This window comes from Priestia sp. P1_B12_1, assembly GCF_056406695.1.
On the sequence record NZ_JBFTZR010000003.1, the window covers coordinates 1 to 57671 of the forward strand.

General features: G+C 36.6%; 65 protein-coding genes and 1 pseudogene (1 of these 66 running past the window's edge). 41 read left to right on the top strand and 25 right to left on the bottom strand.

Annotation, left to right across the window (positions count from 1 at the left end; translation table 11 throughout):
* Window positions 1-120 precede the first annotated feature (120 nt).
* The 4 genes from AC1D0Y_RS10985 to AC1D0Y_RS11000 all read left to right on the top strand — a co-directional run bounded on the left by AC1D0Y_RS10985 (window position 121) and on the right by AC1D0Y_RS11000 (window position 3976).
* The gene (locus AC1D0Y_RS10985; protein ID WP_477707573.1) at window positions 121-1356 is read left to right on the top strand and encodes a tyrosine-type recombinase/integrase; all 1236 of its coding nucleotides are present in this window, start codon (window positions 121-123) and stop codon (window positions 1354-1356) included.
* The gene (locus AC1D0Y_RS10990; RefSeq protein WP_182031260.1) at window positions 1343-2314 is read left to right on the top strand and encodes a tyrosine-type recombinase/integrase; all 972 of its coding nucleotides are present in this window, start codon (window positions 1343-1345) and stop codon (window positions 2312-2314) included. Before AC1D0Y_RS10985 ends, AC1D0Y_RS10990 begins: the two co-directional genes overlap by 14 nt.
* A complete protein-coding gene (locus AC1D0Y_RS10995; RefSeq protein ID WP_477707574.1) occupies window positions 2301-3350 on the top strand; it encodes a tyrosine-type recombinase/integrase in 1050 nt (349 codons plus the stop codon). The genes AC1D0Y_RS10990 and AC1D0Y_RS10995 overlap by 14 nt, the downstream gene beginning before the upstream one ends.
* A 92-nt stretch (window positions 3351-3442) precedes the next feature.
* Complete coding sequence (locus AC1D0Y_RS11000) at window positions 3443-3976, top strand: hypothetical protein (protein WP_477707575.1); 534 nt, start codon at window positions 3443-3445, stop codon at window positions 3974-3976.
* Between the two features lie 92 nt (window positions 3977-4068).
* Here AC1D0Y_RS11000 and AC1D0Y_RS11005 read toward each other — a convergent pair whose 3' ends face one another.
* Window positions 4069-4224 carry a hypothetical protein gene (locus tag AC1D0Y_RS11005; protein WP_477707576.1) on the bottom strand — a complete coding sequence of 52 codons (156 nt, stop codon included), beginning with the start codon at window positions 4222-4224 and terminating at the stop codon, window positions 4069-4071.
* Window positions 4225-4422: 198 nt separating this feature from the next.
* Here AC1D0Y_RS11005 and AC1D0Y_RS11010 point away from each other — a divergent pair, with 198 nt between their 5' ends.
* From AC1D0Y_RS11010 to AC1D0Y_RS11020, 3 genes are all read left to right on the top strand, one after another.
* The gene (locus tag AC1D0Y_RS11010; RefSeq protein ID WP_060745548.1) at window positions 4423-4704 is read left to right on the top strand and encodes a hypothetical protein; all 282 of its coding nucleotides are present in this window, start codon (window positions 4423-4425) and stop codon (window positions 4702-4704) included.
* Between the two features lie 245 nt (window positions 4705-4949).
* On the top strand, window positions 4950-5381 hold the full coding sequence (locus AC1D0Y_RS11015) for an ASCH domain-containing protein (protein ID WP_477707577.1): 432 nt from the start codon (window positions 4950-4952) through the stop codon (window positions 5379-5381).
* A 285-nt stretch (window positions 5382-5666) separates the two neighbouring features.
* Complete coding sequence (locus tag AC1D0Y_RS11020; protein ID WP_060745550.1) at window positions 5667-6170, top strand: peroxiredoxin family protein; 504 nt, start codon at window positions 5667-5669, stop codon at window positions 6168-6170.
* Between the two features lie 651 nt (window positions 6171-6821).
* Here AC1D0Y_RS11020 and AC1D0Y_RS11025 read toward each other — a convergent pair.
* Complete coding sequence (locus AC1D0Y_RS11025; protein WP_060745551.1) at window positions 6822-7052, bottom strand: alpha/beta-type small acid-soluble spore protein; 231 nt, start codon at window positions 7050-7052, stop codon at window positions 6822-6824.
* A gap of 876 nt (window positions 7053-7928) precedes the next feature.
* Window positions 7929-9524, bottom strand: coding sequence for an alpha-amylase family glycosyl hydrolase (locus tag AC1D0Y_RS11030; protein WP_477707578.1), 1596 nt, complete (start codon window positions 9522-9524; stop codon window positions 7929-7931).
* Window positions 9525-9917: 393 nt separating this feature from the next.
* Here AC1D0Y_RS11030 and pxpA point away from each other — a divergent pair, with 393 nt between their 5' ends.
* From pxpA to mug, 11 genes are all read left to right on the top strand, one after another.
* On the top strand, window positions 9918-10679 hold the full coding sequence (pxpA, locus tag AC1D0Y_RS11035; RefSeq protein WP_028413248.1) for a 5-oxoprolinase subunit PxpA: 762 nt from the start codon (window positions 9918-9920) through the stop codon (window positions 10677-10679).
* Between the two features lie 24 nt (window positions 10680-10703).
* The gene (locus AC1D0Y_RS11040) at window positions 10704-11942 is read left to right on the top strand and encodes an NRAMP family divalent metal transporter (RefSeq protein ID WP_033579076.1); all 1239 of its coding nucleotides are present in this window, start codon (window positions 10704-10706) and stop codon (window positions 11940-11942) included.
* 52 nt (window positions 11943-11994) lie between these two features.
* Window positions 11995-12786: a putative hydro-lyase gene (locus AC1D0Y_RS11045; protein ID WP_033579075.1), complete on the top strand. Its 792-nt coding sequence runs from the start codon at window positions 11995-11997 to the stop codon at window positions 12784-12786.
* Between the two features lie 17 nt (window positions 12787-12803).
* Window positions 12804-13559, top strand: a complete 756-nt coding sequence (gene pxpB, locus AC1D0Y_RS11050) for a 5-oxoprolinase subunit PxpB (RefSeq protein ID WP_034266379.1) — start codon at window positions 12804-12806, stop codon at window positions 13557-13559.
* Window positions 13556-14551 carry a 5-oxoprolinase subunit C family protein gene (locus AC1D0Y_RS11055; RefSeq protein ID WP_034266376.1) on the top strand — a complete coding sequence of 332 codons (996 nt, stop codon included), beginning with the start codon at window positions 13556-13558 and terminating at the stop codon, window positions 14549-14551. The genes pxpB and AC1D0Y_RS11055 overlap by 4 nt, the downstream gene beginning before the upstream one ends.
* 22 nt (window positions 14552-14573) lie before the next feature.
* A complete protein-coding gene (gene accB, locus AC1D0Y_RS11060; RefSeq protein ID WP_060745553.1) occupies window positions 14574-15035 on the top strand; it encodes an acetyl-CoA carboxylase biotin carboxyl carrier protein in 462 nt (153 codons plus the stop codon).
* A 28-nt stretch (window positions 15036-15063) separates the two neighbouring features.
* Window positions 15064-16428 carry an acetyl-CoA carboxylase biotin carboxylase subunit gene (gene accC / locus AC1D0Y_RS11065; protein ID WP_033579071.1) on the top strand — a complete coding sequence of 455 codons (1365 nt, stop codon included), beginning with the start codon at window positions 15064-15066 and terminating at the stop codon, window positions 16426-16428.
* A gap of 131 nt (window positions 16429-16559) precedes the next feature.
* A complete protein-coding gene (locus tag AC1D0Y_RS11070; protein WP_477707579.1) occupies window positions 16560-17324 on the top strand; it encodes an IclR family transcriptional regulator in 765 nt (254 codons plus the stop codon).
* Between the two features lie 27 nt (window positions 17325-17351).
* Window positions 17352-18161: a uroporphyrinogen-III synthase gene (locus AC1D0Y_RS11075; RefSeq protein WP_033579069.1), complete on the top strand. Its 810-nt coding sequence runs from the start codon at window positions 17352-17354 to the stop codon at window positions 18159-18161.
* 586 nt (window positions 18162-18747) lie between these two features.
* The gene (locus AC1D0Y_RS11080) at window positions 18748-20088 is read left to right on the top strand and encodes a coiled-coil domain-containing protein (RefSeq protein WP_060745554.1); all 1341 of its coding nucleotides are present in this window, start codon (window positions 18748-18750) and stop codon (window positions 20086-20088) included.
* Window positions 20089-20156: 68 nt separating this feature from the next.
* Window positions 20157-20669 carry a G/U mismatch-specific DNA glycosylase gene (gene mug, locus AC1D0Y_RS11085; RefSeq protein ID WP_028408428.1) on the top strand — a complete coding sequence of 171 codons (513 nt, stop codon included), beginning with the start codon at window positions 20157-20159 and terminating at the stop codon, window positions 20667-20669.
* A gap of 20 nt (window positions 20670-20689) precedes the next feature.
* Here mug and AC1D0Y_RS11090 read toward each other — a convergent pair whose 3' ends face one another.
* A complete protein-coding gene (locus AC1D0Y_RS11090) occupies window positions 20690-21799 on the bottom strand; it encodes a metallophosphoesterase (RefSeq protein WP_060745556.1) in 1110 nt (369 codons plus the stop codon).
* 148 nt (window positions 21800-21947) lie between these two features.
* Window positions 21948-22247 (bottom strand): hypothetical protein, encoded by a 300-nt coding sequence (locus AC1D0Y_RS11095; RefSeq protein ID WP_060745557.1) that lies wholly within the window; start codon window positions 22245-22247, stop codon window positions 21948-21950.
* A gap of 154 nt (window positions 22248-22401) precedes the next feature.
* On the opposite strand from AC1D0Y_RS11095, the gene AC1D0Y_RS11100 reads away from it, so the two are divergent.
* Entirely contained in the window at window positions 22402-22902 is a 501-nt protein-coding gene (locus AC1D0Y_RS11100) for a metallophosphoesterase family protein (RefSeq protein WP_060745558.1), read from the top strand.
* A gap of 29 nt (window positions 22903-22931) precedes the next feature.
* On the opposite strand, the gene AC1D0Y_RS11105 is transcribed toward AC1D0Y_RS11100, so the two are convergent.
* Complete coding sequence (locus AC1D0Y_RS11105) at window positions 22932-23156, bottom strand: hypothetical protein (protein ID WP_028408432.1); 225 nt, start codon at window positions 23154-23156, stop codon at window positions 22932-22934.
* Between the two features lie 149 nt (window positions 23157-23305).
* Here AC1D0Y_RS11105 and AC1D0Y_RS11110 point away from each other — a divergent pair, with 149 nt between their 5' ends.
* The 11 genes from AC1D0Y_RS11110 to AC1D0Y_RS11160 all read left to right on the top strand — a co-directional run bounded on the left by AC1D0Y_RS11110 (window position 23306) and on the right by AC1D0Y_RS11160 (window position 33149).
* Window positions 23306-25288 carry a methyl-accepting chemotaxis protein gene (locus AC1D0Y_RS11110; RefSeq protein WP_477707580.1) on the top strand — a complete coding sequence of 661 codons (1983 nt, stop codon included), beginning with the start codon at window positions 23306-23308 and terminating at the stop codon, window positions 25286-25288.
* A 74-nt stretch (window positions 25289-25362) separates the two neighbouring features.
* The gene (locus tag AC1D0Y_RS11115; RefSeq protein WP_016764236.1) at window positions 25363-25503 is read left to right on the top strand and encodes a hypothetical protein; all 141 of its coding nucleotides are present in this window, start codon (window positions 25363-25365) and stop codon (window positions 25501-25503) included.
* A 198-nt stretch (window positions 25504-25701) separates the two neighbouring features.
* Entirely contained in the window at window positions 25702-27138 is a 1437-nt protein-coding gene (locus tag AC1D0Y_RS11120) for an FAD-binding oxidoreductase (RefSeq protein WP_176528167.1), read from the top strand.
* A complete protein-coding gene (locus AC1D0Y_RS11125; RefSeq protein WP_028408435.1) occupies window positions 27135-27698 on the top strand; it encodes an MFS transporter in 564 nt (187 codons plus the stop codon). Before AC1D0Y_RS11120 ends, AC1D0Y_RS11125 begins: the two co-directional genes overlap by 4 nt.
* Window positions 27699-27799: 101 nt before the next feature.
* The gene (locus AC1D0Y_RS11130) at window positions 27800-27991 is read left to right on the top strand and encodes a hypothetical protein (protein ID WP_025751820.1); all 192 of its coding nucleotides are present in this window, start codon (window positions 27800-27802) and stop codon (window positions 27989-27991) included.
* 118 nt (window positions 27992-28109) lie between these two features.
* The gene (locus tag AC1D0Y_RS11135; RefSeq protein ID WP_060745561.1) at window positions 28110-28301 is read left to right on the top strand and encodes a hypothetical protein; all 192 of its coding nucleotides are present in this window, start codon (window positions 28110-28112) and stop codon (window positions 28299-28301) included.
* A gap of 402 nt (window positions 28302-28703) precedes the next feature.
* Window positions 28704-29048: a Na-translocating system protein MpsC family protein gene (locus AC1D0Y_RS11140; protein ID WP_028408437.1), complete on the top strand. Its 345-nt coding sequence runs from the start codon at window positions 28704-28706 to the stop codon at window positions 29046-29048.
* Window positions 29049-29236: 188 nt separating this feature from the next.
* Window positions 29237-30031: a formate/nitrite transporter family protein gene (locus tag AC1D0Y_RS11145; protein ID WP_477707581.1), complete on the top strand. Its 795-nt coding sequence runs from the start codon at window positions 29237-29239 to the stop codon at window positions 30029-30031.
* 439 nt (window positions 30032-30470) lie between these two features.
* A complete protein-coding gene (locus AC1D0Y_RS11150) occupies window positions 30471-30653 on the top strand; it encodes a hypothetical protein (protein WP_235593577.1) in 183 nt (60 codons plus the stop codon).
* 116 nt (window positions 30654-30769) lie between these two features.
* Window positions 30770-32731 (top strand): GTP-binding protein, encoded by a 1962-nt coding sequence (locus AC1D0Y_RS11155; protein ID WP_060745564.1) that lies wholly within the window; start codon window positions 30770-30772, stop codon window positions 32729-32731.
* 106 nt (window positions 32732-32837) lie between these two features.
* Window positions 32838-33149 carry a hypothetical protein gene (locus AC1D0Y_RS11160; protein WP_060745565.1) on the top strand — a complete coding sequence of 104 codons (312 nt, stop codon included), beginning with the start codon at window positions 32838-32840 and terminating at the stop codon, window positions 33147-33149.
* Window positions 33150-33217: 68 nt separating this feature from the next.
* Here the strand turns inward: AC1D0Y_RS11160 and AC1D0Y_RS11165 are convergent, their stop codons facing one another.
* Window positions 33218-33406, bottom strand: a complete 189-nt coding sequence (locus AC1D0Y_RS11165; RefSeq protein WP_477707582.1) for a hypothetical protein — start codon at window positions 33404-33406, stop codon at window positions 33218-33220.
* A gap of 78 nt (window positions 33407-33484) precedes the next feature.
* Window positions 33485-33739: an LURP-one-related/scramblase family protein gene (locus AC1D0Y_RS11170; RefSeq protein ID WP_235593567.1), complete on the bottom strand. Its 255-nt coding sequence runs from the start codon at window positions 33737-33739 to the stop codon at window positions 33485-33487.
* Window positions 33740-33963: 224 nt separating this feature from the next.
* Here AC1D0Y_RS11170 and gad point away from each other — a divergent pair, with 224 nt between their 5' ends.
* From gad to mbcS, 7 genes and pseudogenes are all read left to right on the top strand, one after another.
* On the top strand, window positions 33964-35367 hold the full coding sequence (gene gad / locus AC1D0Y_RS11175) for a glutamate decarboxylase (RefSeq protein ID WP_060745566.1): 1404 nt from the start codon (window positions 33964-33966) through the stop codon (window positions 35365-35367).
* Window positions 35368-35581: 214 nt separating this feature from the next.
* The gene (locus AC1D0Y_RS11180) at window positions 35582-36568 is read left to right on the top strand and encodes a hypothetical protein (protein ID WP_477707583.1); all 987 of its coding nucleotides are present in this window, start codon (window positions 35582-35584) and stop codon (window positions 36566-36568) included.
* A 262-nt stretch (window positions 36569-36830) separates the two neighbouring features.
* Window positions 36831-37253: pseudogene (locus AC1D0Y_RS11185) on the top strand (DUF7832 domain-containing protein); the annotation flags it as partial.
* A gap of 645 nt (window positions 37254-37898) precedes the next feature.
* Window positions 37899-38717, top strand: coding sequence for a hypothetical protein (locus AC1D0Y_RS11190; RefSeq protein ID WP_060745568.1), 819 nt, complete (start codon window positions 37899-37901; stop codon window positions 38715-38717).
* A gap of 112 nt (window positions 38718-38829) precedes the next feature.
* Complete coding sequence (locus AC1D0Y_RS11195; RefSeq protein ID WP_060745569.1) at window positions 38830-39513, top strand: immunity protein Imm33 domain-containing protein; 684 nt, start codon at window positions 38830-38832, stop codon at window positions 39511-39513.
* Window positions 39514-40984: 1471 nt separating this feature from the next.
* On the top strand, window positions 40985-41683 hold the full coding sequence (locus AC1D0Y_RS11200) for a hypothetical protein (protein WP_060745570.1): 699 nt from the start codon (window positions 40985-40987) through the stop codon (window positions 41681-41683).
* Between the two features lie 155 nt (window positions 41684-41838).
* Window positions 41839-43419: an acyl-CoA synthetase MbcS gene (gene mbcS, locus AC1D0Y_RS11205; protein WP_060745571.1), complete on the top strand. Its 1581-nt coding sequence runs from the start codon at window positions 41839-41841 to the stop codon at window positions 43417-43419.
* 43 nt (window positions 43420-43462) lie between these two features.
* On the opposite strand, the gene AC1D0Y_RS11210 is transcribed toward mbcS, so the two are convergent.
* A complete protein-coding gene (locus AC1D0Y_RS11210; RefSeq protein WP_060745572.1) occupies window positions 43463-44425 on the bottom strand; it encodes a VanW family protein in 963 nt (320 codons plus the stop codon).
* Window positions 44426-44825: 400 nt separating this feature from the next.
* Here AC1D0Y_RS11210 and AC1D0Y_RS11215 point away from each other — a divergent pair, with 400 nt between their 5' ends.
* Window positions 44826-45284 carry a MarR family winged helix-turn-helix transcriptional regulator gene (locus AC1D0Y_RS11215; RefSeq protein ID WP_013057155.1) on the top strand — a complete coding sequence of 153 codons (459 nt, stop codon included), beginning with the start codon at window positions 44826-44828 and terminating at the stop codon, window positions 45282-45284.
* 36 nt (window positions 45285-45320) lie between these two features.
* Here the strand turns inward: AC1D0Y_RS11215 and AC1D0Y_RS11220 are convergent, their stop codons facing one another.
* Entirely contained in the window at window positions 45321-46832 is a 1512-nt protein-coding gene (locus tag AC1D0Y_RS11220; protein ID WP_028408449.1) for a class I adenylate-forming enzyme family protein, read from the bottom strand.
* Window positions 46833-47243: 411 nt separating this feature from the next.
* Between AC1D0Y_RS11220 and AC1D0Y_RS11225 the strand changes: the two genes are divergently transcribed.
* Complete coding sequence (locus AC1D0Y_RS11225; RefSeq protein WP_013057153.1) at window positions 47244-47888, top strand: SDR family oxidoreductase; 645 nt, start codon at window positions 47244-47246, stop codon at window positions 47886-47888.
* A gap of 35 nt (window positions 47889-47923) precedes the next feature.
* On the opposite strand, the gene AC1D0Y_RS11230 is transcribed toward AC1D0Y_RS11225, so the two are convergent.
* The 13 genes from AC1D0Y_RS11230 to AC1D0Y_RS11290 form a co-directional block, all read right to left on the bottom strand.
* The gene (locus tag AC1D0Y_RS11230; protein WP_013057152.1) at window positions 47924-48544 is read right to left on the bottom strand and encodes an NUDIX hydrolase; all 621 of its coding nucleotides are present in this window, start codon (window positions 48542-48544) and stop codon (window positions 47924-47926) included.
* Between the two features lie 176 nt (window positions 48545-48720).
* Window positions 48721-48996: a hypothetical protein gene (locus AC1D0Y_RS11235; RefSeq protein WP_060745574.1), complete on the bottom strand. Its 276-nt coding sequence runs from the start codon at window positions 48994-48996 to the stop codon at window positions 48721-48723.
* Window positions 48997-49132: 136 nt separating this feature from the next.
* Window positions 49133-49558: a 3-hydroxyacyl-ACP dehydratase FabZ gene (gene fabZ, locus AC1D0Y_RS11240; RefSeq protein ID WP_028408452.1), complete on the bottom strand. Its 426-nt coding sequence runs from the start codon at window positions 49556-49558 to the stop codon at window positions 49133-49135.
* Window positions 49559-49576: 18 nt separating this feature from the next.
* On the bottom strand, window positions 49577-50383 hold the full coding sequence (locus tag AC1D0Y_RS11245) for a cobalamin-binding protein (protein WP_060745576.1): 807 nt from the start codon (window positions 50381-50383) through the stop codon (window positions 49577-49579).
* A 97-nt stretch (window positions 50384-50480) separates the two neighbouring features.
* Window positions 50481-50759 carry a hypothetical protein gene (locus tag AC1D0Y_RS11250; RefSeq protein ID WP_060745577.1) on the bottom strand — a complete coding sequence of 93 codons (279 nt, stop codon included), beginning with the start codon at window positions 50757-50759 and terminating at the stop codon, window positions 50481-50483.
* A gap of 15 nt (window positions 50760-50774) precedes the next feature.
* Window positions 50775-50960, bottom strand: a complete 186-nt coding sequence (locus AC1D0Y_RS11255; RefSeq protein ID WP_013083262.1) for a hypothetical protein — start codon at window positions 50958-50960, stop codon at window positions 50775-50777.
* Window positions 50961-51093: 133 nt separating this feature from the next.
* Window positions 51094-51309 carry a DUF378 domain-containing protein gene (locus AC1D0Y_RS11260; protein ID WP_013057146.1) on the bottom strand — a complete coding sequence of 72 codons (216 nt, stop codon included), beginning with the start codon at window positions 51307-51309 and terminating at the stop codon, window positions 51094-51096.
* A 133-nt stretch (window positions 51310-51442) separates the two neighbouring features.
* The gene (locus tag AC1D0Y_RS11265) at window positions 51443-51916 is read right to left on the bottom strand and encodes a DinB family protein (RefSeq protein WP_060745578.1); all 474 of its coding nucleotides are present in this window, start codon (window positions 51914-51916) and stop codon (window positions 51443-51445) included.
* Between the two features lie 432 nt (window positions 51917-52348).
* Window positions 52349-53164, bottom strand: a complete 816-nt coding sequence (locus tag AC1D0Y_RS11270; RefSeq protein WP_060745579.1) for a protein-glutamine gamma-glutamyltransferase — start codon at window positions 53162-53164, stop codon at window positions 52349-52351.
* A gap of 128 nt (window positions 53165-53292) precedes the next feature.
* Window positions 53293-53622 (bottom strand): hypothetical protein, encoded by a 330-nt coding sequence (locus AC1D0Y_RS11275; RefSeq protein WP_477707584.1) that lies wholly within the window; start codon window positions 53620-53622, stop codon window positions 53293-53295.
* Between the two features lie 428 nt (window positions 53623-54050).
* Window positions 54051-54281: a hypothetical protein gene (locus AC1D0Y_RS11280; RefSeq protein ID WP_060745581.1), complete on the bottom strand. Its 231-nt coding sequence runs from the start codon at window positions 54279-54281 to the stop codon at window positions 54051-54053.
* Window positions 54282-54432: 151 nt separating this feature from the next.
* Window positions 54433-54846 carry a GRAM domain-containing protein gene (locus tag AC1D0Y_RS11285; RefSeq protein WP_060745582.1) on the bottom strand — a complete coding sequence of 138 codons (414 nt, stop codon included), beginning with the start codon at window positions 54844-54846 and terminating at the stop codon, window positions 54433-54435.
* Between the two features lie 111 nt (window positions 54847-54957).
* Window positions 54958-55101 carry a hypothetical protein gene (locus AC1D0Y_RS11290; RefSeq protein ID WP_161968306.1) on the bottom strand — a complete coding sequence of 48 codons (144 nt, stop codon included), beginning with the start codon at window positions 55099-55101 and terminating at the stop codon, window positions 54958-54960.
* A 151-nt stretch (window positions 55102-55252) separates the two neighbouring features.
* On the opposite strand from AC1D0Y_RS11290, the gene AC1D0Y_RS11295 reads away from it, so the two are divergent.
* Entirely contained in the window at window positions 55253-55441 is a 189-nt protein-coding gene (locus tag AC1D0Y_RS11295) for a hypothetical protein (protein ID WP_427597122.1), read from the top strand.
* 754 nt (window positions 55442-56195) lie between these two features.
* Here AC1D0Y_RS11295 and AC1D0Y_RS11300 read toward each other — a convergent pair.
* Window positions 56196-56651 (bottom strand): hypothetical protein, encoded by a 456-nt coding sequence (locus AC1D0Y_RS11300; RefSeq protein ID WP_060745584.1) that lies wholly within the window; start codon window positions 56649-56651, stop codon window positions 56196-56198.
* A 120-nt stretch (window positions 56652-56771) separates the two neighbouring features.
* On the bottom strand, window positions 56772-57500 hold the full coding sequence (locus AC1D0Y_RS11305) for a hypothetical protein (protein ID WP_477707585.1): 729 nt from the start codon (window positions 57498-57500) through the stop codon (window positions 56772-56774).
* Between the two features lie 123 nt (window positions 57501-57623).
* On the opposite strand from AC1D0Y_RS11305, the gene AC1D0Y_RS11310 reads away from it, so the two are divergent.
* On the top strand, window positions 57624-57671 hold the beginning of the coding sequence (locus AC1D0Y_RS11310) for a hypothetical protein (protein ID WP_060745586.1). 453 nt of this gene lie beyond the right edge of the window; the window shows 48 of its 501 coding nt (coding positions 1-48); its start codon is at window positions 57624-57626; its stop codon lies off the right edge, out of view.

The window sequence follows — 57671 nt, forward strand, 5'->3', positions numbered from 1 at the left end:
CTTATCCCAACTATTTTTAAATCCAAACCTTTTTTCTGAATCGGTATAAGAGAAGATTCTTATGAATAAAAGGTTTGGATTTTGTTAATAATGTCTTCAGGTTAAAAGGAGGACATTATTATGAATGTAGAAAACTTGCAAAACACATATCCACAGCTCGTAGATTTCATGTATGCTGCGGGATATTCCAAAAACTATGTGCAAGTTGTTAAGCAAGTTCTGAAATTTATACTGTCTAAAAGCGAACAATGGCAGTCATATGATGAAATTTTGGATTATTACAAGAAAGCAGCAATTAGTGGTAAGGACTTTTCGAAGAAAAAGGCTATCCTAAACTTAATTGCTTCATTTGATTGCTATGGTGCTTTCCCTGGCGCAAAGAATAAAACAATTTATTTCCAAAAATCATCTTCGTATGACTATCTGAATCCTGAATTTAAAAGCCTTATAGATTATTACAATGCGAATGCAGATCAAGTACTAAAAAAAGAAACCACTATCCGTAATGAATGCTGGAATACCAGTTCATTTTTACTTGCACTCCAGAAAGCTGGATATAACTCATTAACAGAGATTACAGAGGATGCCATCTTGCATGTTCTTACAGATGATTCTGGTTACCCTGCTAAAAGCGCATCGTATGTGATGCAGATCATCGCAGTTTTTAGAGGTGCCATCAAATGGAGTCAAGAATGCCAGAGGATTCTTCTATGCATTCCGGTAATCAGAAAACTTAGAAAAAATATCCAGTATCTTGAGCCTCATGAAAGAACAAAAGTCAAAAGTGCTTTAAAGGATGTCGATAATACCTTAAGTCACCGAAATCGAGCAATTGGCTGTTTACTATACTTTACTGGAATTCGTTGCTGTGATATTTCCAATCTCACACTTTCTGACATTGACTGGGATAAGGATGAACTATTCATTGACCAGCAGAAAACAGATGTGCCATTGAAGTTGCCTATGACAGCTATAATAGGAAATGCTATTTACAATTACATTACCAAGGAAAGGAAAACATCTGATGAACCTTACATTTTTCTATCCTATAATTACCCTTATGGAAAGCTAAAACCAGGATCCATAGGCGTTATTGCAGATCAAATCTACAAAAATGCCGAAATCAGACAGAATCCAAACGATCGCAGAGGTGGGCATCTGTTCCGACATAACTTTGCAACATCTATGCTTGAAAATGGTGCACCAAGAGCTGTTATTAGCAGAATCTTGGGGCAYACTTCCCCAGCCTCCACTGAGGCTTATCTGTCTGCTGACATGATTCATCTGAAGGAATGTTCACTAAGCATAGAAGCATTTCCAGTGCGAGAGGGGGTATTCTGTAGTGAGCGAATTTAAATCTCCTCTAGCTGAACAGTTTGAAGCTTTTGTACGATTTAGGAAAGCTTGTATGAAATGGAATGATACTTCTTATGGAATGAATCTCCTTTTGTTTGATAAGCATTGCCTGCAGCACTTTCCAGAAGAAAAAGTTCTTACTCAGGACATGGTAGATTCCTGGTGTAATCAAAGAGAGTCAGAATCAAACAATGGCTGTATTTCTAGGATATATGCCATTGTCAGTCTTGTCAGATTTTTAAGGGAAAGGGGTCTAACGAATGCTAATGAACCTGTTATTCCCTCTGCTGAAAAGCGATTATATATTCCGCATCCGTTCACAAAAGAAGAGCTTCAGCTCTTCTTCAGGGCCTGTGACAGCTATAAGCCGTTTAACTTTCGTACTGCCAGTCACCTGAACATCAAATATACATTGCCTGTTTTTTTTAGGCTTCTCTATAGTACGGGGATGCGTACAACGGAAGCCAGAAAACTTCGACGGTGTAATGTGAATCTTGACACAGGTGTTATCAGCATTGTAAACACGAAAGGTTATGAGCAGCACTATGTCGTAATGCATGACAGCATGTTGGTACTGATGAAGACATACGATTTTGTTATAGAAGATTTATATCCAGGAAGAATGTATTTCTTCCCGAATGGACCGACTGGTTTTAGAAGTCGTACATGGGTTCAACATTATTTTAAGGTTATGTGGGAACAAGTTGAATCAACATACGCTACGGCTTATGAACTTCGTCATAATTATGCTATTGAGAATATCAATAAGCTAGTAGGTCATGGGATGTCATTTGAAGATAATCTCATTTACCTTAGCAAAAGCATGGGACACACTTCTGCCGATATCACCGTAAAGTATTATTACTCATTGGTTCCAGCTCTCTCGGAAGTCCTTTTGGAACAAACTGAAACAGGGTTTAATGAATTGATTCCGGAGGTGGACTATGAAGAAGGCTAATGTTGAAGCACGGGAATTGGCACAATACATCCATACCTTTTTAGACAACTATGCTCCTACACAAAAAACTACAAGCCAGCACACCCTAAAGTCCTATAATATTGCCCTAACACTCTACATCGGATTTTTATCAGATGTAAAATCTGTATCCCCAGAGAATCTTTCAGCAGGCTGTTTTGAACAACCTGTGATTGAGGAATGGCTCACTTGGCTGATGAAAAACAGAAACTGTAGTCCGGAAACTTGTAATCTTAGGTTATCTTCGTTACGAGTATTCTTAAAATTTCTTGGAAGCCGGGATATTAAATATCTATACTTATCTAATGATGCTACGAGAATCGAGTCCCGAAAAACGACAAAGAAAAATGTACAGGGAATGAGTCGTGAAGCAGTAAAGGCGCTTCTGGCAGTTCCTAATCCACAGACCAGAACAGGAAAAAGAGATATCACATTTATGGTTTTTTTATACGGAACTGCAGCACGATTGGATGAACTATTGGATATGAAAATATCTCAACTTCATTTAAATGACCAAAAGCCATATGCAATTATCATTGGAAAAGGTCGAAAAATACGGACTTTATACCTTCTGCCGAAAGCCGTAGCCCATGTGAAAAGCTATTTAAAAGAGTTTCATGGTAACAAGCCTACCCCAGATGACTATGTGTTTTACTCTAGAAACACTGGTAAAAATGGGAAGCTCACGCAACCAGCTATTGCCAAGATGTTAAAAAAACATGCTAAAGCAGCACATGAGATATGTGGTGATGTACCGTTAGGTCTCCATGCACATCAATTTCGCCATGCAAAAGCATCCCACTGGCTTGAAGACGGTATGAATATCGTACAGATTTCTTTTCTGCTCGGTCATTCCAATGTTCAGACTACAATGATTTATCTCGACATTACAACAGATGCAGAGTTAAAAGCCATGGCAACTTTGGAGGATGAGAATGACGCAAAGGTCTCGAAAAAGTGGAAATCTAATAGTAAAGATCTAAGCTCATTCTGCGGATTAAAGGCTCTAGCAAAGTAATAAACAAAATCCAAACCTTTTTATCATAAGAATCTTTTTTTATACCGATTCGAAAAAAAGGTTTGGATTTAAAAGTAGTTGGGATAAGTGAGTTGTCACATTGGACGAAAGGACAGACCTTTGAAGATAAAACCAAGCTTTTAAAAGAAGTTCATGAAACATCAGTTGGCTTTATTGAAACAATCGAAGATATTTTATTCAAAGAACGAGAAAAAAATCAGTCACCAGAAAAAAACAATGAAAAACAGCAGCAAGCAGAACCTCTTTCGCCTCAAAACGTACAAGAGAAAATGAAAGAAGGTTATGAGGACTATAAACAAAAACAGCAACAGGAATCCGCACAAAATGTAGATAGCATTTTAGAACGTGTCACAGCTGAAGAAAAATACTATTCAACCAAAACACAAGCAATCAAAAATGGATGGATAACAAAGGAGGAAGTCGTGAAACTTGAGCATCAGATTGATTCAACTATGACTAAAAACGAGAAGGGAGTTATGAATGGTCAAGTTCAGAAACAATCTCTTACTTTTCAAGACCGTATGGAAGTGGGCAGTCAAATGCAATTCCAAAAACGTACAGGCACCGTCAAAAAGGTAAAAGAAGAACAGGAACTCGAAAGGTAAAGTATAGCAAGAATATTTGACGGCACATCAGATAAATATTGTGTAAACAAAGAATAGTAAAAAGACGATGACCGATCGTCGTCCCAATAGAACTAGTTTTTATTTCCAGTGAACTTATTTTTAAAATAAAGGTAATCAACCTTGTGTTTAGTGGCCATCAACTGTGATGCAAGTATTGCTGTATAAATTGTTGTTAATAGTATCGATATAATTCCAATACCAACTAACGGGTTATTTTTATTACCCAAGTTTTCCCCCTCCTTATTCATAATTCGTAGATAAGGATATTTTCTGTAAAGAGATCAATTTTATACTGAAAAAAATGAAGTGATTTTAACCTGACAAAATTAAATTTAACAAGCAGATCCTGTTAATTCCTCTGCTTTTTCTTTTATAAATAATCCTTTATTTTACATTTAAAACCACATTAATTGGAGGAATAAACGATGAAGAAAATTACATCTCTTTCAATTGAAGAATTTAACAAGCTTATTTCCGATAAACGAGAACTCAAAAAGCTCATGAAACACCCCCAAAATGAAAAGATCGAAGCAGGTTGGGCCAATATTAGTGGTGAACAGTTGCAAGACATCCCTTTTGGTGCTGTTTACTTAACACAATCAGATATAGGGGAGGAAAAACCACAGGTTTTGCTTGTTTACACCGATGAAAGAGGGCAAAAACAAGCCTTGGAAGTGAAGCAACAGTTGATTTTTGAGAAGTCATGATGTGAATCCTGTTTTAGAGAAAGATCGAGAAACGCAGCTCAAAACAAGCTACCTTACGTTTTTACAAGCGCATGAAGAAGAAAAGCCTCAAGATATTGAATATATGATATTAATAATCACTGGTCATGACTCATACCTCATAAATTGGATCTCCGTGAACTGATATTCTGCCTTTTGCTCATAACATTCCTTTAAAGGGACACTCTATAATCAAAATAAATTTCTATAGGTTGGAGGCTGTCAGAATGAAGGTTTTATCAATGATCCAGCCGTGGGCAAGCCTTTTTGTCCTTAGAGAGGCAACATATGAAACAAGGTCATGGAGAACGAATTATCGAGGGCTACTTGCCATTCACACAAGTAAAAAAATAGATAAAGACGCCTCTAACCATATAGCCATAAAGTCGTTGCTTGGTAAGCACGGATACACACCAGAGAATCTTCCAACTGGCCAGATCATTGCTGTATGCAAACTTGTAGATTGTTTGAAGGTAACTGAAAACAATGAGACATGGGCCACTCTGGAGGATGGTCGAATCGTATCAGGGAATGACTATTTTATGGGTAACTTTATAGTGGGAGGTTATGCTTGGGTAGTTGAGGATATGCAGATGCTGGATGAATTTATTCCAGCAAAGGGAAAGCTAGGATTATGGGAGCATGTTTTAATTTTATAGGAGCTGATACATTGCACACGATGCGCTGAATCAGCTCCTTCAGAACCCACTTTTCACGCACAAAATCTTCTAGCTTCTTTATTTTTTCAGACATCCTACCGCTCCTTTATATATAAAATCCCACTCTGCATAGACTAATTTACCTAATCAACCTTAGTCTGTTGGAAAATGTAAGATAGCTTACATACTCTGTTACAAATCACTTAAAAAATAAAAAAGTAAATAACATTACATATTTCTTATCAAGAGGAAGGTAAAGTGAATTAAGATATTGGAGGTACCAAAATGACTCAATTAAAATTGAATGAAAACATCCCTAACTTTATTCTCCCTTCCACTACAGGTGAAACATTTTCATATGAGACTCATCAAAAAGAACATCAAAGCTGGCACTTAATTATTTTCTTCAGAGGAGCGTGGTGTCCAGTCTGTGTCCAAGATTTAAAAGACTTAGAAGAAAATAAGAGTTATTTTGAAAGTAAGAATGTGCATTTAATCACTATCTCTACGGATGAACTTGATAATTTAAAGAAAATGGCAGATGAAAACAACCTTTCATATCCTGTCTTATCAGATGAAAATTTAGAGGCTTTAAAAGCTTTTGACGTATTCTTTCATGGTGAAGACGCTCCATATGAAGACCATGGAGCTCACGGGGAACCTGCCTATTTCCTTGTAGATGAGAAAGGACGTCTTCTTTATCAACAAAAGCAAACAAGCCCTTTTGGTCGTCCTACAAGTACAGAGCTAAGAAAAATAGTACAATATATAAGTAAAAATCTTAAATAGTCTTTCCGGTACATTAAAGAGTCGGCATTTTGTGCTGACTCTTTACCTTTACGTACGGCAATGTAATATGTATTACAGAATGTTTTTGAATGATAAATTAATCTATAAATAATTACGAATGTAAGGAGGAAAAAGGTTCTATTTGTCGTCAGGTGGAGTAAATAGTCAAACTTTGATTTTTATAAATTAATTTATCTTTTTATTCCTTTATATAAAGGGTATTAATTTTATATTTTTGATTGAATATATCTTATTAAAAGCAAACTAAAGTTAAATACTTTTAAATTTTCTATTGAGTTATCATTAATATAACAATTTCTTAAAAGGGGAGTAGAAGATAGATTGGTATATAATAAGAAGGAAAACCCACAATTTTTCTATAGAGGATGTAATAGCTGAAACTACGCAGCATTACTCTTCAATAGTCACGGTCTACTTATCTGTCTATGAAAAGACCAAAAAAACTCTTAGAAAATACTCCATTTCCTTATTCGTTATTGTAGAAGATAAGCGTATCGGGTATAAAAGAAGGGATTTATCAAGTGTGAAGAGATGTTTTCTTAAAAACAATAAGGCTACCTACAAATGTAGGTAGCCAAAGCCATCAAGACCTATTTAATTATCTAACCTTTTATAACTCTTCACGAGTTATTAGCGAGAAGTTCCAGATTGTCCTGAAAAGCCACCAGCTAATTGTTGTTGAGCAGTTGCTACAAGGCGTTTTGTGATTTCTCCACCTACTGAACCATTCGCACGGGCTGTTGCATCAGCACCAAGGTTTACACCAAATTCGCTAGCGATCTCATATTTCAATTGATCAATTGCTTGCTCAGCACCACGTACTAATAATTGATTACGACTACCACTGTTGTTGTTTGACATGTTGATTCACCTCCTTGTATGCTTTTAAGATTCCTTTTGTTCAAAAAAAGAATACAAGGTAAATATTAGATGAATAATAAGATAGAATTCAGTGATAATAAACTTGTTGAAAGAAAAAAATTTCATCAAGAAATAACGAAATTCAGTGCTTTCATCTCTTTGTTGATTCAAAATTTATGTTTGCCATGTGTGAAAAGGAATATAACGACATCGTTATATTCCTTTTTCCTTAAAAGAAGGAACCTTAATTGCTCTAAATATTGAGAATAAGTATAACCAATGAGGACAAAAGGTTGTACACTGATAAAAATCCAGTGCTTTTTTCATACGTCTCTAATTAACATAGTACTTGTTCTCGGCACAAAAATAAGTAATGCACTATTTTTGAATGGATTATTTATTTCTTGTAGATCACTTCGTAACCAACATATATAACGAATAGAGCTATGAAGGTAATTCCTATTTCTATAAATGATCCGCAGATTATCCTTTCAACACATATTTCACTATTATTAACAGAGACTCCCATATCTAACACCCCTATACATAACAATGTTAGAACATATGTTTATCTATTTCGTTTTAGGTACCATAATGTAGTTTATCGGTACCTATTAAATAAATGAATTAAAAAAGGAAGAAAGATTTAACACACTATATATTATTAAAGTTTCACTGTTTACACTTGCTGACGAGAAATGCTGTATTTTTTACAACTTATATAAATCATGTAACTATTTCTAAAAGAGGGCGGCTGCGCGAGTATGACAGCAGTTGTAGCATAGAAGGAATAAAAAACTGTGTCGCTTTTTTATTCCTTCTGGGTAAAAAACACCTCTAAGTGATTACCTGGTAATCACTTAGAGGTGTTTTTAATTATTTTATCAAAACCGTGGCATTCGCCGGAATCACAAGCTGATTTTTGACTTTTTTTGCACCTTTTTCACTAGCAAAAATCAATTTACCTTTCGCTGCTACAGATACTTTTACAGGTTGATTTGAAATATTATGATACACACTAATGGAGTTGCCTTTATACGTACGGCTATAAGCAACAACTTCTTTACTGTCTACTGAAATAGATTGAAGCGTTCCTTTTACTAACTCTTCGTGCTGCTGACGCACGCGAATCATTTCACGATAATGATTTAACAAAGAGTCCTTTTGTTTGGTTTGTGCTTCTACAGACACGCCGTTGCCGCCTTTATTGTATACAGGTGTTTCCCAACTAGTTTGTCCAAGTCCGTTTCCTTCGTACCAGCGGAACGGTTCACGGATTAATTCATCAGGCTTTTCACCGGTCATGCCGATTTCTTCACCGTAATAAATATACGGATTTCCAGGAAGCGTAAGTAAGATAGAGGCAGCTGACTTTGCTTTATTGACATCTCCGCTTAACTCACTCATGACGCGATTTTGGTCATGATTGGTTAAGAAAATGCCGTCAATTTTATTTGGATTGTATGATTTGAACAGTTCATCTGTTGCCGCAGCTGCAGTAGCGATTCCTTGATCATTTCCTGCTTTTACAGAGCTGACAATTTTTCCTGCTAAATCAAAGTTAAATAGGGAATCAAGCGACTGATAATAAGGAGCTACTACTTCCGGCTGATCCCATACTTCACCCGTTAGATATACGTTAGGGTTTTCTTTTTTCATTGCATCTCTAAACTCATTCCACCACAGGAGATTTTTCTTAGCGCCTTCAGGTGTTTGACCTTTAAAGATATGGAGGGCAGCATCTAAGCGGAAGCCGTCAACGCCTTGCTTTAGCCAAAACTTTCCGACGTTAATCATTTCTTTTCTTACTTCAGGGTTATCGTAATTTAAGTCAGGCATTCCTTCCCAGAACGTTCCATAAAAATACTCTCCGTTTGGAGCTTTATGCCATACTTGCTGCCCCCAAGATCCTTTTTCATTCAAGTCGGTATCTTTATCAGCCCAAATATAGTAATCTCTGTACTTGCTGTTTTTATCTTTTAACGCAGCTTGAAACCAAGGGTGTTCACTGCTCGTATGATTCACAACGAGGTCCATAATAACTTTTACATCTCGTTTATCTGCTTCTTTCATTAGTTTGCGAAAATCTTGCAGATTTCCATACTGAGGATCAATGTTATAATAGTCCGTTACATCATATTTATGATAGCTAGGAGAAGGGTTGACCGGCATCATCCAAATCCCGTTTACTTGAAGATCATTCTTTGTATGAGAATTGCCATCATTTAAATAGTCCAGCTTTTGTGTAAGACCTTTTAAATCACCATGTCCATCTTTATTTGCATCGTAAAAAGAGTTTACATACACCTCATAAAATACACCGTTTTTATCTGCAGCTGGAGATTTACCTTTATGTACGGTTTCCGCGTGAACGTCTGTTGATAAGCTAGCAGCCAGCGGCAGTGTTAGAGCTAAAGCTGTCCATTTTTTCCCTTTCATCGTTTCATCCCCTTTTTTTGCAATCGTTTGCATAAATTGACTACAATTGAAATATAGCACCTCTTTGAAAACGATTACAACGAAAATTTTATTTTGATTATTTTGAACTAGTAATTATTCTGACAACCTAGTTATTTACTGTGTCCAATGGCATTAAGAAGCTGCATTATATTAAGGCTATAGATAGAAAATACAAATAAAATAAGGGAGTATTATCCAAATAAAAATAATGACTATGTCAAATATTCTGACAATGTTGTTGTTCAATTCATCATCTCGTGCTAAAATCCAAATATAACTGAAAAACGGTACTGAAGTTCCGAAAAACGGAACTTGAAGTATTGATGCAGATAATTCAGCTTGGATTTTATTTACTATCTGCAAATGATTACGCTTACAATGAAGTTTTTAAGGGGGAAGAACGAATTGAATAAAGTAGATTTAAACTGTGATTTAGGGGAAAGCTTTGGTGCTTATCGCATTGGCAATGATGAAGCCATTTTAGAACACGTGACGTCTGTGAACGTAGCCTGTGGATTTCATGCAGGGGATCCAAGCGTCATGAGAAAAACGGTAAAATTGGCCGCTGAAAAAAAAGTGCAAATTGGTGCTCATCCTGGTCTACAGGACCTTATCGGTTTTGGACGCAGAAACATCAATATTTCACCTCAGGAAGCCTACGATATCGTAGTCTATCAAATTGGTGCATTAAACGGTTTTTTGCAAGCAGAAGGGTTATCAATGCAGCATGTAAAACCTCACGGTGCACTATATAACATGGCTGCTAAAAATAAAGCGTTGTCTGAAGCAATAGCAAAAGCTGTTTACAACGTAAATCCTGAGCTGATTTTGTTTGGATTATCTGGAAGTGAGCTGATTCAAGCCGGTAACAGAATTGGTTTGAAAACGGCCAACGAAGTATTTGCAGACCGTACCTATCAGTTAGACGGTTCTCTTACGCCTCGTACAGAACCAAATGCTTTAATTGAAAATGACAACGAAGCTGTTTCTCAAGTTATTACAATGGTGAAAGAAGGGAAAGTCAAATCTCAGCAAGGCAAGGATGTAGAATTGCAGGCAGACACGATTTGTATTCACGGAGACGGGGCTCACGCACTTGAATTTGCTCGTCATGTCAACCGTTCTTTACAAGCATCAGAAGTGGTAGTTAAGGCTATTTCACAATAAAAACTACATACAATCAGGAGGAAGATGATATTGGAGCCAATAAAAAAATCAACACCTCAGCAAAAGCTTTCGGCTGCACCTAAAGTAAACTGGACGTTAATGCTTGGAGCCGCTTTTTTAATGGCCACATCGGCTATTGGACCAGGCTTTTTAACTCAAACTACCGTATTTACACAAAATTTAGCCGCAAGCTTCGGATTCGTTATTTTAATTTCAATTATTCTTGATATCTTTGCTCAAACCAACGTATGGAGGATTATTGCCGTTTCTGAAAAACGCGGACAAGAAATCGCCAATATGGTATTTCCCGGACTAGGATACGTGCTCGCTATTTTAATTGTAATTGGAGGACTTGCATTTAATATTGGAAATATTGCCGGTGCCGGTCTTGGATTAAATGCGATTACCGGTATTTCTCCAACAGCCGGAGCTGCAATTAGTGCAGTTATTGCCGTGCTAATCTTCGTTGTAAAAGAAGCTGGAAAAGCAATGGATCGCTTCACGCAAATTGCAGGTTTTGTCATGATTGGGCTAATGCTATATGTAGCAGCTACTACTTCACCTCCCGTTGGAGAAGCTGTAGTGAAATCTTTTAAACCTGATCAAATCGACATCATTGCGATCGTTACGCTTGTTGGAGGTACTGTTGGTGGTTATATTACCTTTGCAGGCGGACATCGTCTTTTAGATGCCGGGGTAAAAGGCATCGATTCTTTACCTCAAGTAACTAAAAGTTCTGTAACAGGAATTCTTATCACTTCCGTTATGCGAATCGCTTTGTTTTTAGCTGTACTTGGCGTTGTATCTAAAGGGTTACAAATTGACCCGGCCAATCCTCCAGCATCCGTGTTTCAGCTCGCAGCAGGAAACGTCGGTTATAAAATCTTTGGTATTGTCATGTGGTCTGCTGCTATTACGTCTGTAGTGGGAGCTGCTTATACATCCGTTTCGTTTATTCAAACGTTTAGTGAAAAACTTAATAAAAACTCAAACTGGATTATTATTGGATTTATTATTATTTCAACTCTGTCGTTTGTCTTAATTGGAAAACCTGTAAAAGTTCTTCTGTTAGTGGGAGCAATTAATGGATTAATTCTGCCAATCGCCCTTGGAACATTACTAGTTGCTGCATATAAAAAAAGCATCGTTGGTGAGTATAAGCATCCTTTATGGCTTACCATTTCTGGTGTACTTGTCGTTATTGTAATGGCTTTAATGGGCGGTTATACGTTAATGGATCAGCTTCCTCAATTATTTAAATAAAACAATGTGCCCGCACGCAAGTTGCGTGCGGGTAATGATGGGAGATAGAAACATGTCAAACCTTTCACAACTAACTCCAGCTGAACTTCGTCAGCAAATCCGTAACAACCAGCTTATTCACCCAACGGCAGGCATGGCAAACGGCTATGCTCAAGCTAATTTAGCTATTTTACCAAAGAAACAAGCCTTTGACTTTCTATTGTTCTGTCAGCGTAATCCTAAATCTTGTCCTCTTTTAGATGTAACGGACGTTGGATCTCCTGTTCCAAAGTTTGCGGCTCCGTCCGGAGATATTCGTACAGACATTCCGAAGTATCGAATCTATGAAAATGGGGAACTGGTAAAAGAAGTAACCGATATCAAAGACTATTGGACAGAAGATATGGTAGCTTTTCTCATCGGCTGCAGTTTTACATTTGAACACGCACTTTTAAACAACGGCATACCTGTTCGTCACATTGAAGAAAACTGTAATGTTCCTATGTATAAAACAAATATTTCATGCGCTGAAGCGGGAATATTCCACGGCTCGACGGTCGTTAGTATGCGTCCAATTCCTCAGCAAGACGTAGTGCGGGCAGCGCAAGTAACTTCACGTTTTCCAGCTGTGCACGGAGGACCTGTTCACATTGGAAACCCCGCTGCAATAGGTATTGAAGACCTTCACTCTCCGGATTTTGGCGATGCTGTTTCCGTCAAAGAAGGCGAAGTTCCCGTGTTCTGGGCTTGTGGCGTAACTCCTCAAGCTGTAGCAATGGAAACAAAACCTTCTATTATGATTACACATGCTCCTGGGCATATGTTTATCACAGATATTCGAGATGAAAAACTAGGTGTTTTATAAAAGAAAGAGGTGTAGATATGAATCAAACCGTAACAAAAGCGTCAGCTGTTATTTCTCCGCTTGGCGACTCAGCGCTTGTTATAACGTTTGGAGATAGTATTCAGTACGATATTCATAAACAAATCAAAACGTGTAAAGATTCAATAGAATTAAATCCTTTCCCTGGGTTTATTGAATGCGTGCCGGCATTTACGAACCTTACGATCTTTTATAACCCTCTTGAAGTGGTAGCAGCCGTGAAAAAGAAGGAGAAAAAAGAATTTGTGTCTCCTTTTGAAGTAGTGTCTTCTATCCTTCAAAGCAAATTAGAGAACGAACAGACAGAAAAAGAGTTAGACCATCGTACGGTTTCCATTCCAGTTTGCTACGGAGGAGAGTATGGACCTGATCTTGAATATGTCGCTCGTCACCATAACTTAACACCTGAAGAGGTAATAAGTATTCATTCTGAAGGCGAATACTTAGCGTACATGATTGGATTTGCTCCTGGATTTCCGTTTCTCGGAGGACTATCTGAAAAAATTGCTACGCCTCGCCGCTCGTCTCCTCGCACCTCTATTCCTGCAGGTTCGGTTGGTATTGCAGGAATGCAAACAGGAGTGTATCCTATTTCCACTCCCGGAGGATGGCAGCTAATTGGTCAAACGCCGATTAAACTGTTTTTGCCGGAGCAAAATCCTCCAAGTTTGCTGCAGGCTGGAGATATTGTAAAATTTGAGCCTATCTCTAAAGAAGAGTATCAAGAACTACAGGCAAAGGAGGGAGAAAAATGAGTATAAGAGTTAGTAAAGCCGGGTTATTGACAAGCATTCAAGATTTAGGAAGAAAAGGATTTCAGCAGCACGGTGTAATTGTAAGCGGTGCAATGGATTCTTATTCTCTTCGAATTGCTAATTTACTAGTTGGTAACGATGAAAAAGAAGCGGGACTTGAAGTTACGCTAATGGGGCCTACCCTTGAAATAGAAAGTGATTGTTTAGTAGCGATCACAGGTGGAGATTTAACTCCTTCGGTCAACGGAAAGCCAGTCCCGATGTGGAAACCTTTATTTATTCCAAAAGGAGGCACTTTATCATTTGGGCCTTGTAGAACTGGTTGTCGTTCCTATCTATCTGTAGCTGGAGGATTTTCTATTAATGAAGTGTTAAATAGTAAAAGCACGTATTTGAGGGGGGAAATTGGTGGCTATAAAGGAAGAGCATTACAAACAGACGACGTTTTACCTCTATCTGTTCCTGCTGCTTCAAAGCCTGCTTTTCTTTCCAATGAACTGATAAACGGAGTATATACTTCTTCATGGTCCGTAAATTATAAAGAATTTGTCCATTTTACAAAGAAACCAAGTGTCCGTGTTATGAATGGGGGTCAATTTGATTTATTTACAGCTGAAAGCCAAAGTCATTTTACTCAAGAACCCTTTAAAGTATCAAATCAATCAGATCGAATGGGCTATCGAATGGATGGACCTTCTCTTCAGCTTCAAGAAAAAAAAGAGCTATTGTCTGAAGCCGTCTCACAAGGTTCTGTTCAAGTCCCGCCAGATGGAAATCCCATTATCCTGTTAGCAGACCGTCAAACTACAGGAGGATATCCTAAAATCGCTCAAGTCATCACAGCGGATTTACCGCTTTTAGCTCAAGTAAAGCCCGGAGAATCCATCTATTTTTCTCACATTTCGCTTCATGAAGCAGAAAAAATCTATTTAGAAAAAGAACAGATGCTTCAAGAATTGAAGATTGCTATTAACCTTGCGTCAACTAAATAACACAAAACGGGAGTGACAAGAAATGATAAACGTACGTGAATTGCAAGAAGTTGTTTCATTAATGAATGAATCTGGTATTCAAAAGCTCCATATTGAACATGAAGGAACAAAAGTTGTCATTGATAAAGCGGGAATTCCTTTAGAAGACACAGCTGTTACAAAAGTAAAAACAGAGGAAGTAAAAGCCGCTGCTGCTGAGCAAACGCCTCAAGATTCTATGTCTGTAAACGCAGCAGAGAATAATGAAAAACAAATCTTATCACCAATGGTTGGAACCTTTTACGCCAAGCCAGAAGCAGACGCTGATCCGTTTGTTCAAGTAGGACAAACTATTGAACGTAAAGATGTTGTATGTGTAATTGAAGCGATGAAGCTGTTTAACGAAGTAGATGCAGGAATGGAAGGAGAAGTGCTTGAAATTCTTGTGAAAGACGGAGATGTTGTTGAGTTTGGACAGCCTCTATTTACCGTAAAATCATATTAAAGTATACATATTGTCAGGAGGAGCCACTATGTTCAAAAAAGTGTTAATCGCAAACCGCGGTGAGATTGCAGTTCGTATCATTCGAGCTTGTAAAGAGATGGGAATTGCAACCGTGGCCGTGTATTCAGAAGCAGACAAAGATGCACTTCACGTAAAGCTAGCAGATGAGTCATTTTGTATTGGTAAAACATCTTCTAAAGAAAGCTACTTAAATATTCGGAATTTGCTTACCGTAGCACAAGTAACCAAGGCAGACGCTGTTCATCCCGGCTACGGATTTTTAGCTGAAAATGCTGATTTTGCTGAGATGTGTGAATCCTATGATATTACCTTTATTGGTCCAAAAGCGGAAGCCATCCGTAAAATGGGAGCAAAAGCTGTAGCAAGAGAAACAATGAAACAAGCCGGTGTGCCTATTGTACCTGGCACGGAAGGACTGATTGAAGATAGCAGCACCGCTATTCCAGTAGCAAGAGAAATAGGCTATCCAATCATTGTAAAAGCTACAGCGGGCGGCGGCGGAAAAGGAATGCGGCTAGCTCATAGCGAAGAGGAGCTAGAAAAAGCGATTCGTCAAGCTCAGCACGAAGCAGAAACAGCTTTTGGAAACGGCGGAGTATACCTTGAAAAATATTTAGAAGAACCGAAACATATCGAAATTCAAATTATTGCTGATGAGGAAGGTAATGTAGTTCATTTAGGTGAACGAGATTGTTCGATTCAGCGACGTCATCAAAAATTAGTAGAAGAAGCTCCGTCTCCTGCAGTAGATGAAAATCTTCGTGCGAAAATGGGCAAGGCGGCAGTCTCGGCAGCTAAAGCAGTCGATTATACAGGTGTGGGAACGGTGGAGTTTCTGTTAGATAAACACGGACATTTTTACTTTATGGAAATGAACACACGGATTCAAGTTGAACACCCTGTTACAGAACTTGTAACAAATATCGACTTAATTAAAGAACAAATTTCAGTAGCAGCAGGCTACCCGCTATCATTTGCTCAGCGGGATGTTCAGTTAAAGGGATGGGCAATTGAATGTCGAATCAACGCAGAAAATCCGGCTAAAAACTTTATGCCTTCTCCTGGAAAAGTCGAGATGTATTTACCTCCTGGCGGCTACGGCGTTCGTGTAGACAGCGCGGTTTACCCAGGCTATGAAATTTCTCCATTTTATGATTCAATGGTGGCGAAATTAATTGTAACAGGCAAAGACCGAAATGAAGCGATTCAACGAATGAAACGTGCGCTCGAAGAATTTATCATTATAGGTATTCACACAACTATTCCTTTTCATTTAGAATTACTGAATCATCCTTCTTTTAAAGAAGGGGATTTTACAACCAAATTTCTAGAAAGTAACCCTATTTCAATTAAAGAACTAGAAACGGTGTAAGAAAGGAAAGTGCTCTTATAAGGGAGTGCTTTCCTTTTTTTCTTCATGTATAATAAAAAGAACATATGATTAGCTAGTAAGCTATACTTCTATCAAATACATGTATTCGCACAAATAAGGGAGAAGGTTTTATGCAAGCTAACAATAAAACAGTCGTTAAATCCATGCAGATTCTCACGCTTTTTATCAACCACCCTAAGCTGACCTTCACAGAAATGATGGAATATTCAGGCGTTCCGAAAACTTCTTTACATCGAATGGTTGGTTCGCTTGAAGAGATGGGATTTTTAACAAAAGACGCGCAGGGATACTATTCACTAGGACTTTCATTCTTGCAATTTGGTCAGCTAGTGGCTAATCGCTTAGATATTAGAAATATCGCAAAGCCCGTAATGGAAACGCTCCGAGACGAAGTAGAAGAAGCGGTTAATCTAATTGTACGAGATGGGGATCAAGCCATGTATATTGAAAAAGTAGATACGCTTCATCCCGTGCGTCTCTATACATCAATTGGAAGGCGTTCACCTCTTTATGCAGGAGCTTGTTCACGCATTATTTTGGCGCATTTACCCGAAAAAGAACAAGAGGCATATATTACTCAAACGGAGCTAACTCCAATAGGTATTGGAACCATTACAGATCAAAAGAAACTAAGAAATGTATTAAAAGAAGCAAAAGAAAAAGGGTATACCATTAGCACCTCTGAATTAGAAAACTTTACAACATCCGTGAGCGCGCCGATTGTAAATCATCAAAATGAAGTGGTTGCAGGCATTAGCGTAGCGGGAATTGAAGCGAGATTTCAAGGAGACAGACTGCCGTTCATTATTCAAAAAGTAACAGAAGCGGCGAGCCTAATTTCTGAAAAACTCGGTTATCAAGGTTCATTAAAGTAGCATACATAGAAAAATGGAGGTAAACCATTGAAACGATTAGAAGGTAAAACAGTCGCACTCGTAGGTCAGCGTAAAGTAGAAGAAATCAGCAAAATTGTTGAAAACCTTGGCGGGACACCGCTTGTACGACCTGCACAAGGAACCATCTTTTTAGATGACACACACTTAGAAGCAGATATTAAAGAACTGGTAAAAGGAAATTATGATTGGTTTATTTTTACGACAGGCGTCGGGACGGAAATTTTATATAAAACAGCAGATAAGCTAGGACTAGCTGATGAATTCCTTTCTTCTTTACAAGCAGCTAATATTGCTGCACGCGGGTATAAAACCGTAAATATGTTAAAAAAGCTCGGTGTTACTCCAACCGTTCGAGATGATGATGGAAGTACAGCGGGCCTAGTCAGAGCGCTTCATTCGTTTTCTTTTGAAGGAAAGCATGTAGCGCTTCAGCTTCACGGAGATCCTGCACCAAAATTGATTGATTTTCTTTCGAATCAAAAAGCCCAATTCAAAGAGATTTTACCGTATCAGCATATTCCTCCAAAAGCAGAAGTCATGGAACAGCTTATAAACGAATTAACAAGCGGGAAAGTCGATGCTGTTAATTTCACAAGCGCTCCCCAAGCCCGCTTTTTATTTTCGTTTGCAAGAGAACACGGACAAGCTGATCACATTCGAGAACTCTTTGAAAGCTCTGTAGTAGCTGTGGCCGTTGGGAAAGTAACCGCTGCTGCTTTAAAAGAAGAAGGAGTAGATCGTATTGTTATTCCTGACCAAGAAAGAATGGGAAGCGCAATTGTAGCTTTAGAACACTATTATCAGCAGCGTGATTAAAAAAACCTTCTCGCCTCATGGCGAGAAGGTTTTTTGTATGGCTTCATCCAAGCGTTGTCGAATATTGTTTGAAAATTGCCTATTGTCCTCTTTTTGAACTTCTTCAAACATCGAATAGAAATAAATTCATTGTTATTCCAGAAAATCATTTTCAAATATTGTAAAAATGGTAGATAAAGGTTAAAAATAGACGAATATGTTAAAGAGTTGTTACGTTTCTTTTAGAAATATCTTAAATCTAAACAGCTTAAACAATAATAATTATCTACTTTATAACGCTAAAAGCACTGCTGTTTGAAGCTTGATAGATCTTTCACTGGTATGGGGAAATAAAGGTATATTTTTGCAGGAAAGAAGGGAATGTATACACAAGCGTTAAATGTTACATTACTGAAATACAATTGTAATATTGTTATTCTTTTTTTGAACGTTTATCGTGGTATAATTTTCGTAGATTTTCATTAGCATATTTAGCTATTTATCGACAAATACAGTGAACTTTACATAAATTGTAAGACTTTTATACATATTGATACATAATTAGAAATTACTAGTTTAACAGAGCGAGAAAGCGGAGGAATTCATATTGAAAAAGAAAATGCTTTTACTTAACACAACGGTTTTATTAGGCCTAGGAGGAGTTTTATCAACTCCAGCGTATGCTTCTACCATTCAGGATATGGAATCACAAAAATCTCAAATTCAAAATCAGCGTCAAGATGTGCAATCTAACATCAAAGCAGCTTCTGATGAATTAACAAGCCTTCAAGCAGAACAAGATCAAATGAAAGCACAGCTTGAGCGATTAACAATAGCAGAAGAAGAAAACAATAAAAAAGCCCAAAAAACAGAAGCCGATATTAAAGAAACGTCTAAACAAGTAGAGCAGCTTGAAAAAGAAATTAAGCTGCTTCAAGAAAAACTTGAAAAGCGAAACGATATTTTAAAAGATCGTGCACGTTCTCTGCAAGAAAGCGGCGGTAACGTAGAGTATTTACAAGTTTTACTTGGTTCTTCAAGCTTCAGTGATTTTGTAGACCGCGCGCTAGCTGTTTCAACTATTGTAGATGCAGACCGTGGTATTTTAAAAGAAACTAAAAATATGCAAGACGAATTAAAAACAAAACAAGCTGATGTTAAATCTAAGCTAGCTAGCTTAGAAGACATGAAGGCAGAACTAGATGAAATGACTGTCCAGCTAGCAGCTCAAAAGAAACAAAAAGATGCACTGGCAAAAGAACTAAAAGACAAAGAAGCAAAAAATGAAGAACTAAAGGCTTCTCTACAAGCAAAAGACAGCTCTCTTGCAAATGAACAGTCTACGCTTGAACAAAATATTAAAGATCAAAAAGCTGCAGAAGAAGCAGCAAGAAAAGCAGCTGAACAAGCGGCTAAAGAGGCAGCTAAGAAAGCAGCTGAGCAAGCTCAAAAAGCAGCGGCTGCGCCAGCTGAACAAGCCGATTCATCTTCTGCTAAGGCAGAAGCACCAAAAGCAAGCAGCAATGATGTGGCACCTACAAGCGCTCCGGCTCCAAAAGCTAGCAATGTTGTAACAGTAGGAAACCGCTGGATTGGAAACTCTGCTTACGTATTTGGCGGAGGACGCAGCCAGTCTGATATTAGCCGCGGTTTATTTGACTGCTCGTCATTTGTACACTGGGCATATTCTCAAGTAGGCGTTAACCTTGGACCTCTTGGATCTGTAAGTACAGAGACGTTAAAGCATGCGGGAACACAAGTGTCTTCTAGTCAAATGCAGCCTGGCGATCTTGTTTTCTTCGATACATATAAAAAAGACGGTCACGTTGGCATTTATGTAGGAGGCGGCAAGTTCATCGGTGCTCAAAGCTCAACAGGTGTTGCAATTGCAAACATGAGCAGCGGATACTGGAAACAAAAATTCAACGGACGCGTAGTTCGTATTTAATAGGGTATAGTAAAAAGAAAACATCCCATCTGGATGTTTTCTTTTTATATTGTAAGGAGCGTATGACTATGAATTCTATTTTTGATCATATACAACCCAACTTAGATATTTTATTTGTCGGTTTTAATCCAAGCATCCGTTCAGGTGAAACGGGTCATCATTTTGCGAATCCAACCAATCGCTTCTGGACGATTCTTCACAAAGCAGGTTTGACAGATCGTAAATATCATCCGGAGGAAGATCACTCGCTGCTCCAGCTGGGGTACGGTTTAACAAATATTGTAGAACGTCCTACAAAGGCAGCTGATGAGATTACAAAAGAAGAATATGCAGAAGGCAGAGAAATCTTAAAGGAAAAAATAGCTACATATACGCCTAAAATCGTTTGTTTTGTTGGAAAAGGTGTCTATCAGCAGTACAGCGGACGAAAGCAAGTAAAGTGGGGTAAACAAGAGAAATCGATGGTATCAGGAATAATGGACTTTGTTGCCCCGTCTTCAAGCGGGCTCGTTCGAATGAAAGTAGATGAAGTAGTCGCCATTTATGCAGAGCTTCCGAAGCTGCTGTGTACATTAAAATAGAGAAAGCCCTAGGGCTTTCTCTATTTTGTAAACGAAATATCAATTTGAATAATTTCCGATCGGCTTCCGATTCGAAGCGGAGGACCCCAAAAGCCAAATCCTGAAGAGACAATGGTATGCAGTTGATTAGTTTGCTTGTAGCCCCAATCAATTTCAAATAACCGCTTTGTAATTAAATGATTAGGCGCCATTTGCCCTCTGTGAGTATGGCCGCATAGAAGTAAATCCACTCCTGCTTGTTCCGCTTCTTTTAAAGAAAGCGGCTGATGATCCATTGCAATGACAGGAAGAGAACGATCCGTTTCACTCGCTAAATCGAAAAAGCTGTATCGGTTTTTGTCCGTCTTGTCTTTTCTGCCTATTAAATACAAGCTATCACCTATGTTTAACACTTCATCCATTAAAATAGGGATGTTCATTTCTTTCATTCTTTCCACAAACTGAGGAATCTTCCCGCCGTAATACTCATGGTTTCCCAAAATTCCATACGTGCCTAAAGGCGCTTTGAGCTGCTTCATCATAGAATCCATTTCTTTCTTAAAGAATACATGGGGATCATCGTCAATAATATCTCCAGGAAGTAAAATAAGATCCGGCTGTATCTTTTGTACATGAGTGATTAACCGCTGCAAATGTTTTTTGCCGGACAATGTGCCAAAGTGCATATCAGATGCTACAGCAATGCGAAGGTTTTTCCGATTCGTCTTTTTAGCAAGCGAAATCGTGTATTTTCTTACCACAGGACTGTAAGCATTATACGTACCGTAAGCAAAAATGAATAAAAAAGCGGCAATTATGAAAAATCCAATTGAATCGATAGCTGTAGAAAGCGAAGCGCCTAGAAGAGTAAGAATATATACGGCTAGATTACTTATAGGAAGCAAAAGCACCGAATATTGAATAAATCCTAACCAGTACGATCCCACAATTTTAAATATGCTCACTTGTTGAAACGCACGACTGATGATAAAGGAATAAGCAAAAAAGACAACGATTACCGTAAGAATCCATTTGTTTTCCACTTCAAACATTGTGTGAAGCCACATCCAAGCGTTCCATCCGATGTACAAAACGAATAAATTATATAAAATAACAACTAAAATAGACCTTACTAACACACTTACTTTCATACGCTAACCTCTTTTCTTTCATCCGTAATTCCACTATAGCTCATTTTTATTGCTTCAACAAAATTTTATCTCTTCTTCTTATCAATAAAATTTTTGCTTGTCACACAAACGAAAAAACACACCTATAAAACAAGGTGTGTTTTTTATATTAATGATGGTGATGCGCGTGGTGAAGGCTGCTAATCACAAATTCAGGCTCTGGAACGTGGAAATATTGAATCCATACGCCTTCTAAAAATTTCTCGCGTTTATCTAAAACGATATCGATATCTTTATCTGTTTTTACGATTTCATCATGTTCAGTCGGCTTATCGAATTTCCAATCATAATGCGCGTGATCACCGTGGTCGATAGTTACATATACACGAATCATTTTTCCTTGACCTTCTGGGCTAGCCAATGCATTTTTTAACACTTTTGCTGCGTTTCGATTAATTTTTACTTCCATTTTGAAAACTCCATTCTGTAACTTGGTATGTAACGTATTTTCGCAAACTTAAACGAAAAAGAGAAATTTTTTGCCTGACGCTCCGGATAGAGTTGCTTCATTCCAACGTAATACGCTACACTACATAAATGAGCGAAAAAGGAGCGTATGATGAATGAGGATCGTTATTTTAGGTGACACTCATATTCCAAAAAGAGCGAAACATTTTCCGAAAAGACTCCTAGCCGAACTGAAAACAGCTGATGCTATTATTCATACGGGAGATTTTCAAACGATAGATGTATACAATGACCTGCGTGTGTTTGCTCCTGTACACGGCGTGATTGGAAATGTAGACAGTGAAGAGCTTCAGAAAATACTTCCATCTTCATTACTTCTTTCGTTTGGCGACGTTACGATTGGCGTAGTCCACGGTCATGGCAAAGGAAAAACGACTGAAAAACGTGCACTTTTGGCATTTGAACATGAACAAGTAGACGCAGTGATTTTTGGTCATTCTCACATTCCTGTTCATAAACAAATTGGTGATATTACGTTGTTTAATCCAGGTTCCGCTACTGACAAACGGCGGGAAAAGCAATTTTCGTTTGGACTTCTGTACATACAAAAAAACACGCTGCGTTTTGAACATGTTTTTTACGATTCTAAAGACTAAAACAAGAGAGGACTCTTGTTTTAGTCTTTTTACGTTGTATGGTCTAAATGAGCAATATACTCGTGAAGCTTATTTTCTTCGTAATCATTTAAGTCATGCATCGGAATAACCTGCTGAGTTTGAGGATTCGTTCCTCTTACTTCCGCAATTTTTACTCCTTCTTTATAGATATTAAAAATATCTTTTTCTTCCCCGCGCTGAACCTTTTCTGTTTCAAACATTGAAAAAGACTTGCTGTTTTTACTTTCTTCCATTAAAATCACCTACTTTTTTTATCGTACTCTTATCTTTTCACACCCATTGTTAATTATGTATACACTCGATGACTAAAGGAATATGAAGTCTTGCCGATAGAAAGAAAGTGCACGATCACTTTTAACTACGGAGAGAGAGGCTACATAGCATGGAGAGAGTAAGAAAAAAAAGGTCCCTTAATAACTTTAAGACAAAGCTGGGGCTAGCATTTGCAGCGATCTTATTAGTGCCATCTGTTACGATAGGTGTATCAGCTTACATAACAGCGAAACATGAAATTGAAAACCAAATTATTAACACAGCACAGCAAAATGTACAGTCCATTAATTCAGTGATTGACGATACCATTGGACCAAAAATTCATGATGTAGAGTTTTTTTCATCAGTGGTAAACAACGAGCGCTACAATGAAAAAGATATGGCTACTTTAAGCAAAGATTTTAACTTATATGCTTCGCTTCATCCAGAAGCCGTCAGCATTTTTACAGGAAATCAGCAAGGGAAGTTTATTCAATCGCCTAAAAAAGTGCTACAAGCAGGCTATGATCCTAGAAAACGAGATTGGTACAAGCTGGCCATGCAAAACAAAGGAAAAACAGTTGTCACTGAACCTTATCCATCAGCCTCTACAGGTCAGACCGTTATTACTGTAGCGAAAACATCGGGGGATGGCACAGGGGTTATTGCTTTGAATTTAGATATTAGCCGCATTAATAAAGCTGTCAGCAAAGTAAAAATCGGAGAAAAAGGATATCCATTTCTTTTAGATGGAGAAAGAAAATATATTGTTCACCCTACGGAAAAAGCAGGTGCAAAAGCGACAGATTCTCTTTTTGACAAGCTTTATGCAAAGAGCTCTGGGTCTTTTGAATATACCTTTAACGGGGATGAAAAAAAGATGGTCTTTACGACAAATAAAACAACAAACTGGAAAGTTGCAGGCACTATGTATTCATCAGAAGTTAGTGAAGCTGCACAGCCTATCTTTTACAAAACACTATTTATTATTGTAGCTTGTCTGATAATCGGGAGTCTTACCATTTTTATGGTGTTACAATCGATTATTAAACCGCTCAAACAGCTTAAGAATCAGGCTCTGAGCGTTAGTGAAGGAGATCTGACAACAGCGATTACTGTCAATTCAAAAGATGAAATCGGCGAGTTAGGGTATGCTTTTAGTCAGATGCAAAACAATCTTCGCACATTAATTCAAAATGTTGAAATGAGTGCAGAGCAAGTGGCCGCTTCTTCAGAAGAGCTAACGGCCAGCTCACAGCAAACGAGCGCTGCGACTGAACAAGTATCAGTTGCGATACAAGAAGTGGCTTCTAGTGCAGAAAAACAAACGGCTGTTATTGACCAAAATGCAGCTTCTTTAGATGAGATTGTTCAAGGAGTTTCTACCATTGCCAAGCGTACAGAAATTGTTTCTCAGCTATCAAATCACACAACGTCTGAAGCTGTAGAAGGTGGAAAAGCCGTGAGAGAAACGGTCGAACAAATGGAATCCATTTCTCAATGCGTCGAGCTGTCTAATACAACAATTCGTACTTTGTTTCAACGTTCAAAAGAAGTTGGAACCATTTTAGAAGTAATCAGCGGCATTGCTGCTCAAACAAATTTACTAGCCTTAAATGCTGCAATCGAAGCGGCACGAGCTGGAGAACATGGAAAAGGATTTTCCGTTGTAGCAGCGGAAGTGAGAAAGCTGGCAGAACAATCACAAGTGTCCGCGTCTCAAATTTCTGAGCTTATTCAAGCTATTCAACAAGATACTCAGGAATCTGTACATACAATGGAGCAAGTTACAAACAAAGTTGAAGAAGGACGAACAATATCACAAACGGCTATTCAAAAATTCGAACAAATTCTAAGCAGCATGAATGAAACGACTCCGCAAGTAGAAGAAGTGGCTGCGACTGCTCAGCAAATTTCAGCAGCGGTTGAAGAAGTGGCTCGTACAGCAGGTGAAATGGCGATCCTTGCTAAAGGAAATGCAGCTACATCTGAAGAAGTGGCCGCATCAACTGAAGAACAGCTGGCTTCAATGGAGGAAATTGCCGTTTCCGCACAATCTCTGTCTCAAATGGCAGAACAATTAACAGCGCTCATTAGCAAATTTAATTTGTAAACTTTCGTCAAATCGTCATAGACCTCTTTTATATTGGAAAAAGTAGAACATACACATATGAAAGAGGTGACAGTATGATGGAGCAAACAAAAATGACCTTTGAGCCAGCTTCAATTAACGATGATATGCATGCGAAGCTGAAACAGCTAGAAGAGCAGTTTCAACAAACGTTAGGAAAAAGAGTAGCTTTAGTTGCATACGAAGCTGAAAAATAAAGAAACAAAAAAAGAAAAGACCTAATGTCTTTTCTTTTTTTGTTTCAATAAGGTTAACATACATTAAATTACAAGTTTTTTTCATATACTTTCTCAAAATGAACTATAACTAAGTGTAAAATTACACTTTTTTAGTGTTATTTCACTTTTAATATGGTATAATTTCACAGAAATAAAGAAAGGAGCTTACAGTTTGTGATGAAGAAAAACGTGTTGTTAGGAACTTTTTTATCTTTTTATCTAGTAGGTTCATATGCCTCCTATCATATTTATAAACAGCAGCAAAGCCGTCCTGTAACGAAAGATGTTGCTCGGCTTCTTCCTACAAAAGTCAAAGAAATAAAGCACGGAACAACTGAAAAACAGCTGAAAGATTGGGTGAAAACCGCTTCACAGCATCATGAAAAAATAGCGATTTCAGGCATGCAGCACAGTCAAGGAGGGCAGACGTATTATCCGAATGCTATTTTACTTGATATGAAGCAGTACAATAAAATTGTAGATTACAAGCCACGTCAAAAGGAAATTACGGTTCAAAGCGGGACAACGTGGAATGATATTCAGCAATATATACATAAAGACGGTCTTGCTCTTCAGGTTATGCAATCACAAAATATTTTTACCGTTGGAGGTTCTATTAGCGTGAACGTACACGGCAGAGATATTCGATACGGTTCTTTAATGGATACGGTAAAATCTATGCGTCTCCTGCAGGCCGACGGGTCTATTATCGAAATTAGCCGGACAAAACACCCTGAGCTGTTTTCTTTAGTAAACGGAGGCTACGGGTTATTTGGAGTCATTTTAGATGTGACGCTTCGTTTGACGGACGATGAATGGTACGAAGATGAAATTATCCGCTTAGATTATAGACAGTATACAGCGTATTTTAAAAACTACGTACAGCATAACCCTGACGTTCGTATGCATATGGCGCGTATTTCTGTTTCTCCTAATCAATTGCTAACAGATATGTACGTCACAAACTATCGCTTATCTTCTCAAAATACTTCTACTGTAAAAGAACCGCTCAAAACAGAAAAAATAGTGGCACTTCCTAAATTTATGCTAGGACTGTCTCGTTACAGTGACTGGGGAAAAGATATGCTGTGGGAAACACAAAAGGCTTATTTTTTAAGACAAAATGGACGGCTTGAAACAAGAAATAATGTTATGCGTTCTGAAAGTGATTTTATGGAATACGAAAGTGTTAGCCGGACGGAAGTTTTACAAGAATACTTCGTTCCGGTTGATGAATTTGCTTCTTACATCGATGATTTACGCGAAGTGTTAGCAACAGAGAAATTAAATTTACTGAACATTACTGTTCGCTATGTAGAAAAAGACAATAAAGCCGTCATGTCTTATGCAAAAGACGATATGTTTGCTCTCGTTTTACTTATTAACCAGAAAAAAGACCATCAAGGCATGGCTGATACACAAAGAGTTGTCAGAAAAATGGTGGATGTAACGCTGCAGCATCAGGGAAGCTATTACTTGCCTTACTACGGCTACCCAAGCAAGAAGCAATTAGAAGAGGCTTACCCTCATACAACCGCCTTTTTTAATTTGAAAAGAAAATATGATCGGAACGAAACGTTCGTTAATTTATTTTATAAGGAGTATGGAAAATGACGTACAAACAACTCTTACACTCACAAAGCCTGATGATTACTGCAAGTAGTATTGTTTTTCCTTTTTACCTGTTACTGCTTCGAAATCTTGGTGATAGTTATTCACAATTTGGCTTAGCTTACGGAATTTTCGCTTTAACCGCAGCTTTGAGTCACCCTTTAATCGGTGCATGGAGTGACAGAGTAGGAGAAAAGCGCTTGCTCATTTTATATACGTTTGGGATGGCGGTTGTTATGCTTGTGATTCCCGTTCTATCAACTATTACGCAGGTGTATATCATTCAAGTTATAATGGGGCTACTTGGAGCTCTTCAAAAAACAGCAGAAAAAATAGCATTATCTAGGCAGACAGATCGTGCTCATACGGGAAAACAAGTAGGACACTATCATTTATGGACCTCTATATGGGCAGCTTTAGCCGTGATTGCAACAGGGTATATCATTGATTTTCTTACAATCGGCAGCCTTTTTTACATCACTTCGTTTATGTATGTAGCAGCAGGGGTATTAATATGGCAAAAACCAAAAACAGTCGAGCTTGAACGCCACCATTCGCTGTAAAAGCATATATGGACAGGTCACTTGAATTTTTTAGTTCGTATTATAAGATACTATAAAAAATTTATGTTCTCCCGATATAAGTACTGAAAGGAGAAACGTTTATGCAAGGTATAAGTATATCAGGGCAAGATGCATGGTCTTCTATTATAGTATCGTTCGCTATTTTCATCATTATATGGGGTCTGATTCCAGGCTTAACTATAAAGTATGTATGTAAAAGTCAAACACTAGGTATAGCAAGCTTTTTTGTTGGTATTGCCTATGGGGTTAAAGCAGGTCATTTCCTTATTTAAATACGAATTGGTGTAAGTAAGGAAGCTTGGACCGCTATTAGCTAAGTGAGAATCCCTTTTGTTTCCTGTTATTTTTTTAGAGCAATTCTCCATAATAACAGTTAAAGAGGTGAATCCGATGACAGATAACAATGTTGGGTTTGGAGTTAGCGGAGGCGAAGAGACGAGAAAAAAGTCTACTATTTCTAGTGAAGCTCCTATATCTAATGATGTACAACAAAACCAAAAACAAGATAACTACGAAAAACTTAGCCATCAACTAAATTCATTATCTGATGATGAATTTAGAGCAGATCGTGATGAAGATTAAGGGTTACCTATCAAAAAAGAATATTTAAATTAAATAAAGTATTATGAAAGTAAACTAATTGGATTCCATGACTTTAACGTGATAGCATTAACTACTGGTACAAACATACCACTTGACTATTTTGACATGCTATTTTGTCAAAGTTCTTAGTTATTTCTTTGTTTGATAACTGAGAATCCATTTGTAACCTTTAAGTAGAGATATAAAGGTAATCCTTCACTTTAATAAGTGAAGGATTTTTTTTATCCTTTCGTAATGGTTTTGCGATGATTTGGATTAACGGGGATAAAACAGATACATTGTATACAATGTAAACGTCGTCATGTATAATGTAACTTATTCTTAGTTGAAAACTTGAATGAGCAGGATAGACATACTCGAGATAAGCGGAGGCATACACCAGTGTCTAAGAAAATACATGATTTTAATGATATTATCCGAAAGCTGCGCAAAAAACTTTTTGGAAAAGGTCCAGAACGAATTCATACTGTATTTGTTCAAAATATGGCTATTTCAACTTTGTACGGCAACTTAACGCCAGCTGAACAATTTATCGCGAGAACAACCGAAGGTAAAGAGACAGTACATATGGCAAGAACGAAGCTTATTCAAAACCTTTATGCTTCATCTCCTCCAGAGGGGCTTGAAGACTTGTTAGGAGCTAAGCTGGAGTACTTATTTTCTGATATCAAAGTAGAAGAAGATATCGCTGTTTCTGTGTTTGTGTTTAAAACCAATATTCAGTAGAACAACTTAAAATACATAATTTAATTAAATGAAAGAGAAGTAGGATCTGCTTGTTTTTTATTTGATTTTATTATAGATAATGATGACTGATATACTGTAAAGAAAGTGCAGGATTATTAGGCAGCATTCAAAAACCTTGTGTAAAAGGTGTTTTTGAGTGCTGCCTTTTTTAGTTAAGGAGGAGTTTTATGGCATTTCACAAGCCGGATAAAATGTTAAACATCGCTTTAGAAGCGGGGATTTCAAAAACGAAGCTATCTCTTTCTTCCATTCTCATGCTTGGGTTTTTAGGAGGCGCGTTTATTGCGCTTGGTTTTTTACTAGATGTGCGCGTGATTGGTAATTTACCAGTTGAATGGGGAAGTTTATCGAATCTTCTAGGAGGGGCCGTCTTTCCTGTAGGTCTTATGCTGGTTGTACTTGGGGGAGCGGAGCTTATTACAGGGAATATGATGTCTGTTTCCATTGCCCTGTATGCAAGAAAAATTTCACTTCGTCACTTGCTTCATAACTGGTTTTGGGTCACGCTTGCTAACTTTTTAGGTGCCGTGTTTATTGCATATTTCTTTGGACATATTGTAGGTTTAACAGAAACAGGGCCTTTTTTAGATAAAACGGTAGCCATTGCTCAAGCTAAAATTGATGATTCGTTTTTTAAAACGCTTATTTCTGCTGTGGGCTGCAACTGGCTTGTATGTTTAGCTATTTGGCTTTCATACGGTGCTGACGATGTTACGGGGAAAATTCTTGGTATTTGGTTTCCGATTATGGCATTTGTTGCAATTGGCTTTCAGCACGTTGTAGCCAATATGTTTATCATTCCCGCCGCTATTTTTGCAGGTCACTTTACATGGATTGATTTTATTGCAAATATTATCCCTACCTTTATTGGAAATATGATAGGAGGATCTGTATTTGTAGGCCTTATTTATTTTTCTTCTTATCAACGGAAACAAAAAGAACAAATAAAAAAAGCTGCTTAAGCGGTTTTATCAGTTGTCATTTAAAAAAAGCAGTCTCTTAGTAAAGAGGCTGCTTTTTTGATAGTGAAAGGTGAAAAAATGTACTTTTAACAATTTATGTATGATAACATATAAAACAATTAAGGTTCGGTAAACGTTCAAGTTCTCTTTTTATTTTCATAATAATATTATGGTTAACTAGATGGTAAGAAATACATTCAAAAGGGAGAGAAAGAAAGATTGAATATTGGTATAGGATTGATTCTGCTATCTGTCGCACTACTATTTCTTATATCAGGAATGTTTTTACGCAAAAAGAAAAAAAGGTATGTAGCAACAGTTTGTTAATCGCAGGAACATTGATTTTATCAGCAGGCCTATTATTAATAACTGGTTTATATGATCCGTATGCAAATCATATTTAATAGTGTATTAAAGGAGAGTGAAAAAATTGAAGTTCATGTTTGCTGTTTTATTCATTATATTTGGCAGTATTTTAGTTGGATTGACCAGTGACAGTCTAGGCGCGACAGGTAATAACATCATGCATTTAGCTGGAATTGGGTGCCTTATAGCAGCTATTTTTATAGTAAAAGGCAAAAAAGATACTAAACGCCGTACAAAAAGGGAATGCGATGTTTAATCACGCATTCTTTTTTGATGTAAGCAGTTCTAGGCCTTTGTCGTCCACTTTTTCTTACGATTATTATAAAATAGAAAGTAACAGCTATACATACAGCAGTAAGGTGGTATTTAACAATGAAACAATCTAACAAAACGATCGGTATCGTAGCGCATGTCGATGCAGGAAAGACAACGTTTTCCGAACAGCTTCTTTACCATACCAAAAGTATTAAACAACGAGGAAGAGTCGACCACAAAGATTCCTTTCTGGATACCCATACGATTGAAAAAGAACGAGGAATTACGGTATTTGCCGATCAAGGAACTTTTTCATATAACGGTTCTACTTATTATTTAATTGATACGCCGGGCCACGTCGATTTTTCACCTGAAATGGAACGTTCTATTCAAGTGATGGACTATGCGATTGTTATCTTAAGTGCAGTAGAAGGAGTCGAAGGCCATACAGAAACCGTTTGGCAGCTGCTTCAAAAACATCGTGTGCCCGTATTCTTTTTTATTAATAAAATCGATCGTGTAGGAGCAGATCCTGAACGTGTTATAAACGATATTAAACATAACTTAACCCCCGATGTTTTTGACATAACGTCAGAGCTTATAGATGGCTCATTGAGTGAGGAACTTATTGAATTTATAGCTGAAAAAGATGAAGAGCTTCTAGATGTATTTATGGAAGGCAAGAATGATCAAGCTTATTGGAGAGCCGCTATGAAAAAGCTTATTCAAACCAATCAGCTTTTTCCGTGTGCTTGTGGCTCAGCTTTACAAGATATCGGCATTGAAAGTTTTTTAGAGAAGCTCGATTTGCTAACAGAAACTTGCTACTCGAAGGAAGAAGCATTTTCAGGTCGTGTATATAAAATTCGGCACGATGAAAACGGCATGCGCATCACGTTTATCAAAGCTCTAAGCGGGACAATGCAGGTGCGTGATGAAGTGGCTTATGAAAAAAACGGAGAGCTATACGAAGAAAAAATCACTCAAATTCGTGCTTATAACGGAAGTACATTTAAAAACGTAAATGAAGGTTCAGCTGGCGAACTTTTTGCGGTTACAGGGTTGTCTTCAGCATCGATTGGAGATGGTCTTGGAACATTAAAAGAAAGCCGCTCCTACGAACTTTTGCCTACGTTAAAATCAAAAGTTGTTTTTGAGTCTTCTGTTCATCCAAAAGAAGGAATTAAACTTTTTCAATTATTAGATGCTGAAGACCCTTCTTTACATGTGACGTGGGAAGAAAGAGCTCAAGAGCTTCATATTCGTGTGATGGGAGCAATTCAGCTAGAAGTCCTCGAAAAACTGATAAAAGAACGTTTTAATATAAACGTACAGTTTGAAGAACCAGAAATTTTGTACAAAGAATCTATTCAAAATACAGTGATGGGCTACGGGCATTTTGAACCGTTAAAACACTATGCAGAAGTTCATTTGAAAATAGAAGCAGCGGAACGAAACAGTGGAATTACTTTTGAAAATGCTTGTCACGCCGACGATTTATCCGCGGGGTATCAAAATCTAGTCCGTCAGCATATATTTGAAAAGCCGCATCATGGTTTGTTAACGGGTTCACCTATTACTGATATAAAAGTGACATTATGTACCGGACGAGCTCACAACAAGCATACAAGCGGAGGAGATTTTAGAGAAGCAACGTACCGTGCACTGCGACAAGGGTTAGAAAAAGCAGAAAATATTGTGCTAGAACCGTATTATGATTTCAAAATTAAAGTGGATATTGATCAAATGGGAAGAGTATTAGCGGATGTTCAAAGCGCACACGGTCACTTTGATTCTCCTGTAACAACCGAAAACAAAGCGATTATTACAGGAAAAGTTCCTGTTGCTACTTTTATGAACTACGGTTCGACGCTAGCATCTCTTACGCATGGAAAAGGAGCAATGTCTCTATTATTCGGAGGGTATGAACGCTGTCATAATGAAGCAGAAGTGATTGAACAAATCGGCTACAATAAAGAGGCGGATCCCGAATACAGTTCATCGTCCGTCTTTTGCGCAAAAGGACAGGGCTATACGGTTCCTTGGAAAGAAGCAAAAGAAAAAATGCACTGTTTATAAAAAGCACTGTAGCAATCTTTCAACAGCTGTTTTCTCCATACCTTTACAATAAAAACCACATTATAGTATAGTTTACTTATATTTCTAAAAACGGGGTGACAGAAACGTGGATGCTACTGTTAAAACAACTAAAAGCGGGGTAATAGGAGGGATTCTTGGAGGAATTTCACTTTTATACGTCATTATTAATACTTTATTGATCCTTAACTTTTTTACAGGACTTATTGCGGCTGAAAAGCTTCAAGGACTGCCTATTATCGCACCTATCTTTTTAGTTCCGCTCATGATTGTTCCTGCAATTATTGGTTTTTTTATAAAAAAAGACAACCTCTGTCTATGGGCGATTATTTTAAATATCATCTTGTTTCTTGTACCAATTGGCTACCATGTCATCGGTACGTTAGTATTCGGCCCTTAATTAAAAAACGAACAAACTTTATATTGAAGTTTGTTCGTTTTTTTATATCATATAACCTTCTGTAACCACTATTGAGCGGGAGCAGTAGCTGTACTGCTGTTTTCGTCTTTCACCATCATCCTTACGCCTTGTACAACCGCAATTCCTTCCCACTTATCAAGATCAGGTTCGAGAAATTCTAAAGCAAACGTGTGGGGACATAATGACAGAAAAGAAGAGAGTGTGCGGACTTGAATAATAGGAACGCCGGAACGCAAAACGTCGAATTTGCGATCTGTTATATTCCCCGTAATTTCATATGTATCGCCATCGTTTCTGATATAAAGATACTTCTTTTAAAAAAAAGTAAATTTTCGTTGAATCATGCCAACTTCATTTCCATGGTGATCAGAAATAATCAGCTTCGGCATAAGGGCAAACATTTTAGATTTACCTGTAAATATAATTTCTTCGTCCTTTAAAATATCAAATTTATTAGCAATAGATAACTTATATGCGACATTTCCAATAACGTCTTGTGATTCATTATAAATAGGAGATTCGCCTAACTCGAAAAACTTGTCTTGCAAGATAATCCCTTGTTTCTCCACTTTAAAACCCCTTTTTACAATATATTACCATATTTTACACCTTTTGAGTTTGGTAAGGCCATTTCCATGGGTATTATTAAATAAAGTTCGCCCTTACGTGCTACGGATAATGGAAAGAATGAAAATAGTCTTCAAAGCTCATAATGTGTAAAGGAGACCTGCTTGTTATAACACCGGGTGAACGTAAAGCAATTTGTTAGATATACATAAGGAGATGATACTTTATGCCTCAATGGCATCCGCATCGTGAACAAAAAAATTTACCTGATGAATTTCCTGTTAATCCGCTTTTTTCTCGACAAGGAGAAGTGACGATTCCAAGGCTGCGTATCGGTGATCAAGGTATGCTTCCAGAAACAGCTTATCAAATCATTCATGATGAAATTGCTTTAGACGGAAATGCCCGTTTAAATTTAGCTACGTTTGTTACTACTTGGATGGAGCCTGATGCAAAGCGTTTGTACGGAGAGTCTTTTGATAAAAATATGATTGATAAAGACGAGTATCCGCAGACAGCGGCTATTGAAGAGAGATGCGTACGTATTTTAGCGGACCTTTGGAATTCACCTAATCCTGATACAACGATGGGCGTTTCTACTACGGGTTCATCTGAAGCTTGTATGCTTGGCGGACTAGCGTTAAAAAGACGCTGGCAGAAACTGCGTAAAAGTAAAGGGCTATCAACAGACCGGCCGAACATTGTATTTAGTTCATCCGTTCAAGTGGTGTGGGAGAAGTTCGCAAACTATTGGGACGTAGAGCCTCGTTATGTGAACATTAATGCAGATCATCCTTATTTAGATGCAGAAGGCGTCATTAATGCGGTTGACGAAAATACAATTGGTGTCGTACCGATTCTTGGAGTGACGTATACAGGAGTTTATGAACCAATTGCTGCTATTGCAAAAGCATTAGATGAGTTACAGGAAAAAACAGGGTTAGATATTCCTATCCATGTAGATGCTGCTTCTGGAGGTTTTATTGCTCCATTTCTTCAGCCAGACCTTATCTGGGATTTCCGCTTGCCGCGAGTAAAGTCCATTAACGTGTCAGGACACAAGTATGGTTTAGTTTATCCTGGTTTAGGATGGGTGATTTGGAGAGAAAAAGAAGACTTGCCTGAAGATCTTATTTTCCGCGTTTCTTATTTAGGAGGCAACATGCCAACTTTTGCGCTCAACTTCTCTAGACCAGGAGCACAAGTTCTTTTGCAGTACTACAATTTCTTGCGTTTAGGTAAAGACGGCTATTATGCCGTGCAAAAAACCTCTCAAGAAAACGCGCTGTTTCTCAGCAAAGAAATTGGAGAAATGGAAGCATTCGAAATTCTTGCTGATGGTTCAGATATCCCGGTTCTTGCTTGGAAACTAAAAGAAGGATATACACCAAACTGGACGCTTTATGATTTGTCTAGACAACTGCGTACGTACGGATGGCAAGTTCCTGCTTATCCGCTGCCTGCAGACATGGAAGAAATAACAATCATGCGTATTGTTGTTAGAAATGGATTTTCAAGAGACCTTGCTCATTTATTTATGGTTAATTTTAAACAAGCCGTTGAATTTCTTAACTCGTTGGATAGACCTGTTCTTAAAGACACGAAATACGACAACGGATTTCATCATTAACATTTGTTACGAAAACACAAAGCCGTGTTCTGAAAAAGGTATATGGCTTTGTGTTTTTTTATGTATAAAAAGATATTTTTTCAAAAAATTCCATAAACAATACATGAAAACATTCTTATATTTTCTTAATTTTGGTATAATAACCCCTAAGGTTTTATAGTTCTTTAGAATTATATAAAACCTAAAAAAAGATAAAAAAAGGGGATAATAGTCTATGAAAATGTTGAAAGTTGCTTTTGGTATTCCACTGTTAGCTATATTGCTAGCAGCCTGTAGCGATGAGACCAGTGAAACTGTATCGCAAAAAGAAGAGCCGACAGAGAAATCAACAGCGGTTCATACGAAAGAAAATGGCAATAAAACGGCTGTAAAAGAATCATCGCCGAATACATTACAAACAAAAGCATCCACAATTAAAAAAGCAGTTAATTCTAAAGAAGCTGATCGCGATTACTTATTAAACGTAATGAATGGTTATCAGTATATCCAAGTAGGTGACAATCAGTATATTTACTATGGCATTAATCAAGAGCAAAATGTTTTTTGTATGATGGAAGTTAATTTTGACGCCAGTGGTGATTATGTAGAAAACATCAATTTTGTGGATAATGCTTCAGAAGAACAAATTGCTTTGCTTCAAAACCAAATACAAGAACAACAAAAGCAATTATCAGACCTTGAACAGCAGCAAATGGAAAAGGAATTAGATGATTACTATGCGCAGCTAGAAGAAGACCGACAAAAAGAAGAAGAGGCGCAGGCCAAAGCTGATGCAGAAGCTGAAGCTCAGGCAGAAGCAGATCGTAAAGCGGAGGAAGAACGTTTAGCGGAAGAAGAGAAGAAACAGCAGGAGGAAGAGGAAGCTCAGGCTGATTCGGAAGATGAGGTCCAAACGGAATTGGAATCAGAACCAGAGCAAGAAGAAGATACAGAAGCAATTGAGGAAGAGGAACCAGCCGAACAAACAGTTTCCCAAGAGCAAGCTATCCAGCTAGTTCGTGATCAGCAAGGCATATCTGAAGATTCACCTCTCCTTGTAACATATGATCACGTTGACGATTCAGGAAACTATATTATCCATGTTTATGAAAATGTTGTGGATAATGAAGAAACAGGAGAGGAACATACAGCTACACAAGGGTGGTATCAAGTAAGTCCTAGTGATGGGTCCATTACTGATGTTACGGTAGATGGTTACTAATAGAAAGAAAAAAGTTTATTAAAAGAAGCGTTCCTAAAAAGGAATGGCTTCTTTTTTTAAGGTATAATTTTTATTTTATAGGAATCCCCTGAAAATATTTTATTAGACTTGGAGGACCATTTTGCACAAATTAAAATACATTTCGTTATTTATGTTTACTTTTTTATTTTTACAAGGATGCGAAGAAAAATCGAATTCTATGATTCGAAGTGAGTCAGCTAGACCTGAAGTAATAAAAGAAGCAAAAAAAGAAAAGGAAAATATGACAGTGGTTTATGATAAAGCAAAATGGCATTATGAGGGAGACTTTCCAGAAGGGTTAGATGATAAACAAGGTTTTGTACATACGGGAATGTATCTGGGGTGGATTATTGAGAACCATTTATATAGCAAAGAATTTAAAGAAGCGGCTGCTAATGAAATCATCAAATTTAAACAAAAGAAAATGACAGGAACTGAAATATACATGAACTGGGATGGTGTATTTGTAAGTGATATGTTAAATGAGGAGGGTAATGCTTTTACAAAAGCCTATTTTGACTTTAAAGACGGTGTTTATTTGGATGATTATGAAGAAGTATTTCCTCATGTGAAATCTCTTTACGAAGTGAAAGACACATGGGGAAATTATGAAACGTTAAAACCGAAACTTAATGAGCGGTTTAATAGCTGGAAACATAAAAAAATAACGACCAAGGGGAATACGATGTTTACAATTGACGATTATATTAGTTCCTTAAAAGAAAGTCTTCAAAAAAATGAACATGTATTGATTGCAAACATAAAAGAGATACAGACTTTTCATTATTATGAAGGAATTGATTTGCTGGACTTTGAGATTTTTATGCAACCGTTTGATTTGTCTATTATGATGTTTTCTATGGATGATGAAGCGAATGAAGTTTTTTATGAAGGAAATGACAGAAAGATTTTTTCAGGTAGTCATCCTTTATTTGACGAGACTCAATACTATGATCTTCCTGCTGAAAACTCGGACGCTTTCCGGGAGTTTTATGAGCAAAATGAAGAATCCATCTCTGCTGCTGAAGAAGAAACTATTGTAAGGTGGTTTGTTTCCTGCTGGAATAAAGTGGGTGGCAAAAGCTTTGAATTGCCTGTCTATTTAGACTTCCATGATGATATAAAATCTTTTGATTTACATAAGAATAAGTGGATAGATAGTGAAGAAAAGTGGGCTGAGTAAAAGTAGATTTACATACCCACTAAACCTAAGTGAGAATAAATAAGATCAAAGCAAGCGGGAAGTTTTATTCATTTCTAATTTTAAAGTTTGTTTTTCGCTTTCTTATAATATAAGGGGTGACTAGCTTTGAGAATTGTAGAGACGACTATTTTTACCATCGAACCTGATGATAATTGTTTAAATATCATTGATGCAGATTACAAAGATGAATATGGACTGGTCTTAGTTCAAAAACGCCATAATAGATTCGAATTGTCTGTAAACGGTACTACTCTTTATCCACGTTTAAAAATAAACTATCCTTTTGTCAGATGGATTGATTATAAGCATTTTTTGATAATGAATCCTAGAACTAAGGGAGAAAAGCACAATTTGTTTATTATGAATATCGATGGAGAAGTCATGCGGTCATTCTATTGTGGAGATGCTGTGCAAGACGTAGCGGTTAGTAAAGAAGGAATATGGTGCAGCTATTTCGACGAAGGCGTTTTTGGTGAAGGGATATCAACAGAAGGGTTAGTATTATTTGATAATACAGGTTCCCCAACTTTTCAATATCACACTCATTTACCAGATGCTCCATCCATTGCAGATTGTTATGCAATTTGCAGAGGTAAAAATACGACACTTTGGTTATATCCATATACAGATTTTGAGTTAATTGAAGTAAATCCCGAGAAAAATTCTTTTATTGCACATCAAACTCCTGAAACGTTACATGGATCACAAGCAATAAGTATTAGAGGAGAATATAGCTATTTTTACAGCCCATACAACAAGGAAGGAACTTTATACAGTTGGAAAGCAGAAGACAGTGGTGCTAAAAAAATAGGTAAGTTAAGCGGAACCCTTAGAGGACTAGATACAAGGCAAAAAGCTCATTTTATAGGGATTGAGGAAAAGAGCATAAAAGTTTACACCATCATCAACCCGAAAGAGTATTAAAACATAAAATCCGACTTACACAGATGCGTTTATTCAAGGGTTAGAATCTATTTTAACTCAGTATCCAATTAAAGAAATTTAAATTATATAAATCAAAGAGGTAATGTATTTTATGAAAAGTTGGTTCAAAAAACATTCTACTAATAAAAAACATGAGGATAGCAATACATATTGGCAATTAGATAATGTTTATGAAAGAAACAAAGAATCTCCTTATACATTTTACAAGCCAAGAAAAGCGGTGACGGATAAATTAAAAGCGGGAGACCTGGTGAAGTTAGTTTTCTTTAGTGATTCAGATACAGCTGGTTCCAAAGGAGAAAGAATGTGGGTGGAAATTACGGATAGAAACAAAGAGAACTTTGTTGGAAAGCTTGATAATGAACCTTATCATTTAAAGGGCTTAAAACTTGGTCAAATCCTGCATTTTGGCACTGAACATATTTGTGATACTGAATATGAAGACGATGACGCTGCAAAGATGGACTATTACTTTAATACCCTCGTAACAGTTAGCAATGATGTTTTAGAAAGAAACGAGTTTAATTTTCTGTTAAAAGATAAACCAAATGAACCAAATGATTCAGGATGGGTTATCTTTAGCGGATACGAAGAAGATGAATTTACTAGTAATCCAAATAATTTTCAAATTGCAGCTCTAGGAGTTGCTTTAAATGTTGATGACTCAATTTTAGCTTTTATAAATGAATCACCGCTATGTGCTTACGAAAGAAATGAGTTTGGGGAATTTGATAGAATTCATGACTACGATTGGGAAACATACCTTAGTGAGTGAAAGCTTGCAACTAGTAATTTTGAAAGTTTGTATGACAAGCGGATGGAGGGGAAGAAGTTGTTCTTTTTCCCTTTTTTTGCGCTTCTACATCAAATATAGCTACTTGAAACTCGGGATACAAAATTGTAAAGTTCTAGGATAAACCATAAGGAGTTACTTGATTACATATAAAATGATACGTACTGGCGTATTCAGGCGATTGTGATTAAGTGAACGGTCATTTTAACCATTTGTAAGATATAATCTATAGCTTGTACTATTTCACATTTGACTTTAAAAGCATCATTCAGTCGATTTTTAAGAGTTCTGTTTACAGCCCCAAATTAAAATCATGAGAGTAAAACCAGCTCACTTGAAAACAAATCTATACACTTTAAAGAAAAAGCAAAAGGTGATAGACATTCAAAGGTTCTAAGAGCAAGGGAGACCCTAAAGATTTTATTTATTTTTCTAGTTTACATAATATATATTCTAGGAACCAATAGATGAAACGTAAATTATGTCTCATTACAAAAGTATACTTATGATAGTGAGACAGAATTTAAAAAATGAGATAGGGTTTGTGTTTATATGATTTAACTCACTAAACTAATTATCAGCAATATTTGTTCAATTAGAACAAATGCGGATATGATTTTATAGAATGCATATTGATTTCACCAGATTGTTTTTAAGTTTGATCAGTTCGATTTATATTTATAGATTTTGAAAAATAAATGAATTTACTTGTAGGATTTAGATTTTATACTCATTTATTTTTCTCATCGTATTCTCAATGAACTCTTTGTAAATCAATAAAATCTGTTTACGTTTAATCTTTTAAGGATTTATTTGCTACAGAACGTATATTTTTCATTTAGTACATATGTTTGCATTAAATGGATTTTTATTCATTAAAGAAAGTTAAAACCTCGTATTTTCTGTAATAAAATACATCAATCAGTATTTTTATTCCACGTGATTTCTTGTTAAAATCACTGAAAACCCCTTTCTTATCAGCTTTTTAGTGATTTTAGTTGTAGTTTCCTTTTTCATCGGGTATAATATTAAACAAATAGATGACGGTATAAATTGGATGTCATTATCCAGTTTTAAAGGAGCGATACTCATGAACATTACAATTTATTATGGAAATCATGAAGATAAAACAATTCATACAATGGATTGTCACGTAGATATCGATTTAGATGATGAAGATATGGTAGCTTTAACAGAAGCTCGTTAATGAATATATAAAAGGCTGTGGATGCTTTTCATCTGCAGCCTTTTATTTTTTGCTTCCCCTCTCCTCTTTAACTTCTACTAACCGCTACTAACCGCTACGTTTTACAAATCTTAGTTACTTTTATTATAAAATTTCAAATTCTCCGTTAACTTCTCTTTACTTTTCGACACATTTTTTGTATCATTAGATAAGAACGTATGTTCGTTTTATTTTTATCGTATTGATGATCACAAGGAGTGTTTTTGAATGACGGTACGAAAAAGAAAAAGAAAGAAGCTCCCTCCTACCCTATCCAATACAGGCTTTATTGGAGCAACGTTTGCTGATACAGATGAATTAGCACGCAATGAATATCACTTTCCTCGTAAGCAAATGAAAATTACCCATCATGTCTTAGATGCCTTGCTTCAAGGGGCAACGCACTTATTTCAACAGCATAAAGTTGAAGCCGCTATCTCATGCGTGTACCTTCCTAAGTACAAGAAGATTGGTTTAGTCCTTTCTAAACAGCCTTTTGGCCGCAATGAAGGCATTGGGTATTTTATTAATTACTTAAAGGAAATCGGACATATTGAGTGGGATGAAAAAACGAAAGACTACGAAATACATAATACGAGTTTTATCGGCGTGGTATTTGCAGATCTAGAAAAAATTGCTAAGTACACCTTCGACTTTGAGCTGGAATTGCTGTCGAAATTCGTTAAAGATTTAATTATTCCTGCCAAAGAGCTGTTCTTGCAGCATAATGTAAAAGCGTATCTCTCCGGCGTTGAAAATGAAGATCAGCATAAAGTAGGGTTTGTTTTATCGATCAAACCTTATGATGAACGTAAGGAAGCAGACTTATATTTTGTGGAGTATTTAAAAGAACGTGGTTTATACGAAGAGGACGAGTCTGAAGAAGAGCTAGTACCTATTCATACAAAATGGAGCTTATTTAAATAACATACGTTATACCTGCTGTCTTAATAAGATAAGCGGGTCTTTTTTTGCTTTTTTACTAAAACCCAAAACAAATTAGTAGCAAGTACTAATAGTTAGTAATATAATAATAGTAATGATAAAAATCATTGATATCTATAATATAAGGAGTCGTTTTTATGATTCAACTAAAAGATTTAGTTCCAAGTGAACATTACAACTTAACAGAGGAAATTGAAAAACATGCATCCGATCAGCTTGCGTTAAAGTGGCAGGACGCTGACGGTACACGTGAAGAAATTACATATAATCAGCTGTTAGCAAAAGCCAATAAAGTGGCAAATGGGTTAACAGAGCTAGGTTTAACAAAAGGCGATCACGTTTTAGTTATTGCGCCTCGCCTTATTGAATCGTACGCTATTTACTTAGCATGCTTAAAAGCAGGTATTATTGTAATTCCTTCTTCAGAACTATTACGCGCAAAAGATATCCAATATCGTTTACATCACGCTGAAGCAAAAGCGATTATTTCTTACCATCCTTTCTGCAATGAGATCGATAAGATTGAAAACTTCCCTACTTCTCTACAACATAAAATTACGTTTGGTGCTGATGTTACGTCATGGACGCGCTTAGAGTCACTTATGGCTGATGCATCAGAACAGTTCCAAGCAGCTAAAACAACTAAGGATGATACGGCATTTCTTCCTTATACATCTGGTACAACAGGACAGCCAAAAGGCGTTGTTCATACTCATGGATGGGCTTATGCTCACCTCCGTATCGCTGCTGCTGAATGGTTAAATATTAAAAAAGGCGATACGGTCTGGGCAACAGCAGGTCCTGGTTGGCAGAAATGGATTTGGACTCCGTTTTTATCTGTACTTGGACAAGGTGCAACAGGCATTATCTATAACGGACGTTTTGAACCTAAAAAGTTTTTAGAAATTTTACAGGATGAAAAAGTAAATGTACTGTGCTGCACGCCAACAGAGTATCGCTTTATGGCTAAAATTGATGAGCTTGAACGTTTTGACCTGTCTCACCTTCACAGCGCTGTATCTGCAGGAGAACCGCTAAATGAAGAAGTGATTAATGTGTTTAAAAAATATTTTAACATCCAAGTACGTGATGGATACGGCCAAACGGAGAATACCCTTTTGATTGGTACCTTAAAAGGTGTAAAAACGAAGATTGGTTCGATGGGTAAACCGATGCTTGAAGGGTTTGTAGAAATCATTAATGAAGACGGCGAACCTTGTGAGCCTGGAGAAGTTGGAGACATTGCCGTTCGTAGAGACCTCCCTTCTCTTTTCAAGCACTACTACAAAGATATGGAGCGCACTGAGAAAACGTATAAAGGAAACTACTATTTAACAGGTGACCGCGCTTCTAAAGATGAAGAGAACTATTACTGGTTCCAAGGACGCGGAGATGATATCATTATCAGTTCCGGCTATACAATTGGGCCATTTGAAGTTGAAGATGCATTAATTAAGCATCCAGCAGTTAAAGAATGTGCCGTTGTAGCTAGCCCAGATGCTGATCGCGGCCATGTAGTAAAAGCATATGTGGTTCTTGTTGATCATGTAAAAACAACAGATGCAGGGTTTATTAAAGAGCTGCAAAATCACGTAAAAACTCTAACTGCACCTTATAAGTATCCTCGCGTAATTGAATTTATTGATGAATTGCCAAAAACTAATTCAGGTAAAATTCGACGTGTGGAACTTCGTGAACGCGAGCAACAAAAAGCATAATAAATGAAAAAAAGACGTATCTGTTAGGATACGTCTTTTTTTATTAGATAGCACGCTGTGAAGTACGAACATCTACCGTTAAAACACCCGTATTTACGTTTGCGTACGCTTTAATGATGACAGGGTAATCTTTGTTGTTTGTGAACTTAAAATCAGGTCCTCCCCACGATACGGTTGCATCTCTTCCTGCAGGTACATAACCTACATGTTTTGAATGATGAGACCTAGCCGTCACTTGAAGACCAGCTCCGTCAATAGCATTAAATAGCGTAGAAGATGTTTGGCAGATCCCTCCGCCAATTCCCATCACCAGCTGTTTGTTGATAATTTCAGGAGCAGGCTGATAGCCTCTTTCTGCTGTGCGCTCCCCAACTGTTTGATTATAAGAAAATGAATCTCCAGGACCTAATACAACGTTGTTAATGGCTTCTGCGGATAGCTGAACATTTCTGTTTCGACTTGTATCACTTGGACGAAACCGTGTAGAATACGAAGCTAGCGATACATCAGCGATCCCTTGAGCAGATGCTGCCGTTACATTTGGAGCGGTTTCGTAAATTGGAACCTTTACATCCAATTGTTTCGTATTTAAGTTCTGCAGATTTTTAACAAGCTCTGCTTCTTTTAAAATGATTTGTTTGGACCCGCCGGTTAATGATCCGTTTGCATCCATTTTTATGTTTTGCATAGGCGTGTCGATCCCTTTTGCCAGTTCAGACGCTAATTGCTTAATTTCTTGGTCGTATACGTCTTTATCCTTGTAATGAACAGGCTTGAATTCTTTCATTACTTGTCCTGTACGGGAATCTTTCAGCTGATACGTCAGGTCTTCGACTTTAAGGACTGGTTTTTTCTTTTTCTCAGTCTTTTTTTCTGCTTTTTTCGCTGCTTGTTTTTGTTCTATCGCGGCTGTTTGCTTTGCAGAATGATTGGTATACATGCTGTACGCAATAAACGCACTGACAATTGTCGCGCCAAGCAAAAGCGCCCCTAAGACTTTCTTCATGTAATTGAATCCCCCCATATCTCGGCTTTACCTCAATATGTTTTTTCTATAAAAATATGTATACATTCATTTTATCCAAACATCTTATAAAAGACGATCTGCCAAAGTGAATAATCACCATTTTTTATATTTTTTTCTTTGTTCAACACATGAGGTAAAGAGGAATGATGTTCATAGCCCCCATTTTTTCTTATGAACTCAATAGAAAACAAATGTTGTATGCGTTTCCTGTTATTACTATTCTTATATATAATAGCACGAAAACAAGGATTTTTTAACGAATTATGGTAATTATTTTAAAATTTTTCTGACAATTTTCGCGGTGTTGTTCATTTTTCTATAGGCATTATACATGGTATAATGGTAAAAATGGAATTTGTTTTATGAGGAGGATTTACGCTTGACTGAACGTTATAGCAAAGAAGAGATTAGTCATCAGCTAGAAAGTATAGATCATGTAAAAGAAGCTCTTTTAAAATATAAAAACACCGTAATCGGTGAGAAATATGATTTGCTTCCCTACCATTTAACTTCAACAAAAGAGGCAATTTTAAAGACCATTCACGATAAAAAAAGCTGTATTGTTAGCGATATCACAAAAGTACTTGGGCTCTCACCTGGTGCTATCACCATTGTATTAAATCAATTAGAAGATGATGAGCTTGTGAATCGTATTTATAAAAAGCAAAACCGCCGAAGCGTGTGGGTAGAGTTGACGGAAAAAGGCGAAAAAGTTGTCGAAATATTGCAAGCTACTCGTGTCGATTTTTGGTCAGATTTACTTTCACACTTATCAGAAGAAGAAAGAGATCAATACTTTCACATTATGAAAAAAATATCTCAAAAATTACAGCAATAAATATAAAAAAAGCGGCTATAAAGGCCGCTTTTTTTATTATGCGTGTGCTAAGGCTTGTTTTTTCACTTCGTTTTTCAACACTTTTCCTACGCTGTTTTTAGGAAGTGATGAAACAAATACAACAGTTGGTACTTTATATGGTGCTAATCGTTCTTTACAGAAGTTCACTACATCTTCTTCAGTTAAAGCAGATGCTTCTTGTTTAACAACAAATGCATATGGAACTTCGCCGTACACATCATCAGGCATGCCGACAACTGTCGCTTCTAACACACCATCTGCTGCTAGGACAACTTCTTCTACTTGATCTGGGTAGATGTTGTCTCCTCCATATACAATTACATCTTTATAGCGTCCTTCAATGTAAAGAAATCCGTCTTCATCTAATCGACCTGCATCACCCATCGCTAACCAGCCATCTTGTAAGACAGCGTTTGTTGCTTCTTCGTTTTGCCAGTAGCCTTTGAAAAGATAAGGGCTTCGTACGAGTACTTCACCTTTTTCTCCAGTTGAAACTTCTTGACGTGTTTCGGGGTCTACAATTTTAACTTCCACATGTGGAGCAGGTTTTCCAGCAGAGCTTACTTTCTTCCATCCCATTTGAGGATGCCATGAACTGATAATCCAAGCTTCTGTGCTTCCGTACCCTTGAGCTAAAATCATTCCGTTACGATCATATTGTTCAATTAAAGACTCAGATACTTTTGTTCCGCCTGACACAGCAAGTTTTAGAGGGAAATCATAGTGATCTCCTTTTTCAAGCTCTTCTACAATGTATTTTAATGCCGGTGGTAGTGCAAACAGCATTTTAATGTTTTCTTTTTCAATTACTTCAATTACTTTAGCTGGATCTGTTTCTTCAGAACATACCATTGTGTTTCCTGTGTTAATGCACATAAATAAAATGCTCATCGAACTCATGTGGAAGAATGGATGAACAAACAAATAACGCATGCTTTTATCAATATTTGCACGTTCTTCCTGTCCGCCAGAATTTAAAAAGGCACTTACCGATCCGTGTGCAATCATACATCCTTTTGACTTACCTGTTGTACCAGATGTGAACATCATCAATGCTAGATCTTCAGGAAGTACTTCAGGAAGTGCTTCTGGTGTATTTGTGTTATACGCTGAGAATTGAGTTGTAAATTCTTTTGCATCCTCAATTTTTAACGTAAAGCTAAGTCCATCCGTTTGTTCCGCTTTTTCTAATACAGACGTAAATTCATTGTGGTGGATAATCGCTTTTAACTGTCCGCTCGTAATAATGCTATCAAGCTCATAAGGTGTCATGCTCTTACTTAATGGAACAACGACTGCTCCCACTTGTAAAATCCCCATTGTAACGACTGGGTAAGCAATGCTTGTATGAGCTAAAATACCAATACGATCTCCTTTTTGAATTCCTTTCTCTAAGAAGTAATGAGATAATTGATTTACTTTTTCATGAAATTCATTAAATGTATAACGTTCATTATGTTCAACTAGTGCTTCATGTTGAGGAGAAATCTCTGCACGTTCTGCGACTAAGTATTGTAATGTGTTCATTTTATCCTCTCCTTTGTCCGCTCGGACTAAATATTTCGTTCGTGAATATTTTAATGACTAAAACATAATAACAAAAAATTTTTCCGAAGTAAAAGTTTAAAATTATCAAAATGTGTTTATATAGGTTGTATCGGGAAATGTTAAAAGAGATACTGTTTTTAAGAAGTGTTGTATTACCAAGGGTTCGAGAAAATTTTACAAAATTTAAATAGTTCAGACACTGGGTTTAACGAACTATTTTTTTCCTTTTTTTGTTTGTAAATTAGTTTTTATTTCTTGTTTTTCATTTTTTTAATATATTTTCTTAATTTCCCCTTATTCACCGGATTTTGAGCTCATTTATTGAATGAAAACGGTGAATATGAAACAATAATATATAAGCATTTGGAGTTGAAAGGAGCAAATTTAGACATGAAAGTTCTTGTAATTGGTGCGAATGGTCAGGTAGGCAAACATATTGTAAACATTTTGAATGAAAGTGATGTGCACACTGTACGTGCGATGGTTCGTAAAGAAGAACAAGCAAAAGAACTTGAGGCAAGAGGTATCGAAACGGCTTTTGCAAGCTTAGAAGGCACTGTACATGAAATTAAGGAAGTAATGAAAGGCTGTGACGCCGTTATCTTTAGTGCAGGATCAGGCGGAAATACAGGCCATGATAAGACACTTTTAATTGATTTAGACGGTGCGGTAAAAGCGATGGAAGCTGCAGAAGATTTAGGCATTAAACGATTTGTGATGGTAAGCGCACTTCAAGCACATCACCGTGAAAACTGGAATACTTCACTAATTCCTTACTATGTAGCCAAACATTATGCAGATAAAATCTTAGAAGCAAGCGGATTAACATATACAATTGTTCGACCAGGCGGATTGTTAAACGAACCAGGAACAGGACGTGTAGATGCTGGGGAGAACAAAGAGCGCGGATCTATTCCTCGCGAAGATGTAGCGCGTGTGGTAGTGGAAACGCTAAGTGAAGATCATACATTCGGACGTTCTTTTGATTTAGTTTCAGGCGATACGCCTATCGCAGAGGCTATTCAATCTATTTAATATAAAAAAAGCAGCGAATGCGTATTCGCTGCTTTTTATTTATCATTTAGTACATGTACTAAATGATAAATCACTTTTGCTGTCAGTCCCCATATGACTCGGTCTTCATAGTAATAAAAATGTTCTTCCATCTCTCTTGTTTGCCAATTATAATTTTCACCACCAATAATCGCGTCATAAGGAAAATTATGTTCGGGTTCTACTCTGAAATGGATATTGTGTATATCAGGTTCGGTACGCTGAAAAAAAGAAAGAGGCACGGTAAATACTTCTGCTACTTCCGAAGGATTCGGTCGAAGTTCAAGCGACTCATCAATAAAACCTACATAAGGATAAATGATTGTTCCAAATTGAGAAACAATATAATCTAAAGCTTGTACTTGCTGAATAGATTCAGGCGTAATCCCTAACTCCTCGGATGTTTCACGGATAGCCGTTTCTTTTTCATCTGCATCCGTCTTCTCGACACGCCCTCCTGGAAAACAAATTTCTCCGGGCTGCCTTCGTAAATCGAGCGCTCTTACCTCAAATAAAACATGCAGTTCCCCTTGTTTTTCAATAAGCGGAACAAGAATACCGAAGCGAGAAAACTGCTCCATTCCAAGAATTGTCGGTATCCGATTTTCTAACTTAGCTATAATACGGGATGCATCCATACGTCCACTTCCTTTCACAAAATGAATTATCAAAAGAATAGCGAGTTATAAGCTACGATGTCAACTAACCTGCAAAAGAAAGCTGTTATCTTTAGTATATGAAGAGATCCATTCAATTGACACTGCAATTGATAAAAATATATAACATAGATATAAATAAAAACAGATAGCACCGGCTACCTGTCTTTTTGTTTTGTCTTTAACAACCCATAAATAAGTAAAAAGAATGCAACCACACTGATAAGCAATCCTCCTACTTGCTTATCAGTGATTCCAAAACGAAGCTGAAGCCAAAAGATAACCAAGCAAATCAAAATGACGCTAGTAGCTAAATAAAAGTAAATGCTGTAGAAAAACGGATTCGTTCTTTTCCGTTTGTAAACAAGTAGTGAGATGCCTATATACGTACCCAATAGTGTGAGTAATACAACAACTTCCGTTAATGTTCTCACCGCATTCTCCCCTCTCCCTTTTTTCTTCTATACCCCGTTTCTTCTTTCATCAAAAGGAAGTTTGACTAAGGTATTTACAAAAAACCGCCTTATAGCATAAGGCGGTTTCCTTCAATACGCTTTATCCTGGTTTGTATTATATATCAAGAGCAAAGGTAATGACCGCTTCACAAGCTAACTCGCTGTCTACAAATGCTTTTCCTTTTCCTCTTACGATCTTTCCGCGCTGCTTCAGAACCTCAAATTCTAAACGCAGTGTATCTCCTGGCCTTACTTGACGCTTAAAACGACATTCGTCTATTCCCGCTAAAAAGGCAAGTCTTCCTTTTTGTTGGTCATCCGCAGCCATAGCAAACCCACCGAGCTGGGCAAGAGCTTCGACAATAAGTACCCCTGGCATTACCATATAGTCCGGGAAGTGGCCTTGGAAAAAAGGTTCATTTGCTGTTACTTGTTTAATCCCTATCGCAAGCTTTCCTTCTTCTTGCTCTAAGATGCGATCAACAAGTAAAAAGGGATAGCGGTGTTGAATGGTATGTTTTATTTGTTTTATATCTTTCATATGTATCGCTCCTTTTTCTTATAATAAGGGGTCTTTGCCATCAAATGCAGGAAACGTATCTGGATGAAGAAGCGCCGCGAGTTTTTTTAACCCTAACAGCAGCCTAGGTGAAGGACGACAATACAGCCATTCTTCTAGTACATGTACGCGATGTTCTTTAATGGCACACATATCGGACCAATCGGGTCTTTTATGTAAAATAGTCGGATTTACTTTGTTTGTCTGCACGCCTACCCAAGCCAGACAAATATGTTGTGGATTTCGTTTGAACACTTCTTCCCAATTACTCTGTACATTTGCTTCTTTATGATCAGCAAATATATTTTCTCCTCCCGCTAACTCACTAATTTCAGTCAGCCAGTTTGCTTTGCCAGGAGTAAAGACAGGTTTTGGCCACCATTCCCAGTATACAGTGGCTTTTTCACCAATTTGATTTGCAATACGTTTATATGTAGAAAGAAACTGATCATAACGCTTTAACAGTTCAGCTGCTTTTGTTTCAATGTTTAATCGCTGACCTAAATCCTGTAGATTTTGACGGATATCTTCTAGCGAATTAGGATTATATACGACATAAGGAAGCTTTCGTTTTTTAAGTTCTTCAATATTTTGCTCCATTCCAGGAACGCTTAGTGATGCTAGGACTAAATCGGGTTTAGCTTCTTCCACCGCATCCATATTAATAGATAAATCGGGACCTAAACGCGGCAGACCTTGAATAGACTGCGGCCAATCAGAATAATCATCAACTGCTACGAGCAAATGCTCACATTTTAAATACGCTATTAGTTCTGTATTGCTTGGACAAAGCGAAACAATTCGCATAGTTCCCCTCCTGCATTCATTTCTTTTTTTCTATTATACAATAGATCCAAATATAAAAAGCAGAGACTTTCACTGAAGTCCCTGCTTTAGGTGCTCTTTATCCGCCCATCGCGTGATAAAAGAAGTAAAAGAAACCTAAACAGCCAAGTGAACTAATGCTTGTAGTTAAAATGCCGATTGAAAGCAACACCTGTCCGTCTTTTTTTGGTTTATATCGCAGCATATAATAAAAAGCTAAACAGGTGCCAAGAAGTAAATAAATAGCCCATATGTAAGGTAGATTCTTTAGCTGAAAGATGTATCCTTGATTAAATAATAAACAGTAAATAAAAAAAAGATTTACGATAAAAAATATGGGAAGTACACTTTTCTTCATCTATTAAATCCTCTTCTATTCTTTATTTTCTGCTATAGTTGCTCTGTTTTGATTTCTCAGTTCATCCCGTATTTCACGTAAATATTGATTTCTCTCTTTCATTCGCTTTAACACTATAACGATAACAGCTATAATACCAGCAATGATTCCTATATAAAGAACTCCAAACACTAAGATAGGTACTACACCCCAAAGCTCCATCTCATTCCTCCTATTTTTTGGTTATTACCTTATTTTACCGTATTTTGTAAGGATGTCACGTCTTTTATCCATGAAAAAGGGAGTTTGAATATACATTCAAACTCCCTAAAAAGATAATAAAAAATAATATTTATTATAGCGCTTTGCTTTTGACACTCGCTCCCGTTCCGAAGAACTTATCAAAAATTTGATAAAGAGCAGACAGGCCAACTAACCAATAAATCGTTGTTACTAACCAATCCCAAGAGCCAAATAGCTCTTCTACTACATTCACGCCTAATGCTACAGCTAACCAATTCAAACCGCCTAAAATCACAAGAAGAGTTGTTAAACCTGAAAGAAATTTCACGTTGTCACCTCCTTGCGAACTGCATTAGGAAAAGCAGCTCATGTTACATCTTATGCGCTGTATAGATCAGTATATGCATAGGCGCTATGTAAAATAGTTATAAAGAATATGTGATTTATTCTTTTTTATTTTCTTATTGTGCAGCTGCAGCTTTCCCGATTTGTTTAATCGTTTCTACATGCATCGCTTCGTGATAGAAGCTGAATAAAAACGTTTCACCAACTGTTGTAAAGTTGATGCCGGCTTTGTTTGTAAAAGGTGTGATTAACTGCTTATCAAACTGCTGGGTCATGAACTCTTTAATACGATGTGCTTGATCTTTCAACACATTCGCAATTTCTTCAAGAGAAGGAGCAGCCTCCGTCCAATCTGCAGGTTTTGTTCCTGCGCCGAAAAAGCTTTCATAACTCTCTGGCGTTTGCATCGGTTCACCAGCTAAGCCAAACACAAGTTTTTCTTGAATAAAGGCAATGTGTCCAAGATTCCAGCGGATACTGTTATTGAATCCTTTTGGTGTGATGTCCGCTGCCTCTTCTGTTGTTTTTTCAAGGATACTAATCGTAATTCCTCTTACAACGTCCATATGTTTTAAAATCATGTTTTCCATCGTCTAATCTCTCCTTACGTTGTCGTATTAGATAAACTATTCAATGTCTATTGTGCACAAATTATCCCTTAAATGCCACTCATAACATTTAAACCTTAAAATAAAAGAAAATTCAAAAGAAACATCCCCCTATATAAAAACTAGGGGGATGTTTTAAGCAGAAGACTTCAAATTTGAGACAGGTCCTTTATTTGGCTTCGGTTTTAGCTGACCTAGCTTATTTTTTAGATAATCTTTTAATGCGCCGCGTTTTCTCTTGCGTCTTTTATCACGATTTTTAATGGTAATCTCCTCCTTTCCTTTTAGTTTTAAGACCTGTGTATTAAATGGATTCTTCTTTTATACATAAAATCCTTTTGAATTCTTAAATTTACCTTCATGTAATTCTTTCCTTTTTACAAAAAAAGACCAAAGTATCAAAACTTTGATCAATCAAGCTACATACGTAATCGACCCAATGGTGGAAATAATAGCGCTGTTTCTGTCGTACCAAACAACAGGTTCGTATCTAACTGCAAAATAACTGAGGTAAGCGGTGTGAAGCCTGACAATTTCATCTGACAGGTAAGCTGATTGCTTTGCGTTGTCTTTTCTCTTTAAATTTAACACTTCAATAATTCTTTCCCGCGTTGTAATTCCAATTCCATGACCAAAATATAAAGTTTCATCTAATACAATTGTGTTTTCACCTTTCCACTGGGGAGTCTCAGGATTATAATCAGGGTTTTTAAAATACGCACAGTCTCCGGGCAAGTAGTCAGATCCTTTATAACCGTGAAGCTCAAGATCTTCATCATATTGCCAATCGTGTAAGTAAAGATCAGCAAAAAGCCTGTTAAAGTTTGCTTTTCCAATATTATTTAATACAGCTTTGTAAAAGATGATGATAACAGCCGTCGCGCACTCAAACGCGTATTCGTGTCCGTTGTAAAAAATATCATCGATGGCCTGATGAGGAGAAACGGTAGGCAATAGCTGAAACCCTCCGTTATCGGTTCGTTTCCAATACTTTTCGTTGCACCTAGAACGGGCGAATGTAGCAAACCTAGCGCCGCTTTTGCGCAGCAACACAGACGATTCAATAATTTGTAATTTAACAGATACATCAAAATCAAGCTGGTCAAATGTAGCATACTCATACACTTCCCTATAGGCATCCATTTGTTTTAAAATGTCTGCTTTTTCTTTTGTTAACGAACTATTATTTAAATCGCTTATTTTCACAATTTGTTGATTAACTTTAATCATAGACGTTCTCTCCTTTACAGAAAATGATATCAATCACCTTCTCTAACAGGATATTGATAAAAAAATTTTTTGTGTATCTTCATTTATTTAAAATCGTGAAGATTAGGGAAAACGATGAAAAAAGTAAGTTAACCGCTAATTTTTTCATTTGTTCCTTTTTGTCCTTTTGTCACCTTTTTAAATATAAAGCGAGCAACTAACACGTACAGTGGTAACACAATAATGACGGCAATAACATTTAAAGTCCAAGGTATTGTCCCCATAAAAACGTTTGAAGATGCTTTATCATACCAGTTCACAATAAGTATTAAAAAGAAAACACTGGATATAAAAGTACTTATGTATCCCTTCTTATAGTTTGTACTTCTCACAGCAACAACAAAGCCAATTACCAATGAAATGCCTGCTGCAATTAAGACAAAAATCAAAAATAAATTTGCTACCTTTTGAACGTCCATTACTTCCCTCTTTCCTATAAAATTTTCACTCCAGAATCTTCGTTACCTCACCTATAAAAAAAGTGAATTTAAGTACTTTAAACTCCCTAAAACAATTAACGCCTTTTTCTAGATACAATTCCTACAGTTAAAATTACAGTCATACCTACACCATATAGCGCTATGAAAGTATAAAGTGATTTTATGTAGCCAGCTGAATAAAGCGTAGCGCTCATTATTAATAAAAGTCCTAATATGTTTAATAACTTTGTTTTTTTAATTTTTATTTCACTCTCTTCCTTTCAATCTCGATAGCCCTTTTACTTATATAGAATCTAGAAGCTAAAATTTCTTGGCAATCTACTAGGTAAATGTTTATACTTCTTTTCGAAATGTCCCTCTTCATTAAATTTTGCTTAAAATGAACTTGTTCTCCACGAGCCTTTTAGTTAGTTCTGTTCTTTATTTTGATTAACCGCTCCATTTTGTTTTTGATCAAAAGTTACTATGCTTCTTCTTTTCTTAGGCCTTAATATAAATTCGTAGATGAGCCAATAAATTAGAGGAAACAAAACAATAACGAGAAATCCGTTTTCAGCCGGTATATATTTGTAGATTAATAGCATAATAATTGCAAACACAAGGTAAGCTATCCAAAACCCTTTATCTCTTTTACGCATAATTACCACCTCTCTCTGAAATGAAATAGCATCCTAACGTCTAACGTACTTTCTATATACACAACCAAATCCTTTCTTAAAAAGTACGTTATTAGCGAACGCCATACCAAGATAAGCCTAATTTTTAAGTCTAGGCTTATCTTGGTACTACCTATTTAGCAAGAAATACTTCTTCATTCACATTTTCAAAAAACGACTCCAACCTAGAAAAGTCTTCCTTGTTTCCCCGTGTCGAGAAAACTTCTTTGTCATTATGAACAACAACCATCGTAAGAGTTGATTTGAAAATTGTAAGGATTTGCTTTCCTGTTTTTATTTCTCTGATTTTATTGAATGGGATATGTAATACAATAGGCAGCTTAGAGAAAACTTCTCCGTAAAAAAGTAGGCTTTTTTCTGTATAAGCTAAAACACCTCGAATAGGTACAGAATTTCCATTTGGTACACCTACAACTCCCGAAAACCCACTTTCGCATTCATAGTAAGTTAAAATAGATTCTCTAATTTCTTCGTCGCTATCTATCTTTTCTTTAAACTCTTTAGTTGCTCTCTCTTTTAAACTCATACTCCCCCCCCTATAGAACTCACTTCTTTTTAAATTACACCTAACTAAATTTTATAATAATTACACTTTTTTGTAAATTTTAGGTATCTGTCACCTGATTAATCTTTCTAGTTAAAATAATTCATACAAAAAAGCGCTTGGATATTTAAATACACAAGCACTTTTTGTTAATCTCAAGATACTTTCTAATATATAGTGACCGACTGTTGCTATGGATATAACAACAAAAAGACCTATAGTAAATGAATATTCCATACAACGATCCTCCTCTTCCATTAAGTTACATGGTATAATACACCAAAAATGAGGTGAGATTTTAACGTCATTTTCTAAAATATTTATAATTAAAACATAAAAACCTTACTTCTATTTAAAACGAGGTTTAATAAAAAAGGGGATGTTTTATATGTTTACTAAAAAAAGAACATATCAAATATTAATAGCTATTATTGGAATTGCATTTATCATTTATAACTACACAGTAAAATCTAGTGTAAGTGAATTAACGGATTCCTATATCGTTTTCCCTGTTAGTATTGCATTATTTTTATTTTTTGCTTTTATGTACATTAAATTAGATAGAAAAAACGACTAAGATGATTTTCCGTTCCTCCTACTTATATATGAGCAGCAAGCAATACGATTAAAAAAGAGCGTTTTACAATTTAATTAAAGATAATTTTCGTTTTACAAATGCTATTTCAATTGTATTTCTCACCATTTAATTTAACTATTATTTATGTTCCTCAAACTGTGTTGTACTGTTACTTGGGATTTTTCCTCATGGTATTATCATGAAACATTGCTATTCTGCTCTTTATTTTATTAACATATATAGCGGTCAAGTATTGGACTACTAGGGACATTCTGGTATATAACGTAATGTCATTCTCTATAGATATGCAGTTGTATCCAAGGATTATCCTATTAGCTGTAAAGAATATTGCATTAGCTCTTGCTTTAGCGATTGCAGGACATTTCATTTTGGTCAGACGGAAGAAGATATAAATATTAGTATATACTAAAAAAGCTAAGCTCCTATTTACACTAGATCTCAGCTTTTTCATTTCTTAAATAGGCCCAGTTACAACGTCGAAAGACTTAAAAAACATTAATTTAGTTGCTCAACATATCAAACTTCGATTCTATTGTTTTTGCTATGTTTATTCATTATCCGTGAAAATTAACTGTATTTTGATTTACAGTTACGTAAGCGTTGTCTCCGGTATTCGTTTCTTTAACCCAAACCTCCCAATATCCATACTTTTTGTCTCACTCTTATTTAAAGTACTGTCAGGTGTTGGTGCGTTCTAAACAAAACAGGTGACTTGAGTAAGTCACCTGTTTTATCAGCTCTCAAATAATTCTTTTTTCTCTTCCTCAGAAAATCCCGTAAAAAACTTCTTATGTAACCTCAGGGACCTCTCTTTTTTAGGAAGTATTTTTTCAAACCACGTTACTGCCATCGGTGTATGTTCAGGATGAACGTTAACTTTTTCTAAAAACCATTCATATTCCTTCACTGTTTCATCTGTTAAAAGTTGAATGTCTTTCTTTCTGCTTTTATAATCTAGCTCAGCAAGTTCCATTGCTGTTATAGGAGTATCTATATTCTTTACTACTCCAAATTCGGAAGGCATTCGTTCTCCATTTATAGATATGAAAAAATGTATGTATCTAGGTAATCTAAAAAGTCCCTTCTTTGTGTCTTTTTTTCTTGCTATATAGAGCCAATCTCCTTTATCAGCAAAGCAATTTAACTCAGGATCCTTAAATGCAATTAACATTTTTTTATGCTTTTTCATAGTTGGTCTCCATTTCAGACGTTTTTAGTACTCAGGCTTAGCAACACCTAAATTCGATTCAAAATCAGTAAGGTACGTGCGGGCTCCGTTATATTTCTCTTCTTCTTCTTCTTCATAGTCCTAATTATTACTTGTGTACGGATTGTTAACAATGTTTTTATATGATCTGATGGTTTTTAATTGAGTATCCAAAGAATAATCAAAACCTTTCATTGCTGTTTCTAACTCTTCAAGCTGTTCCTTACTAAAAGCATCTCGATGCTTTTGTAATTCATCTTTTATTATACGCAGTTTGTATACCGGTCCGTTTGTTATGTCATTAACTGTAGGTTTTATATCTCTATTAATATCTTCTTGAGAAGAATGGAGATGGTCGTAGAAAAATGATATACCTAGATCCTTGCCGTCATCCCAACCTCTAGTGGCCTCTATAACCGAATGCATATTTTCCATCATTGTCACTTTATATATTGTTTTAGGAGAAGTGTATTTCGTATAAGCTTTTAAAGCCTCTTCTCCATTTAGTTTGTCCACATCTTTTTCAAGGTTATTGATACTTACCTCTAACTCGTCATTATTCATTTTATTAACCTTTGAAGTACTGTTAACGGACTCAGATAACAAATTAAAATCATTTTTATAACTTTGAAACGTTTTTTCTATGTCCTCACCTTTATTAATAAGACGATCACATTCATTTTGGAGAAACGTTAACTCTATTTTTATTTCTTTTTGGGCTTCTTCTTGTTTTGTACTTTTGGTAATTGATTCTTTTGGGGTACATCCCATTAAACTAAAAGCAACAATTAAAACAGCTACTCCTGCTGCTATCTTTCTTGAATTCTTCATTGTGAAACTCCATTTCTTTGTTGTTTAACTTTTACATACTGAACAACTATATCACGTAAATGGATTATTTTAACTATTTATATTAAGATTAAAATTAAAGAAATTAATAAAATGGAGGTTTGTATGAAAAAGGTATATTCTGCATTACTCGCTTCTCTACTGTCAGCCAGT

Bases quoted from the DNA above. Each gene is read 5' to 3' on its own strand.
- mbcS (WP_060745571.1), top strand. From the start codon at position 41,839: ATGATTCAACTAAAAGATTTAGTTCCAAGTGAACATTACAACTTAACA.
- AC1D0Y_RS11285 (WP_060745582.1), bottom strand. From the start codon at position 54,846: ATGAGTTTAAAAGAGAGAGCAACTAAAGAGTTTAAAGAAAAGATAGAT.
- AC1D0Y_RS11020 (WP_060745550.1), top strand. From the start codon at position 5,667: ATGACTCAATTAAAATTGAATGAAAACATCCCTAACTTTATTCTCCCT.
- AC1D0Y_RS11105 (WP_028408432.1), bottom strand. From the start codon at position 23,156: ATGGAAGAAAGTAAAAACAGCAAGTCTTTTTCAATGTTTGAAACAGAA.
- AC1D0Y_RS11210 (WP_060745572.1), bottom strand. From the start codon at position 44,425: ATGAAGAAAGTCTTAGGGGCGCTTTTGCTTGGCGCGACAATTGTCAGT.
- accB (WP_060745553.1), top strand. From the start codon at position 14,574: ATGATAAACGTACGTGAATTGCAAGAAGTTGTTTCATTAATGAATGAA.
- AC1D0Y_RS11255 (WP_013083262.1), bottom strand. From the start codon at position 50,960: ATGGAGCTTTGGGGTGTAGTACCTATCTTAGTGTTTGGAGTTCTTTAT.
- AC1D0Y_RS11295 (WP_427597122.1), top strand. From the start codon at position 55,253: ATGTTTACTAAAAAAAGAACATATCAAATATTAATAGCTATTATTGGA.
- AC1D0Y_RS11090 (WP_060745556.1), bottom strand. From the start codon at position 21,799: ATGAAAGTAAGTGTGTTAGTAAGGTCTATTTTAGTTGTTATTTTATAT.
- AC1D0Y_RS11220 (WP_028408449.1), bottom strand. From the start codon at position 46,832: ATGAACACATTACAATACTTAGTCGCAGAACGTGCAGAGATTTCTCCT.
- mug (WP_028408428.1), top strand. From the start codon at position 20,157: ATGAATTCTATTTTTGATCATATACAACCCAACTTAGATATTTTATTT.
- AC1D0Y_RS11045 (WP_033579075.1), top strand. From the start codon at position 11,995: ATGTCAAACCTTTCACAACTAACTCCAGCTGAACTTCGTCAGCAAATC.
- gad (WP_060745566.1), top strand. From the start codon at position 33,964: ATGCCTCAATGGCATCCGCATCGTGAACAAAAAAATTTACCTGATGAA.
- AC1D0Y_RS11010 (WP_060745548.1), top strand. From the start codon at position 4,423: ATGAAGAAAATTACATCTCTTTCAATTGAAGAATTTAACAAGCTTATT.
- AC1D0Y_RS11270 (WP_060745579.1), bottom strand. From the start codon at position 53,164: ATGATTAAAGTTAATCAACAAATTGTGAAAATAAGCGATTTAAATAAT.
- AC1D0Y_RS11130 (WP_025751820.1), top strand. From the start codon at position 27,800: ATGCAAGGTATAAGTATATCAGGGCAAGATGCATGGTCTTCTATTATA.
- AC1D0Y_RS11275 (WP_477707584.1), bottom strand. From the start codon at position 53,622: ATGGACGTTCAAAAGGTAGCAAATTTATTTTTGATTTTTGTCTTAATT.
- pxpB (WP_034266379.1), top strand. From the start codon at position 12,804: ATGAATCAAACCGTAACAAAAGCGTCAGCTGTTATTTCTCCGCTTGGC.
- AC1D0Y_RS10995 (WP_477707574.1), top strand. From the start codon at position 2,301: ATGAAGAAGGCTAATGTTGAAGCACGGGAATTGGCACAATACATCCAT.
- accC (WP_033579071.1), top strand. From the start codon at position 15,064: ATGTTCAAAAAAGTGTTAATCGCAAACCGCGGTGAGATTGCAGTTCGT.
- AC1D0Y_RS11015 (WP_477707577.1), top strand. From the start codon at position 4,950: ATGAAGGTTTTATCAATGATCCAGCCGTGGGCAAGCCTTTTTGTCCTT.
- fabZ (WP_028408452.1), bottom strand. From the start codon at position 49,558: ATGAAAGATATAAAACAAATAAAACATACCATTCAACACCGCTATCCC.
- AC1D0Y_RS11030 (WP_477707578.1), bottom strand. From the start codon at position 9,524: ATGCAAACGATTGCAAAAAAAGGGGATGAAACGATGAAAGGGAAAAAA.
- AC1D0Y_RS11230 (WP_013057152.1), bottom strand. From the start codon at position 48,544: ATGGATGCATCCCGTATTATAGCTAAGTTAGAAAATCGGATACCGACA.
- AC1D0Y_RS11120 (WP_176528167.1), top strand. From the start codon at position 25,702: ATGAAGAAAAACGTGTTGTTAGGAACTTTTTTATCTTTTTATCTAGTA.
- AC1D0Y_RS11150 (WP_235593577.1), top strand. From the start codon at position 30,471: ATGTTTGCTGTTTTATTCATTATATTTGGCAGTATTTTAGTTGGATTG.
- AC1D0Y_RS11245 (WP_060745576.1), bottom strand. From the start codon at position 50,383: ATGCGAATTGTTTCGCTTTGTCCAAGCAATACAGAACTAATAGCGTAT.
- AC1D0Y_RS11095 (WP_060745557.1), bottom strand. From the start codon at position 22,247: ATGGAAGTAAAAATTAATCGAAACGCAGCAAAAGTGTTAAAAAATGCA.
- AC1D0Y_RS11070 (WP_477707579.1), top strand. From the start codon at position 16,560: ATGCAAGCTAACAATAAAACAGTCGTTAAATCCATGCAGATTCTCACG.
- AC1D0Y_RS11155 (WP_060745564.1), top strand. From the start codon at position 30,770: ATGAAACAATCTAACAAAACGATCGGTATCGTAGCGCATGTCGATGCA.
- AC1D0Y_RS11100 (WP_060745558.1), top strand. From the start codon at position 22,402: ATGAGGATCGTTATTTTAGGTGACACTCATATTCCAAAAAGAGCGAAA.
- AC1D0Y_RS11290 (WP_161968306.1), bottom strand. From the start codon at position 55,101: ATGGAATATTCATTTACTATAGGTCTTTTTGTTGTTATATCCATAGCA.
- AC1D0Y_RS11280 (WP_060745581.1), bottom strand. From the start codon at position 54,281: ATGCGTAAAAGAGATAAAGGGTTTTGGATAGCTTACCTTGTGTTTGCA.
- AC1D0Y_RS11265 (WP_060745578.1), bottom strand. From the start codon at position 51,916: ATGGAAAACATGATTTTAAAACATATGGACGTTGTAAGAGGAATTACG.
- AC1D0Y_RS11125 (WP_028408435.1), top strand. From the start codon at position 27,135: ATGACGTACAAACAACTCTTACACTCACAAAGCCTGATGATTACTGCA.
- AC1D0Y_RS11135 (WP_060745561.1), top strand. From the start codon at position 28,110: ATGACAGATAACAATGTTGGGTTTGGAGTTAGCGGAGGCGAAGAGACG.
- AC1D0Y_RS11195 (WP_060745569.1), top strand. From the start codon at position 38,830: ATGAAAAGTTGGTTCAAAAAACATTCTACTAATAAAAAACATGAGGAT.
- AC1D0Y_RS11115 (WP_016764236.1), top strand. From the start codon at position 25,363: ATGATGGAGCAAACAAAAATGACCTTTGAGCCAGCTTCAATTAACGAT.
- AC1D0Y_RS11200 (WP_060745570.1), top strand. From the start codon at position 40,985: ATGACGGTACGAAAAAGAAAAAGAAAGAAGCTCCCTCCTACCCTATCC.
- AC1D0Y_RS11225 (WP_013057153.1), top strand. From the start codon at position 47,244: ATGAAAGTTCTTGTAATTGGTGCGAATGGTCAGGTAGGCAAACATATT.
- AC1D0Y_RS11300 (WP_060745584.1), bottom strand. From the start codon at position 56,651: ATGAAAAAGCATAAAAAAATGTTAATTGCATTTAAGGATCCTGAGTTA.
- AC1D0Y_RS11110 (WP_477707580.1), top strand. From the start codon at position 23,306: ATGGAGAGAGTAAGAAAAAAAAGGTCCCTTAATAACTTTAAGACAAAG.
- AC1D0Y_RS11055 (WP_034266376.1), top strand. From the start codon at position 13,556: ATGAGTATAAGAGTTAGTAAAGCCGGGTTATTGACAAGCATTCAAGAT.
- AC1D0Y_RS11180 (WP_477707583.1), top strand. From the start codon at position 35,582: ATGAAAATGTTGAAAGTTGCTTTTGGTATTCCACTGTTAGCTATATTG.
- AC1D0Y_RS11025 (WP_060745551.1), bottom strand. From the start codon at position 7,052: ATGTCAAACAACAACAGTGGTAGTCGTAATCAATTATTAGTACGTGGT.
- AC1D0Y_RS11145 (WP_477707581.1), top strand. From the start codon at position 29,237: ATGGCATTTCACAAGCCGGATAAAATGTTAAACATCGCTTTAGAAGCG.
- AC1D0Y_RS11250 (WP_060745577.1), bottom strand. From the start codon at position 50,759: ATGAAGAAAAGTGTACTTCCCATATTTTTTATCGTAAATCTTTTTTTT.
- AC1D0Y_RS11305 (WP_477707585.1), bottom strand. From the start codon at position 57,500: ATGAAGAATTCAAGAAAGATAGCAGCAGGAGTAGCTGTTTTAATTGTT.
- AC1D0Y_RS11040 (WP_033579076.1), top strand. From the start codon at position 10,704: ATGATATTGGAGCCAATAAAAAAATCAACACCTCAGCAAAAGCTTTCG.